This window comes from Streptomyces sp. NPDC005281 (assembly GCF_040607495.1).
Classification (GTDB): Bacteria; Actinomycetota; Actinomycetes; order Streptomycetales; family Streptomycetaceae; genus Streptomyces.
The window spans coordinates 1-57,671 of sequence record NZ_JBEXGX010000016.1 but is presented as its reverse complement, the minus strand read 5'-3'; the positions used below and the strand labels follow the sequence as shown (position 1 = coordinate 57,671).

The 57,671-nt window shown below is 71.2% G+C and carries 44 protein-coding genes and 1 riboswitch; of the genes, 20 read left to right on the top strand and 24 right to left on the bottom strand.

All coding sequences use genetic code 11. The annotated features are described in order from the left end of the window. The first annotated feature begins 163 nt into the window (after window positions 1-163). Window positions 164-1,780: a DUF5691 domain-containing protein gene (locus tag ABZV42_RS22770; RefSeq protein ID WP_356053321.1), complete on the top strand. Its 1,617-nt coding sequence runs from the start codon at window positions 164-166 to the stop codon at window positions 1,778-1,780. A 513-nt stretch (window positions 1,781-2,293) separates the two neighbouring features. Here the strand turns inward: ABZV42_RS22770 and ABZV42_RS22765 are convergent. Further along, window positions 2,294-2,710, bottom strand: a complete 417-nt coding sequence (locus tag ABZV42_RS22765) for a cobalamin B12-binding domain-containing protein (RefSeq protein ID WP_037626795.1) — start codon at window positions 2,708-2,710, stop codon at window positions 2,294-2,296. 804 nt (window positions 2,711-3,514) lie between these two features. Between ABZV42_RS22765 and ABZV42_RS22760 the strand changes: the two genes are divergently transcribed. Together ABZV42_RS22760 and ABZV42_RS22755 are read left to right on the top strand one after the other, a co-directional pair. Next, window positions 3,515-4,378, top strand: coding sequence for an alpha/beta fold hydrolase (locus ABZV42_RS22760; protein ID WP_355976063.1), 864 nt, complete (start codon window positions 3,515-3,517; stop codon window positions 4,376-4,378). 253 nt (window positions 4,379-4,631) lie between these two features. After that, window positions 4,632-6,299 (top strand): M23 family metallopeptidase, encoded by a 1,668-nt coding sequence (locus ABZV42_RS22755; protein ID WP_356053320.1) that lies wholly within the window; start codon window positions 4,632-4,634, stop codon window positions 6,297-6,299. A 115-nt stretch (window positions 6,300-6,414) separates the two neighbouring features. Here the strand turns inward: ABZV42_RS22755 and pcrA are convergent, their stop codons facing one another. Beyond that, window positions 6,415-8,901: a DNA helicase PcrA gene (gene pcrA / locus ABZV42_RS22750; RefSeq protein ID WP_356053318.1), complete on the bottom strand. Its 2,487-nt coding sequence runs from the start codon at window positions 8,899-8,901 to the stop codon at window positions 6,415-6,417. A gap of 293 nt (window positions 8,902-9,194) precedes the next feature. Then, window positions 9,195-9,364: riboswitch (cyclic di-AMP (ydaO/yuaA leader) on the top strand. A gap of 7 nt (window positions 9,365-9,371) precedes the next feature. On the opposite strand from pcrA, the gene ABZV42_RS22745 reads away from it, so the two are divergent. Together ABZV42_RS22745 and ABZV42_RS22740 are read left to right on the top strand one after the other, a co-directional pair. Continuing rightward, window positions 9,372-10,556 carry an NlpC/P60 family protein gene (locus ABZV42_RS22745; RefSeq protein WP_356053316.1) on the top strand — a complete coding sequence of 395 codons (1,185 nt, stop codon included), beginning with the start codon at window positions 9,372-9,374 and terminating at the stop codon, window positions 10,554-10,556. A gap of 266 nt (window positions 10,557-10,822) precedes the next feature. Then, entirely contained in the window at window positions 10,823-11,803 is a 981-nt protein-coding gene (locus ABZV42_RS22740) for a tellurite resistance/C4-dicarboxylate transporter family protein (protein WP_355976071.1), read from the top strand. Window positions 11,804-11,812: 9 nt separating this feature from the next. Here ABZV42_RS22740 and ABZV42_RS22735 read toward each other — a convergent pair whose 3' ends face one another. Next, window positions 11,813-12,166, bottom strand: coding sequence for a hypothetical protein (locus ABZV42_RS22735; protein ID WP_356053314.1), 354 nt, complete (start codon window positions 12,164-12,166; stop codon window positions 11,813-11,815). 525 nt (window positions 12,167-12,691) lie between these two features. Between ABZV42_RS22735 and ABZV42_RS22730 the strand changes: the two genes are divergently transcribed. Continuing rightward, window positions 12,692-13,798 (top strand): NlpC/P60 family protein, encoded by a 1,107-nt coding sequence (locus tag ABZV42_RS22730; RefSeq protein WP_356053312.1) that lies wholly within the window; start codon window positions 12,692-12,694, stop codon window positions 13,796-13,798. An 18-nt stretch (window positions 13,799-13,816) separates the two neighbouring features. Here the strand turns inward: ABZV42_RS22730 and ABZV42_RS22725 are convergent, their stop codons facing one another. Next, on the bottom strand, window positions 13,817-14,578 hold the full coding sequence (locus ABZV42_RS22725) for a response regulator transcription factor (RefSeq protein ID WP_355976077.1): 762 nt from the start codon (window positions 14,576-14,578) through the stop codon (window positions 13,817-13,819). Continuing rightward, window positions 14,575-15,864, bottom strand: a complete 1,290-nt coding sequence (locus ABZV42_RS22720; protein WP_355976079.1) for a PspC domain-containing protein — start codon at window positions 15,862-15,864, stop codon at window positions 14,575-14,577. The genes ABZV42_RS22725 and ABZV42_RS22720 overlap by 4 nt, the downstream gene beginning before the upstream one ends. A 175-nt stretch (window positions 15,865-16,039) precedes the next feature. On the opposite strand from ABZV42_RS22720, the gene ABZV42_RS22715 reads away from it, so the two are divergent. Continuing rightward, a complete protein-coding gene (locus ABZV42_RS22715) occupies window positions 16,040-17,419 on the top strand; it encodes a PspC domain-containing protein (protein WP_355976080.1) in 1,380 nt (459 codons plus the stop codon). Next, complete coding sequence (locus ABZV42_RS22710) at window positions 17,406-17,624, top strand: hypothetical protein (protein ID WP_355976082.1); 219 nt, start codon at window positions 17,406-17,408, stop codon at window positions 17,622-17,624. The genes ABZV42_RS22715 and ABZV42_RS22710 overlap by 14 nt, the downstream gene beginning before the upstream one ends. Before the next feature lie 33 nt (window positions 17,625-17,657). Here the strand turns inward: ABZV42_RS22710 and ABZV42_RS22705 are convergent, their stop codons facing one another. The 3 genes from ABZV42_RS22705 to ABZV42_RS22695 form a co-directional block, all read right to left on the bottom strand. After that, a complete protein-coding gene (locus ABZV42_RS22705) occupies window positions 17,658-18,182 on the bottom strand; it encodes a DoxX family protein (RefSeq protein WP_355976084.1) in 525 nt (174 codons plus the stop codon). Between the two features lie 519 nt (window positions 18,183-18,701). Further along, window positions 18,702-19,982, bottom strand: a complete 1,281-nt coding sequence (locus ABZV42_RS22700; RefSeq protein ID WP_355976171.1) for a hypothetical protein — start codon at window positions 19,980-19,982, stop codon at window positions 18,702-18,704. Between the two features lie 391 nt (window positions 19,983-20,373). After that, window positions 20,374-21,168 (bottom strand): class II aldolase/adducin family protein, encoded by a 795-nt coding sequence (locus ABZV42_RS22695; RefSeq protein ID WP_355976086.1) that lies wholly within the window; start codon window positions 21,166-21,168, stop codon window positions 20,374-20,376. A 156-nt stretch (window positions 21,169-21,324) separates the two neighbouring features. On the opposite strand from ABZV42_RS22695, the gene ABZV42_RS22690 reads away from it, so the two are divergent. Further along, entirely contained in the window at window positions 21,325-21,795 is a 471-nt protein-coding gene (locus ABZV42_RS22690; protein WP_355976173.1) for a pyridoxamine 5'-phosphate oxidase family protein, read from the top strand. Between the two features lie 25 nt (window positions 21,796-21,820). Here the strand turns inward: ABZV42_RS22690 and guaA are convergent, their stop codons facing one another. Beyond that, window positions 21,821-23,401 carry a glutamine-hydrolyzing GMP synthase gene (gene guaA / locus ABZV42_RS22685; RefSeq protein WP_355976088.1) on the bottom strand — a complete coding sequence of 527 codons (1,581 nt, stop codon included), beginning with the start codon at window positions 23,399-23,401 and terminating at the stop codon, window positions 21,821-21,823. A 329-nt stretch (window positions 23,402-23,730) separates the two neighbouring features. On the opposite strand from guaA, the gene ABZV42_RS22680 reads away from it, so the two are divergent. After that, on the top strand, window positions 23,731-24,015 hold the full coding sequence (locus ABZV42_RS22680) for a chorismate mutase (RefSeq protein WP_355976090.1): 285 nt from the start codon (window positions 23,731-23,733) through the stop codon (window positions 24,013-24,015). A gap of 466 nt (window positions 24,016-24,481) precedes the next feature. Here ABZV42_RS22680 and ABZV42_RS22675 read toward each other — a convergent pair whose 3' ends face one another. Next, window positions 24,482-25,675, bottom strand: a complete 1,194-nt coding sequence (locus ABZV42_RS22675; RefSeq protein ID WP_356053310.1) for a hypothetical protein — start codon at window positions 25,673-25,675, stop codon at window positions 24,482-24,484. Window positions 25,676-25,836: 161 nt separating this feature from the next. Then, the gene (locus ABZV42_RS22670) at window positions 25,837-26,154 is read right to left on the bottom strand and encodes a hypothetical protein (protein WP_356053308.1); all 318 of its coding nucleotides are present in this window, start codon (window positions 26,152-26,154) and stop codon (window positions 25,837-25,839) included. A 4-nt stretch (window positions 26,155-26,158) separates the two neighbouring features. Between ABZV42_RS22670 and ABZV42_RS22665 the strand changes: the two genes are divergently transcribed. Continuing rightward, on the top strand, window positions 26,159-26,875 hold the full coding sequence (locus ABZV42_RS22665; protein ID WP_356053306.1) for an LAETG motif-containing sortase-dependent surface protein: 717 nt from the start codon (window positions 26,159-26,161) through the stop codon (window positions 26,873-26,875). A 183-nt stretch (window positions 26,876-27,058) separates the two neighbouring features. Here ABZV42_RS22665 and ABZV42_RS22660 read toward each other — a convergent pair whose 3' ends face one another. The 4 genes from ABZV42_RS22660 to ABZV42_RS22645 all read right to left on the bottom strand — a co-directional run bounded on the left by ABZV42_RS22660 (window position 27,059) and on the right by ABZV42_RS22645 (window position 34,668). Continuing rightward, window positions 27,059-28,876 (bottom strand): GMC family oxidoreductase, encoded by a 1,818-nt coding sequence (locus ABZV42_RS22660; RefSeq protein WP_356053304.1) that lies wholly within the window; start codon window positions 28,874-28,876, stop codon window positions 27,059-27,061. Window positions 28,877-28,949: 73 nt separating this feature from the next. Further along, window positions 28,950-30,851, bottom strand: a complete 1,902-nt coding sequence (locus ABZV42_RS22655) for a succinic semialdehyde dehydrogenase (RefSeq protein ID WP_356053302.1) — start codon at window positions 30,849-30,851, stop codon at window positions 28,950-28,952. A gap of 198 nt (window positions 30,852-31,049) precedes the next feature. Next, complete coding sequence (locus ABZV42_RS22650; protein WP_356053300.1) at window positions 31,050-32,852, bottom strand: serine/threonine-protein kinase; 1,803 nt, start codon at window positions 32,850-32,852, stop codon at window positions 31,050-31,052. A 163-nt stretch (window positions 32,853-33,015) separates the two neighbouring features. Next, the gene (locus ABZV42_RS22645; protein ID WP_356053298.1) at window positions 33,016-34,668 is read right to left on the bottom strand and encodes a serine/threonine-protein kinase; all 1,653 of its coding nucleotides are present in this window, start codon (window positions 34,666-34,668) and stop codon (window positions 33,016-33,018) included. Window positions 34,669-34,937: 269 nt separating this feature from the next. Between ABZV42_RS22645 and ABZV42_RS22640 the strand changes: the two genes are divergently transcribed. After that, on the top strand, window positions 34,938-35,351 hold the full coding sequence (locus ABZV42_RS22640) for a hypothetical protein (RefSeq protein WP_355976104.1): 414 nt from the start codon (window positions 34,938-34,940) through the stop codon (window positions 35,349-35,351). Between the two features lie 87 nt (window positions 35,352-35,438). Here the strand turns inward: ABZV42_RS22640 and ABZV42_RS22635 are convergent, their stop codons facing one another. The 3 genes from ABZV42_RS22635 to ABZV42_RS22625 form a co-directional block, all read right to left on the bottom strand. Further along, window positions 35,439-37,052 carry a serine/threonine-protein kinase gene (locus ABZV42_RS22635; RefSeq protein WP_355976175.1) on the bottom strand — a complete coding sequence of 538 codons (1,614 nt, stop codon included), beginning with the start codon at window positions 37,050-37,052 and terminating at the stop codon, window positions 35,439-35,441. Between the two features lie 188 nt (window positions 37,053-37,240). Beyond that, window positions 37,241-40,273 carry a protein kinase gene (locus ABZV42_RS22630; protein ID WP_356053296.1) on the bottom strand — a complete coding sequence of 1,011 codons (3,033 nt, stop codon included), beginning with the start codon at window positions 40,271-40,273 and terminating at the stop codon, window positions 37,241-37,243. A 228-nt stretch (window positions 40,274-40,501) separates the two neighbouring features. After that, window positions 40,502-42,664, bottom strand: coding sequence for a serine/threonine-protein kinase (locus ABZV42_RS22625; RefSeq protein ID WP_355976178.1), 2,163 nt, complete (start codon window positions 42,662-42,664; stop codon window positions 40,502-40,504). A gap of 287 nt (window positions 42,665-42,951) precedes the next feature. On the opposite strand from ABZV42_RS22625, the gene ABZV42_RS22620 reads away from it, so the two are divergent. Further along, entirely contained in the window at window positions 42,952-44,028 is a 1,077-nt protein-coding gene (locus ABZV42_RS22620) for a serine hydrolase domain-containing protein (RefSeq protein ID WP_355976108.1), read from the top strand. 70 nt (window positions 44,029-44,098) lie between these two features. Here ABZV42_RS22620 and ABZV42_RS22615 read toward each other — a convergent pair whose 3' ends face one another. Then, window positions 44,099-45,805 (bottom strand): glycerol-3-phosphate dehydrogenase/oxidase, encoded by a 1,707-nt coding sequence (locus ABZV42_RS22615; protein WP_356053294.1) that lies wholly within the window; start codon window positions 45,803-45,805, stop codon window positions 44,099-44,101. A 271-nt stretch (window positions 45,806-46,076) separates the two neighbouring features. Here ABZV42_RS22615 and ABZV42_RS22610 point away from each other — a divergent pair, with 271 nt between their 5' ends. The 3 genes from ABZV42_RS22610 (at window position 46,077) to ABZV42_RS22600 (ending at window position 48,294) form a co-directional block, all read left to right on the top strand. Further along, entirely contained in the window at window positions 46,077-47,285 is a 1,209-nt protein-coding gene (locus tag ABZV42_RS22610) for a nucleotide sugar dehydrogenase (protein WP_356053292.1), read from the top strand. Window positions 47,286-47,437: 152 nt separating this feature from the next. Continuing rightward, window positions 47,438-48,028, top strand: coding sequence for a hypothetical protein (locus tag ABZV42_RS22605; protein WP_356053290.1), 591 nt, complete (start codon window positions 47,438-47,440; stop codon window positions 48,026-48,028). Window positions 48,029-48,048: 20 nt separating this feature from the next. Continuing rightward, window positions 48,049-48,294 carry a hypothetical protein gene (locus tag ABZV42_RS22600; protein WP_356053288.1) on the top strand — a complete coding sequence of 82 codons (246 nt, stop codon included), beginning with the start codon at window positions 48,049-48,051 and terminating at the stop codon, window positions 48,292-48,294. 76 nt (window positions 48,295-48,370) lie between these two features. Here ABZV42_RS22600 and ABZV42_RS22595 read toward each other — a convergent pair whose 3' ends face one another. The 4 genes from ABZV42_RS22595 to ABZV42_RS22580 all read right to left on the bottom strand — a co-directional run bounded on the left by ABZV42_RS22595 (window position 48,371) and on the right by ABZV42_RS22580 (window position 53,222). Continuing rightward, window positions 48,371-49,495, bottom strand: coding sequence for a GuaB3 family IMP dehydrogenase-related protein (locus ABZV42_RS22595; protein ID WP_355976118.1), 1,125 nt, complete (start codon window positions 49,493-49,495; stop codon window positions 48,371-48,373). Between the two features lie 137 nt (window positions 49,496-49,632). Then, complete coding sequence (guaB, locus tag ABZV42_RS22590) at window positions 49,633-51,141, bottom strand: IMP dehydrogenase (protein WP_356053286.1); 1,509 nt, start codon at window positions 51,139-51,141, stop codon at window positions 49,633-49,635. 604 nt (window positions 51,142-51,745) lie between these two features. Beyond that, the gene (locus ABZV42_RS22585; RefSeq protein ID WP_037626847.1) at window positions 51,746-52,321 is read right to left on the bottom strand and encodes a sigma-70 family RNA polymerase sigma factor; all 576 of its coding nucleotides are present in this window, start codon (window positions 52,319-52,321) and stop codon (window positions 51,746-51,748) included. A gap of 289 nt (window positions 52,322-52,610) precedes the next feature. Continuing rightward, window positions 52,611-53,222: a response regulator transcription factor gene (locus ABZV42_RS22580; protein WP_003948568.1), complete on the bottom strand. Its 612-nt coding sequence runs from the start codon at window positions 53,220-53,222 to the stop codon at window positions 52,611-52,613. Window positions 53,223-53,611: 389 nt separating this feature from the next. Here ABZV42_RS22580 and ABZV42_RS22575 point away from each other — a divergent pair, with 389 nt between their 5' ends. Beyond that, the gene (locus ABZV42_RS22575; RefSeq protein WP_355976122.1) at window positions 53,612-53,941 is read left to right on the top strand and encodes a WhiB family transcriptional regulator; all 330 of its coding nucleotides are present in this window, start codon (window positions 53,612-53,614) and stop codon (window positions 53,939-53,941) included. A 70-nt stretch (window positions 53,942-54,011) separates the two neighbouring features. Here the strand turns inward: ABZV42_RS22575 and ABZV42_RS22570 are convergent, their stop codons facing one another. Then, on the bottom strand, window positions 54,012-54,908 hold the full coding sequence (locus ABZV42_RS22570) for a LysR family transcriptional regulator (RefSeq protein WP_355976124.1): 897 nt from the start codon (window positions 54,906-54,908) through the stop codon (window positions 54,012-54,014). 79 nt (window positions 54,909-54,987) lie between these two features. Between ABZV42_RS22570 and ABZV42_RS22565 the strand changes: the two genes are divergently transcribed. From ABZV42_RS22565 to ABZV42_RS22555, 3 genes are all read left to right on the top strand, one after another. Beyond that, a complete protein-coding gene (locus ABZV42_RS22565; protein WP_355976126.1) occupies window positions 54,988-55,656 on the top strand; it encodes an MOSC domain-containing protein in 669 nt (222 codons plus the stop codon). A gap of 52 nt (window positions 55,657-55,708) precedes the next feature. Continuing rightward, window positions 55,709-56,482: an SDR family oxidoreductase gene (locus ABZV42_RS22560; RefSeq protein ID WP_355976128.1), complete on the top strand. Its 774-nt coding sequence runs from the start codon at window positions 55,709-55,711 to the stop codon at window positions 56,480-56,482. A 175-nt stretch (window positions 56,483-56,657) separates the two neighbouring features. Then, the gene (locus ABZV42_RS22555) at window positions 56,658-57,365 is read left to right on the top strand and encodes an ester cyclase (protein ID WP_355976130.1); all 708 of its coding nucleotides are present in this window, start codon (window positions 56,658-56,660) and stop codon (window positions 57,363-57,365) included. The last annotated feature ends 306 nt before the right edge of the window (window positions 57,366-57,671 follow it).

Genomic DNA, 57,671 nt, shown 5'->3' with positions numbered 1-57,671 from the left:
TCGCCACCCCCAACAGTCTCAACACGGTCGTCGCCCTCACCGCACCCCCCGCCGTCGCCACCTTCACCGCACCGCCGCCTTCGCCGCCGTCGCCACCTCGGCCGACAGCCCGGCGACCGGCAGTCCGGCGGCCACTGATGCCCTCCGTACGGAAAGGACGCTCATGAACACGACCCCGGCTCCGGCGGGCGCGCCCGTCGGCGGTTCCTGGGAGGAGCTCGTCACCGTGGCGCTGCTCGGCACCGACAGGCGAACCCTTCCCGGACAGCACTCCGGGCGGCGGGCTCCTGCGGGTTTGCTGGACGCGGCAGCCGTGGAGACCGTACGGCGGCGGGCCGGGGTACGGCCGGCCCGGGCGGCGGCCCGTCCAGAGCCCGCGGCGCCGGACCCGCGCACCGCGCTGCCGCCCGCCGCCGCCCGAAGGCTGGCGACTCTGCTGGCGGACCGCCCCGGCGCGGGCGGCGGCGGCCGCAGAGGCGCGGCTCCCGACCTCATGGAGCTGCTGCCCCAGTGGCTGGCCCTGGCGAACACGCGAGGATTCGCCGCGCCTCCGCAGACCCTTCCAGCGCTTCTCGACGCGGCCCGGGGGCGGACGGACCTGCGGCCCGCCGCACTCGCCTTCGCCGGGCCACGGGCCCTGTGGCTGGCCCGGCTGAACCCGGAGTGGCGGTTCGCTCTGCGCTCCTCGTCGGGCGGCGCCGCCGCGCTGCCGGAGGAGGCCGATGAGATACAACGGCTTTGGCAGGAGGGCCTGTTCGCGGAGCGGGTCGCGCTGCTGGCCGCCGTCCGGGCCAAAGATCCTTCCGCCGGACGCGAGTTGCTCGTCGCGACCTGGGCGACGGAGCGGGCCGAGGACCGGCTGATGTTCCTGGACTCGCTCCGGTCCGGACTGTGTGCCGAGGACGAGGCGTTCCTCGAGCGGTCCCTGGCCGACAGGAGCCGCAACGTGCGGGCCACGGCGGCGGAGCTGCTGTCCGCTCTGCCGGGTTCAGCGCTCGCCTCGAGGATGGCGGCGAGGGCTGTCACCTGCGTGGCCGTCGACCGCACGCACGGGACACCGGAGATCGCGGTCGAGGCGCCGCACGAGTGCGACGCCGCGATGGAGCGGGACGGGGTGGTGCCGAAGCCTCCGGCCGGCCGAGGTGAACGGTCCTGGTGGCTCGGCCAGTTGGTCGAGGCGGCACCGCTCGTGACCTGGCGGGAGCGGCTCGGCGGGCGTTCACCGGAAGAAGTGGTGGCCCTGCCCGTGGCGGACGGCTGGCAGGGGGAGCTGCATGCGGCGTGGTGCCGGGCGGCGGTGCGGCAGCGCGATCCCGCCTGGTCGAGGGCGCTCCTCGGGTCGCCCTCCGCTCCGGAGGCCGGCGGGCCGGGGGCAGTTTCGCTGGCCGAGCGGGCCAAGCTGCTCGCCACTCTGGGTTCCGGGGAGCGCGCCGAGTGGGTGGCGGGGTTCATCGGTACGCACGGGCTGTCCGAGGCGTTCCAGTTGCTCGGGGTGTGCGCGGTGCCCTGGGCGGGGAACCTGGGGCGGGCGGTGGTCGACGCGCTCGACATCGCGCGGGACGCGGGAAGCTATCCGTGGAGCTTCAGCGGGGTGATGGGGCTGGCCGAACGCTGCCTCGACCCCGTGGAGGCCGGGCGGCTCGAGGGTCTCACCTCGGTCCCGGACGAGTCGGAGCACACCGCACCGGGCGCCGGCGACTACTGGGCCGAGGCCTTCCAGCGGCTCGTGACGACCCTGCGGCTGAGAGCGGCCATGTCCGCCGAACTCACGACGCCATGACCCACCCCTCCACCACTCTCACCCGGGCGGCAGCTTCCCGGCTTCCCGGCCGGGTTCCGGCCCGCCCGGCTTCCCGGCCCGTGCCACACCCGGCTCGCAACTCCCCGGACACTGGAGAACCCGGAGGACCGGGGCGAGCCCGAAGAGCCGAAGCCCGGGCGAGCCCAAAAGGCCGCAGCCCCAGCGCCCCGGGAGAACCCTCGCGATCCCGGAACACTCCTGCGCCGACTCACTCCGGCCCCGGCACAATCCGGCGCCGGAGATACCCGGGGGTCGCCGATCTCCGGGAGTCGGCGAGGGGCACCCCGCACTCGCGCGAGCCGGCGAGACACCCGGCGGTCAGCCGGAACGGCGAAAGCACCCCGCCTCACCCGGCACGGCAAAGGCACCCAGCACCCACCCGGAACGGCGAAGGCACTCAGCACTCAGCCGGAACGGCGGAGTCACCCGGCAGTCAGCCGGGACGGCAATGGCACCCCGCGCTCACGCCGGACGGCGCAGGCACGCCACGGGTCACGCGCCGGCCGGCTGCCTGACGTTCGCTCGTACCCAGTCCACGATGGACACCGTCGTCGCGCCCGGGGTGAAGATCTCCGCGACGCCCTTCTCCTTGAGGGGGGCGATGTCCGCCTCGGGGATGATGCCGCCGCCGAAGACCTTGATGTCCTCGGCCTCGCGCTCCTTGAGGAGGGCGATGACGGCCGCGAAGAGCGTGTTGTGGGCACCGGACAGGATGGACAGACCGATCGCGTCGGCGTCCTCCTGGATCGCGGTGTCGACGATCTGCTCGGGGGTCTGATGAAGCCCGGTGTAGATGACCTCCATACCGGCGTCGCGCAGCGCCCGCGCGATCACCTTGGCCCCACGATCGTGGCCGTCGAGCCCCGGCTTGGCCACCACCACGCGGATCGGACCGGCTGCCACACCCATCACTGCCTCCATGAACGGACTACTTCAACCCTGCACCGACGAGGACTGCCGGCACACCCCTGCGCCGACCGCCGCGGCCGACGGGCGACAGACGACGGATGACGAACGCCGGCCGCCCGATGAATCACCGTGTGACCAGCTCCGACTACCCGTTGTCACCAACAGGCGTCCGTCGACCGTGCCGACTACTGACCATCGACACATATCGCTCAGTTTTCCGCTCGCCACACCGGATCACTCCGGATCACCGATCGCGCCAAGCGGCACAGGCGTCCCGGGCCGTTTCGGCCCGGGAAGTGAACGAACGTTATCGCCAGCATCCCGCAACCGGCAGTTTCGCGGTGGAGACCGAGGGGGAAATCACACACTGGGACAAGTTCGCCGCGCACGTTGCGTATCGCGGCACTGGCGCCGCAGGGACCTGCGGCGTACGGGCCACGGCCGGAGCGGGCGCAAGAAGAGCCGCGATCAGGTGGCCGCACCATCGCGTCGTCAGCGGGACGGCGTGGTGCTGGGGCGCATCGGCGACGGCACGACAGCGGGGAGCGAGGCCGGGCGAGAGAACCACGGGAACGCGAGGGCGACTCCACGCCACGACAGCACGCCGGTGCAGCCAGCACGGCGGAACGTCGGGGAGCCGGGGTCGGCGTCGTATTCCGCGCCTTCGGCCGCGCACTCCACAGCGTCACCGGTCTCACACGCCGCGGACGCGCCGTCGGCCGCCGTCGTCGCCGACCTCACGGCTTTCCACTAGGGCACACGGGGGACGGAGTGGTCCTCCCGCGTGCCGACAGGAGGTCGGCCATGAAGGTCAATGAGGCTGCGTCGCCCTTTCTCCCCCTGTGCCAGCGCCTGTTTCCGACGAAACTGGCCGGGCTGTCGGTGGCCCTGCTGAAGGCGACGGCCCTGGAACTCGCGATCCTCGCCGGGCACCTCCTCCTGTATCCCTCCGGCATCACCCAGGAACGCCGCACCGGACACCCGCTCCCCTCACCCGACGTGGCCACCCGGCTGCCCGCGGAGGCCAAGCCCCCGGTGGTCCTGCTGCACGGCTTCATCGACAACCGCTCCGTCTTCGTCCTGCTGCGCCGCAACCTCGCCCAGCACGGCAGGCAGCACGTCGAGTCCCTCAACTACTCGCCGCTGACGTGCGACATCCGTACGGCGGCCGAGCTGCTCGGCCGGCACATCGAGGAGATCTGCGAGCGCACGGGCCACGACCGGGTGGACATCGTCGGGCACAGCCTCGGCGGACTGATCGCGCGCTATTACGTGCAGTGCCTGGGCGGCGACACCCACGTCCGCACGCTCGTCACGCTCGGCACCCCGCACTCGGGAACCCGCGTCGCGCCCTTGATGAACGCGCACCCGATCGTCCGGCAGATGCGTCCCGGTTCCCCGGTGATCGAGGAACTGACCGGTCCCGCTCCGGGCTGCCGTACGCAGTTCGTCAGCTTCTGGAGCGATCTCGACCATCTGATGGACCCGCTGGAGTCGGCCTGCGTCGAGCATCCCGACCTGCTCGCCCAGAACGTCCGGGTGAGCGGTGTCGGCCATCTCGCGCTGCCGGTGCATCCGGCCGTCGCGACCGGAATCCGGCAGGCACTCGACATCGAGGTGTCGGGACCCCGTGCCGTGGCCCGGACCGGTGGCCTCACGGTGGCGTGAGGAGCGGCGTGCGGAGGCCCGAGGGCGACCGTTCGGACCACTGACGGTCGCCCGGAAGCCCTCCCACCGACCGAAAACTTCGAACGCTTATCGAACGCCAGGCCAAGGCCTCGCCCGCGCTCCCCCGAAACACGGCCGAATGCCCGTTTCCTGCGACGGGGAAACCTGCCGAAGATTGTCGCGCCCGCATACCGCCGGGTACAGTCGCCGCACTGCTCTGCCAGCCCCTGTTGTCGAGGCGAAAGAGAAGTTGGTGAACGACCGTCACCCGTCGGGGATCGCGACTCCCCCGGCTCCGGCTTCAGACGCCGCCTCGGCGCCCTACGCGCCCTACGGCGCGCACGAAGCCCAGTACGGCGGCTTCACCGCGTACGGCGACTACGCCGCCGCACCTTTCGAATCGGGCGCGAACACGGCCGGCGCGGGCGACTACTCCCACTCGGACTTCGCGGGCGATCCCCTCTTCGGCACCATGCCGGGCGGGGCCGGCACCGGCTCGTACGACGCCACGCAGTGGAACGCCGGAGTCCAGCAGCAGGGCTACGACCCGTACGCCGTCCAGCACACCGGCTACGACACCGGCGCCCATGACGCGACGGCCTGGGCCAACGGCTACCAGCAGCTCGCCGACATCCCCGCGCAGCATCCGGGCCCCGACGCCTCGGGCCAGTGGGACGCGAACGCCTGGATCCAGCCGGACCAGTCGTACGACGGGACCCAGCAGTGGACCGTGCCGACGCAGGAGACGGGCGCGTACGACGCCACGCAGTGGAACAGCGCCGGAGGCCAGGACGCGTACCAGGCGTACGAGCACCCGGGGGCCGAGTCGTACGAGCAGCCTCAGGCGGAGTCGTACGAACAGTCTCAGGCCGCGTCCGACTCGTACGGCCATGACCTCACACAGCTCGACATGACGTACGAGGAATCGTCCGGCCGGACGGACCAGGTCCCCTTCGACGAGCAGGCGACCGCGACCTTCGACCAGGCGCTCCACGGTCAACTCGCCTCGGAAGCGGACGAGTTCGACGCGGCCGAGGACTTCGCGGACCCGGACGGCCACGACGGCGGCCCCGACAGCGACTACGACCCGTACGACGAGGGACACGAGCGGCCGTTGCTCGAGGGCATGGAAGAGATCACCCCGGTCCGGCGTCCCGCGACCCGGTCCGCTTCCCGCTCCCGCCGCCGCAGTCCTGCGAAACGTTCCGCTCTGCTGACCGTCGCGGTGCCCTCGGTCTGCGTGATGGGGGTCGCCGGTATCGCCGCCGCCTCCGTGGGCGGTGTCGGCGGACTCGGCGGAAGCGACTCGAAGGACACGACGGTCAGCGCCTCCGACGCGACCGCGGTGAAGCCCTCCGCCGCCAACGTCAAGCTGGACAGCCAGCTCCAGAGTCTGTCCGCGGGCGCGGACGACTTCGCCGACCGGGCGAGCCGCACGCAGGAACGTATCGACCTCAAGACCCAGCAGGCGACGGAGAAGAAGAAGGCGGCGGAGGAGGCGGCCCGCAAGGAGCGGCTGCGTCCGAAGTTCGTCCTTCCCGTGACGCAGCGGGGGCTCAGCGCCTACTTCGGCCAGGCCGGCGTCAACTGGATGTCCGTGCACACCGGCATCGACTTCCCCGTCTCCTACGGAACGACCGTGATGGCGGCGACCGACGGGACCGTCCGGACGCAGTGGAACAGCGCGTACGGCAACATGCTGATCCTGACCGCGATGGACGGCACCGAGACGTGGTACTGCCACCTCTCCTCGTACAAGGTCCCCTCCGGCACCACCGTCAAGGCCGGTGACCAGATCGCCTTCTCGGGGAACTCCGGCAACTCGACCGGCCCCCACCTGCACTTCGAGGTCCGCCCGGCCGGCGGTGCGGCGATCGACCCGCTTCCGTGGCTGCGCAGCCACGGTCTGGACCCCACGTAGATCCGAGCCCGTGATCCGGACCTACGATCCGGGTCCGTGGTCCGGACCCCCGACGATCCGGGCCCCGATGATCCGGGCCCATGGTTCGGACCCGTGATCGATCCGGCGGGCTCGGCTACAGCTTCTCCACCGGCGCATACCGCAGCAGCAGCCGCTTCGGCTTGGGCTCTCCGAAGTCGACCGTCGCCTCCGCGTTCGAGCCCGTCCCCTTCACCCCGACGACGGTGCCGAGGCCGAACTGGTCGTGCGTGACCCGGTCCCCGACGGTCAGCGAGACCACCGGCTTCTCGGTCGCACCGCGCCGGGTGGCGAAGCCCGAGGCACCCGAGGCCGCGGACCGCGAACGCGAGGACGAGAGGGAGGCGGCGATACCGGAGACCGGACCGGTGGACATGGGCGCCGTCGCCCCCGTCCGCTTCCAGTCCAGATGGGTCGCCGGGATCTCCTCCAGGAAGCGGGAGGGCGGGTTGTACGAGGGCTGTCCCCACGCGCTGCGCATCGAGGAGCGGGTGAGGTAGAGCCGCTCCCGCGCGCGTGTGATGCCGACGTAGGCCAGGCGCCGCTCCTCCTCCAGTTCCTTGGCCTGTCCGAGCGCGCGCATGTGCGGGAAGACGCCGTCCTCCATGCCGGTCAGGAAGACCACGGGGAATTCGAGGCCCTTGGCGGTGTGCAGGGTCATCAGGGTGATGACGCCGTTGCCGTCCTCCTCGTCCGGGATCTGGTCGGAGTCGGCGACGAGCGCGACCCGCTCCAGGAACGCGGAGAGTCCGCCCGGGTTCTCGCCCTCGCCGGTCTCCTGCTCGAACTCCAGGGCCACGGCGGCGAGTTCCTGGAGGTTCTCGATCCGGGTCTCGTCCTGGGGGTCGGTCGAAGCCTGCAACTCGGCGAGATAGCCGGTGCGTTCGAGGACGGCCTCCAGGATGGTCGCCGGGCCCGCGCCGGACTCGACGATCGTACGGAGGTCCTCCATCAGCGTGTTGAACCGCTTGACCGCGTTCGTGGAGCGCGCGGCCATGCCGTACGCCTCGTCGACGCGGCGCAGCGCCTGCGGGAAGCTGATCTTCTCGCGCTGCGACAGGGCGTCGATCATCGCCTCGGCGCGGTCGCCGATCCCGCGCTTGGGCACGTTCAGGATGCGGCGCATCGGGACGGAGTCCTCGGGGTTGGAAAGCACCCTGAGGTACGCCAGGACGTCCCGGACCTCCTTGCGCTCGTAGAAGCGGACGCCGCCGACGACCTTGTAGGGCAGGCCGACGCGGATGAAGATCTCTTCGAAGACACGGGACTGCGCGTTCGTACGGTAGAAGACCGCGACGTCGCCGGCCCTGGCGTCGCCCGCGTCGGTGAGACGGTCTATCTCTTCGGCGATGAACTGGGCCTCGTCGTGCTCGGTGTCCGCGACGTAGCCCGTGATGTTCGAGCCGGCGCCCGCGTTGGTCCACAGGTTCTTGGGGCGACGGGACTCGTTGCGCTCGATGACCGCGTTGGCGGCGGACAGGATCGTCTGCGTGGAGCGGTAGTTCTGCTCCAGGAGGATCGTCGTCGCGTTCGGGTAGTTCTCCTCGAACTGGAGGATGTTGCGGATGGTCGCGCCACGGAAGGCGTAGATCGACTGGTCCGCGTCACCCACGACACACAGCTCGGCCGGGGGCAGGTCGAACTCGCCGGGCGGTACGTCCACGGGGTGCTCGGAGGTGCCCACGAGCTCCCGGACCAGCGAGTACTGCGCGTGGTTGGTGTCCTGGTACTCGTCGACCAGGACGTGCCGGAAGCGGCGGCGGTAGTGCTCGGCGACGTCCGGGAAGGCGCGCAGCAGGTTGACCGTGGTCATGATCAGGTCGTCGAAGTCGAGCGCGTTGGCCTCGCGCAGCCGCGACTGGTACATCGCGTACGCCTGGGCGAGGGTCTTCTCGAAGCCGTCGGTGGCCTGGGCGGCGAAGTCCTCCTCGTCGATCAGCTCGTTCTTCAGGTTCGAGATCTTGGCGCTGAACGACTTCGGCGGGAAACGCTTCGGGTCGAGGTCGAGATCACGGCAGACGAGCGCCATCAGCCGCTTGGAGTCGGCGGCGTCGTAGATCGAGAACGAGGAGGTGAAACCGAGCCTCTTGCTCTCGCGGCGCAGGATGCGGACGCAGGCGCTGTGGAAGGTCATCACCCACATCGCGTTGGCACGGGGGCCGACGAGCGCCTCGACGCGCTCCTTCATCTCGCCCGCGGCCTTGTTCGTGAAGGTGATCGCGAGGATCTGGCCGGGGTGAACGCTCCGCTCGCCGAGCAGATGCGCGATCCGGTGGGTGAGCACCCGGGTCTTGCCGGAGCCGGCGCCGGCCACGATGAGCAGCGGGGAGCCGGAGTGGACCACGGCGGCGCGCTGGTTCTCGTTCAGTCCGTCCAGCAGGGCCGCCGGGTCCACGGCGGGCCTGGGGGCGCCGTCGCGGTAGTACGCGTCCCGGTTCGGCGGCATGTCGAACTTCCCGCCGAACAGATCGTCCGGAACCTGCTCCGGTACGTGATCGTCCTCGGGCGGCGGCGGGTGTTCTTCCTCGTGGGCCGCGGAGGGCTTGAGGTTCGCCAGGAAGCTGTCGTCAAAGAGGCTGCTCATCGCTCTCCGAGTCTAGGCCGCCCCACCGACAGCCCGCCGCCACCCGGAGAACTCGACGGGCAGTCGTGACAGGACTCTCCCGGACCATGACCATGTGCGATCGATCGATCACCGAAGGTCAAGCCGAGGGCAAAGTGGTCGGATTGGCGCGATTGGCACGCGGAATGCGGCGGGTGCGGCCAAGGTCACGAAAATGTATCGGGCATATCGCACATCAACCTTCACATGGGCCACACCGGTTGGCTAGCGTGCCGGAAGGCCACTCGACCACAACCGGCGAACGTCGCCGGGCCGAGCGGCCTCCGCCGATTCCGTACGCCGCGAGGCCGCCGGAGCCGGGGACCCACCGACCTTGGGGTGAATCGGTCCAACCGCCTTGTGGGGCAAGGACCGTAGGGCAACCTTCCGGAACCACCCGCCCGAACCCGACAGCTAACTCGGCAGGCGGATGACGGAAGGAGTCGCCTCTCTTGGCGTCGCACCGCAAATCGCGTCCTTCGGGTACGCGCATCGCAGGCATACGGACCCCGGCCCTCGCCACGGCGGCCCTCACCTCCGTGGCCCTGCTCTCCCAGACCGCCAACGCGGCCCCCTCGGCCGAACCCAGGCCCCGCATCGAAGAAGTCTCCAAGAAGGTCGACGACCTCTACCACCAGGCCGAGACGGCCACGAACAAGTACAACGCGACCCGGGAGAAGACCGCCGAGCAGCGCAAGCGCGTCGACACCCTGCTGGACGACGTCGCCCAGCGCACCGAGAAGCTCAACACCGCTCGCGAGGAACTGGGTTCGTTCGCCGCGGCGCAGTACCGCACCGGGGCCGCCGCGCCCGACACCGCGACCCTCCTGCTCGCGGACAACCCGCAGGACTATTTCGACCAGACCCAGTTGATGAGCCGCCTGACGTCCCGCCAGAAGGCGTCCGTCGACGACTACATCACCGAGCAGGCCGCCACCACCAAAAAGCGGGCGGAGGCCACCCGGAGCCTGGAGTCGCTGACCGCCACGCAGAAGGAACTCAAGACCTCCAAGGCCGCGGTGCAGCGGAAGCTCACCGAGGCCCGCGACCTGCTCTCGAAGCTGAACGCCGAGGACAAGGCACGGCTGGCGGCGATCGAGAAGAAGAAGCAGGAGCAGGCCGCGGCCAAGGCGGCGGAACTGGCACGGCAGCAGGCCGCCGCCGAGAAGGCCGCCCGGAAGCAGTCTTCGGGCACCTCGACCGGTTCGGCATCCGGCTCGGCGACCGGGTCCTCCGCCGGGTCGGCGACGGGATCGGCGGACACGGACTCCTCGTACACGGCGAAGGCGGCCAAGGCGCTCGCGTTCGCCCGCGCGCAGGTCGGCAAGCCGTACGTCTGGGGCGCCACCGGCCCTGACTCCTACGACTGCTCGGGCCTGACCCAGGCCGCGTGGAAGGCCGCCGGCGTCAGCCTGCCGCGTGTCACCTACGACCAGGTGAACGCCGGCACGACGGTCCCCCTCGCCGACGCCCGTCCCGGCGACCTCGTCTTCTTCTACGACGACATCAGCCACGTCGGCCTCTACATAGGCGACGGCATGATGATCCACGCGCCGAAGCCGGGAGCGTACGTCCGCGAGGAGTCGATCTACTACGGCGGCACGTCGATCATCCACAGCGTGGTGCGCCCCGGGTAGGCCGGGACCTCTCCACGGGGCGCGCTCGCGGGAGCCGAGAGGCCCGCGCGCGTGCCCCGCGCGCTCGCCCCGCCCCGCCCCTCCGCGGCCGCTCACGCACGCTCGCCCGCGACCGGTCCGGATGCCAGGCGCCGGTCCTCCGGATGCCCCGGCGCCGGTCCTCCGGACCAGGCCAAGGACGCGGGGCTCGGCCCGCCCACCCGCGTCCGCACGGCGCCGGGGCTTCCTCCGGTCTGATCCGCAGGACAGGCCCTAGCATCGGGCGCATGCCTGAAACACCGGACATGCCGGACACGTCCTCGTTCCGCACCTGGTGGGCGGGGCGGCCGCCCGCCGCGGGGGCCGCCGTCATGGCCACCGGCATCATCTCGGTCGGGCTGCACCTGACCGGCTACGAGACCCTCTCCCGGATCGCGCTGGTCCTCGCCTCGCTGGCCTGGCTCGGGCTCGCCGCGGACTTCCTCGTCCGCCTGGCGGACGACCGGGAGCAATGGACGCGGCAGGCCGGCACACCTCCCGGCCTCACCGCCGTCGCGGCGACCACCGTACTCGGCACCCGGTTCTCCCTGCTGGGATGGCAGGTGCTCGCCGAGGCCCTGCTCGCGCTGTCGGCCGTGCTCTGGCCGATCCTGCTCGTGGCCGTCGTACGGCATTGGCGGCGCCGCATGGCGGGAGGCGTCTTCCTCGTCTGCGTGGCCACACAGGGGCTCTCGGTTCTCGCCTCGACCATCGCCACCGCCGTGGGCCCGGACTGGCTCGCGCACGCCGCGATGGTGCTGTTCTGGCTCGGGATCGTCTGCTACGGAGTGTGCTTCGCGCACTTCGACCTGTGGGAGGTGAAGAAGGGGGCCGGGGACCACTGGGTGGCGGGTGGCGCGCTCGCGATCTCGGCGCTGGCCGGGGCGAAACTCGTCGCCGCGCACCATGTGAACCCGTACCTCTGGAACAACGACGACCAGGGCGTCCTGCGCGCCACGACCGCCGCGTTGCTCGTGCTCGACCTCGCCTGTTACGGCGCGCTGGCCGTCGCGGAGGTGGTGTGGCCGCGCCCGCAGTTCGACGTACGGCGCTGGGCGACCGTCTTCCCCATGGGGATGACGGCGGCTGCGGCCCTCTCGGTCGCGACCGCCCTCGACGTCTTCGGGCTCAAGGGGCCGGGACAGGTGCTCCTGTGGATCGCGGTGGCGGTGTGGCTCGTGGTGGCCGCGGGGGCCGCTCTCGCCTTCAGGTCCGCCGTGCGGGAGTGAGTGCGCCGGTCAGGTCCACAGGACGGCGATGAAGATGTTCGTCACGGTCAGCAGCCCGACCAGGCCGAAGAGGCGCTTGTCCACCGTCTCGTCGTCCCGCTTCACATAGACGAGCCCGAGGATCACGATCAGCAGGGCCAGCTTCACGCCGATCTTGACGGTGTTGACCGTGTTGCCGTCGGCCTGGTTGAGCCCGACCAGGGCGACCCCGGTCACCAGCATGGTCAGCGCGCCGTGCAGCATCGCCGGGACGAAGCGGCCGGTGCCCTTGCCCATCGCCTTCATCTGGGTGAAGAAGCCGCCGAGGAGCGCGGCGATGCCGATGATGTGCAGGCCGACGAAGAGATGGATGAGTACGCCCATGGAGCCGGAGCCTAACCGCACCCCCTGACGCCGCTCCCGACGGGGGCATCCCTTACGGGGGGCATCCCCTCCGAGGGGGCCGGCCCCTAGAAAAAGGCGGTCCGGCGGAGCGGCTTCCCCGACCTGGCGGCTCTTCCGACCGCCGCCCCCGCCGCCACTCCCCCTCCACCGGACCATCGCGTGTCACCCATAGCACCGGCATCGCGCGGACTCTCCGGAATTCGTCGCTTCGGTCAGCACCCCGCGTCGAGTCGGCGCCATACGGCCAGGAAATTGGTCACATACAGTCGCTCAGCGATCCAATTGCGATAGTTCCGTACATAGCGTTACCAACGGCGCGCTCGCAGGTTTAGCGTCCTCCACCAGGTGACCGGCTCCCCACCACCGTCCGGGCCAGGGACGGCAGTCGGACACCACCGCCGAGAAGGTCCGGCGGCGGCCCGCTCCCCCTGTGTGCGCCGCCGCCGGACGTGTCACCGCTTGACCGCACCGCAAGGGCGGTCGCACGGAAGGATGTGGGCCCTCGTGGCAGCGCACCGCAAGGCCAAACAGCGCTCGATCGGTGGAAACACGGCCCGCACGGCAGTCACCATCGCCCTCGCGGGCGCGGCGACGGCCACCGGATTCGACGGGGTCGGACACGCCGACCCCCAGCTGTCCCCGGCACAGGTGAAGGCCCGTATCGACAAGCTGTACCAGGAGGCGGAGGCGGCCACTCAGAAGTACGACGGCGCCGAGGAGAAGGCCGGCCAGGCGGAGACGAACCTGAGGAAGCTCCGCGACGAGGCGGCCCGACGCGAGGACCGGCTCAACTCCGCCCGGGAGGCGCTGGGTTCGATGGCGGCGGCGCAGTACCGCAGCGGCGGACTCGACCCCGTGGTGCAACTCGCCCTCTCCGACCACCCCGACCAGTATCTGGAGGGGGCCGCGTTCGCCGAGCGGGTCGGCACCCGGCAGTCGGCGGAGATCGCCGGGGTACGCAAACAACTCCGCGAGCTGGAGCAGTTGCGCGGAGCGGCGCACATCGAACTGGCCGCGCTCAAGTCACGGCAGACCGAACTGAAGCAGCGGAAGAAGACGATCAACGAGAAGCTCGGCGCGGCGCGCCAGTTGCTCGACCGACTCACTCCGCAGCAGCGCACCCGGTACGCGGAGCGGGGCGGCGCGAACGACCGGCAGCACGTCTCGCGCGACGCGGCCCGTGACCCCGCGCCGGTGGCGTCGTCCGGTGCCGCCGGCACGTCGGGTGCCGGCGGAGCCGGGGCGGCCGCCGCGGCGCCCAACTCCCGGGCGGCGGCGGCCGTCGCCTACGCCTACTCCAAGCTCGGCAGCCCCTACGTCTGGGGCGCCACCGGCCCCGACGCCTTCGACTGCTCCGGGCTGGCCCAGGCCGCGTACCGTTCCGCGGGCATCTCGCTGCCCCGCACGACCTATTCCCAGATCAACGCAGGACAGCGGGTCACCCTCTCCGAACTGCGCCCCGGCGACCTGGTGTTCTTCTACTCGGGAATCACCCACGTGGGCATCTACGTCGGCAACGGCCAGATGATCCACGCCCCGAACCCGTCGGCGCCCGTGCGGCTGGCCCCGATCAACGAGATGCCCTTCGCCGGGGCCGCCCGGGTCGCGTGATCGCCGGATCCGCCCGGATCAGACCAGCCGTCGCGCCGTCGCCCAGCGGGTCAGCTCGTGGCGGTTGGAGAGCTGGAGTTTGCGCAGGACCGCCGAGACGTGCGACTCGACCGTCTTGACGGAGATGAACAGCTGCTTGGCGATCTCCTTGTACGCGTACCCCCGGGCGATGAGGCGCAGGACCTCGCGTTCGCGCTGGGTGAGACGGTCCATGTCCTCGTCGACGGGCGGGGCGTCGGTGGAGGCGAAGGCGTCGAGGACGAATCCGGCGAGGCGCGGTGAGAAGACCGCGTCGCCGTCCTGGACCCGGAAGACGGAGTCCACGAGATCCGTGCCGGTGATCGTCTTGGTGACGTACCCCCGGGCGCCGCCGCGGATCACGCCGATCACGTCCTCCGCCGCGTCCGACACGGACAGCGCGAGGAAACGGACCGGCTGCTCCGCGTCGGCCATCAACGGAGCGCAGCGGCGCAGCACTTCGACGCCGCCGCCGCCGGGAAGGTGGACGTCGAGGAGGACGACCTCGGGGCGGGTGGCCGTGATGACCGTGACCGCCTGGTCGACGTCCGCGGCCTCGCCGACGACCTCGACGCCGGTCCGCCCGGTCTCGCCGATCTCGGCCTGGACCCCCGTACGGAACATGCGGTGGTCGTCGACGAGCACCACGCGCACCCGGCGACCGCCCTCGGCGCCGGCCGCGGGGGTGCCGCCCCCGGACGCGGCACCGGGGGCCTCCGCGGCCGAACCGCCGGACTTCACAGGCTCGTTCGTGTCGCTCATGACGTTTTCTCCGCCCTCTCCATCTCCAGCTCGACCTCCGTGCCGCCGTCCGGCACCGCGCGCAGCCGCGCCGTGCCGCCGTTGCGCTCCATGCGGCCGATGATCGATTCTCTGACGCCCATGCGGTCGGCGGGTATCGCGTCGAAGTCGAAGCCGGGGCCCCGGTCACGGACGGACACGAAGACCGTCCTGCCCTCGACCTCGGCGTAGACCTGTACGGCGCCGCCCTCGCCACCGTACTTGGCCGCGTTCACCATCGCTTCCCTCGCGGCCTGCATCTGTGCGGTCAGGCGGTCGTCGAGCGGGCAGTCGCCCACGACGACGACCTCGATGGGAACCCCGTGCTTGTCCTCGACCTCGGCGGCATGGCCGCGGACGGCCTCGGCGAGGGTGTCGGGCTCCTCGTCCTCGTCCTTGCCGCTGCCGTCCGGCTTGTAGAGCCAGGCCCGCAGATCGCGCTCCTGCGCGCGGGCGAGGCGCCGTACCTCGTTCGCGTTCTCCGCGTTGCGCTGGATCAGGGTCAGCGTGTGCAGCACCGAGTCGTGGACGTGGGCGGCGACTTCGGCCCGCTCCTGCGCGCGGATGCGCATCAGGCGCTCCTCGGAGAGGTCCTGGGTCATCCGGATCAGGTAGGGGCCGGCGAGCAGCGCGATGCCGACGAGGACCGCGAGCGCCGCCTGGAGCACCGAACCGAGGTGTGCGGCGGAGCCCTGGAGGACGAAGATCCCGGAGACGCCGGCAGTGACGAGCAGCACGCCCGCCGCGGACCGCAGCAGCGTGAGCGTACGGCGACGGCGGCCGACCTCCGCCCAGCGGGCCCGCCGCGCGTTGTCCGCCTGGCGCCAGACGAGGGCGACACCCGCGCCGACGAGGACCGTCGGCCACAGATACGCCTTCGTGCCGCCGCCGAGATTCACGTTGCCGACGAAGACCAGGGCCACGACGACCATGAGGAGCAGGGCGACGATCTGGCCCTTGTCCGGCTTGCGGGCCACGAGTCTGCGCCGGCCGTCGGGCGAGGTCTCGGTGGTGAACGCGGATGTACGGGCGGAGCCGACGCCGCCGACGCCGAGCGGGACGAAGAACCAGAAGGCCGCGTACAGCAGCGCGCCGAGCCCGTCCGCCATGAACAGTCCGGCGAACACCAGCCGCACCCAGACCACGGGCAGCCCTAGATGCCCGGCGAGCCCTCGCGCCACGCCCCCGAGCCAGCGTCCGTCGCTGCTTCGGTAGAGCTTGCGCGGGGGCCGCGGGTCGTCGGCGGGCATGACTACGGCTTCCGGCATGCCATCGATGTTCACACGCCCGGTGGACCGGAGCATCAGGGTGGGCCCCGAGACTCCCCTGATCTTCAGGAATCCGTGTTCGAACAGTCCCCGCTGTCTCCCCCCGGCGGATATCAGGGTTCGGCCAGGGTCATCCCGACTGCCGCCGCGCCGTCCCGCCCGTCACCATGGACGCATGACAGATCACCAGCACGCGGCGGCGGAGCCGGACCCCGGCACCGCTCCGGGTGACGAGCCGCGTGCTCACGGGGAAGGGGCCGCGGCACGGCCGGCCGGCGCCGACGCCCCCTCGTCCGGGGTGCCGCGCAGGTTCCGGCGCGACCGTCGGCAGAAGACGCTCGGCGGGGTGTGCGCTGGGCTGGGCCGGCAGTGCGACATGGACCCGGTGATCTTCCGGATCGTGCTCGCGGTGCTCGCCGCGAGCGGCGGTGTCGGCCTCATCTTCTACGGCTTCGCCTGGCTCTTCGTCCCGTACGACGACGAGGAGGAGAACGAGGTCCGCAAGCTGCTCACCGGCCGGGTCGACGGCCCCGCCCTGACCGCCGTGCTCTTCGCGCTGGTCGGCTGCGGGGTGTTCCTGTCCATGCTCAGGAACGGCAGCGTGCTGACGTTCGCCGTAGTCCTGTCCCTGCTGCTGGCGGGCGCGGGCTACTGGTCGCAGAACCGCGACGCCGCGGACCCGGACCCCCTGGCCGCGCAGGCCGCCGCCGACGCCCCGCCGGAGGCGAAGGCCCCGCCCGTCCCCGACTCCTACCCCTCCTGGTGGCGCGACCCGATCGTCAAGGACGGTTCGCACGTAGGCGGCACCGGCTACATGTGGGGGCCCACGGAGACCCGGGACCGGGATGTCGCGGCCGCGCTCGCCATCACCCGCGGCACCTCCCGCCCCGACCCGCGCGCGGAACGGGAGCGGAGACCGCGCGGACCGCGCCCCATGGGCGGCCGGATCTTCCTGCTCGCCCTTCTCGCGGGCGGCCTGACCACAGGCCTGAACTGGCACGACCGGGAGCTCGGCACCAGCCTCCAGGCCGGGCTGGCCGCCGCGCTCATCGTGTTCGGGCTGGGCATCGCCGTGAGCTCGTTCCGCGGTCGCACGGGCGCGGGAACGGTCTTCCTCGCGCTGATCACGGCCGGTCTGCTCGCGGGCTCCGCGGCCCTGCCGAAGGACATCGACACGCACTGGGTGCGGACGAACTGGACTCCCGCGACGGCGGCCGACGTGAAGACGGGCTACGACTTGGGCACGGGGGTGGGCACCCTCGACCTCAGCGGGATCGACGTCGGCCAGGGACAGACGGTGAGGACGAAGGCCGAAGTGGGTGCGGGGCGGCTGAAGGTGATCGTCCCCAAGGACGTGACCGTACGGCTGACCGTAGAGGTGGGTGTCGGGGACATCCAGCTGCCGGGTGACGACAAGAAGGACGTGGACGTGGAACCGGGCAAACACAAGAACGTGACCCTGCCGCCGGCGGCGGGCGTCAGGAAGGGCGGCACCCTTGACCTCGGCCTCCAGGTCGGCGTCGGCCAGGCGGAGGTGGCCCGTGCCTCGTCATGAGTTCCAGCCCGGAAAGCTGGTGGCGGGCCTCTTCCTGACCGCCGGGGGCATCGCCTACGCCGGAGACGCGGCCGGCTGGTGGGAGACCGAGTGGTTCGCGATCATCCCCGTCGTTGTCGTCGGCCTGTTCCTCGCGGGCGCCGTGGCCTCGGTGAACCACGCCGTCCGCAGACGCCGTGCGGGCCGGGGGCCCCGCGTGGTGTGAACCCCTGAGGCCCGTCGCCGCACCGGACGGACGTCAGTAGGCGCTCCGTTGCCTGCGCCGTCGCCCGATCAAGGCGTCCAGTGACCAGTAGGACGCCCCGGCCAGTACGAGGGGGGTCCAGCAGAACAGGTACGGGAGGTCGTTGCCGTAGTAGTACGGGTCGGAGCCCCAGCTCACCGTCAGCCACAGGCTGAGCGAGATGAGCGCGCCGCCGAGCGCGGCGAAGCGGGCCAGCAGGCCGATCAGGGTGCCGATCCCGACGGCGAGCTCACCGAACGCGATGGCGTAGCCGAAGCCGACGGGGTTCTTCAGGGACAGGTCGACGAGGGCCGGTATCGCGGAGGAGTCACGCACCGTGCGCATCATGTCGCCGATCGAACCCGAGCCGGAGGCCTTCATGAAGGCGCTGTTCGTAAGTTTGTCGAGGCCGGCGTAGATGAATGTGACGCCGAGGAAGATCCGCAGCGGCAACAAGGAGTAACGAGTGGCAGTCTCCCGCCAACTCCGTGGCTCCTCCAGATACTGGGTGTGAGTATCCGTCCGCATACCGTGAGTCATCGCTCTCCGCCACCTCTCACCCGCGTGCCGTTGACCACTCAACAGACCATACGTACGAATCCGTTCCCCCACTCAGCCCAGGGAACCTTTTTTCGAACTACCCCTCCCGAAACACCCCGGGGGACCCCACCAAACACTCTTCGCCCCCTCCGCCCCTACCCTCCCCACCCCTGGGGCTCCGCCCCAGACCCCGCTCCTCAAACGCCGGAGGGCCTGAGTTCTCCCCGGCCGAGGCTGAAATGTGCCGGAGCGGGGCTGGGGACGACCACCACGACACACCCGCACCCGGGATCCGGCGGAAGGGGACGTGCCGGTACATCAAATGCCCGCAGGCCGGACGGATCAGAACCCACCCGCACCTCGAAACCCCGATGAGATCCGTTCGGATGCGGGCGGATGCACCGGCGCGGCCCCGACCCACAACGCACCGGCACCGCGACCGCACCGCACCGCACCGCCGGGACCGGTACCGGCACCGGCACCGGCACCGGCACCGCAAAACGCCAGAGGCGAGCGACGTCAGTCCGTCACATCGATCTCGTACCGGTTCGTCTCGACCCCCGCCGCCGTAACAACCTGCACCTCGACCCGCCCCGGCTCGACATCCACCGGCACCGGCACCGTCAGCACAGCGTCCGTGGGATTGCTGAACCCCCCGGACACCGGCACCAGCGGCACATGCACATGCACGGCCCCGATCCGCACGACCATCCGCGACAGCCGGTCCGCGCCCTGCGCCCCGGGCGGCACGAACCCGGCCCCCCGGATCTCGATGTCGTCCCCGGTGCGGATGGGCGCGTCCAGATCGCCGGCCTCACGGGACCGGACCACGGAGAGGATCACCGGCCGCCCACCCTCGGCGTACTTCCCGGCGAGATAGGTCGCGGCCGACACCAGCACCAACAGGGCCAGCCCCCACGGAAGATCGGGCAGTTGCGACGGCCGCCGCGCCAGCCGCACCGCGGCGAAGACCAGAGCGACCCCGCTGATCACGACGTACTGGATGTCGGCGAAGGCGCCCCGCCCGGAGTCGTCGGTCAGCAGGTCCGCCGCCCGGGGCCGGCCCGCGCGGACCTTCTGGAGCCGCTGCCCCAGCACCCTCAGCCCGACCACCCGCCGCACCAGCACCGCGACCCCGCAGACGACGGCGACGACGGTCACGACACCGGCGGCCCTGGCGAGTTCGAGCCCGGCGATGAGCTCGTCCCGGCGGCCGTGCTCCGAGGCCGCCGCCAGCTGTGCCACCAGCACGAGCAACGCGTACACCACGAGCAGCACCCAGCCGGCCGCGACGGCCCGGGAGGTGGAGAGCCGGTTGTCCTCGCCGATGACCGGCGCGATGGCCCCGCCCCGGGCCCGGTGCAGCCGGGCCGCCCCGGTCAGCAGTCCGGCCAGGACGACCGCGGCGAGCAGCCCCGCCGTCCGCGCCGCCGTCCAGCCGGCCCCGATCGCGGTGAGCGCCTGCACGAGCAGGAGGACCACGACGGCCGCCCAGACGGTGTAGGCGGTGTACCGCCACAGGCGGCCCAGCCAGGCCTCGCCCTCCAGGCGGCCGCGTTCGGCCACGAGGTCGGCGGACTGGGTGAGCTCGTCGGACACCCACTGCCGGGACGCGGAGGCGGAGTGCGCGACACCGGCGGGCAGTCCCTGCCCGGACGCCAGCGCGTCACGCTTGGCGAGGAACGCGGCGACGGCCCGCCGGTGCCCCGTACGCGCCCCGTGCGGACAGTCCCCGCACGTGCAGCCGCCCTCGTGGGCGCCTGATCCCCCGCCCGGTTCTCCGCCGACGTCTCCGCTCAGCCCGCCGCCAGGGCCACCGCCCGGACCACCGCGCCCGGCGCCCGATCCGGCCCCCGCCCCGGCACCGTGCCCAGCACCGTGTCTCGCCTCCTGCACCGCCACGTCCACTGCCGCCTTCCCGCGCCAGAAAAAACTCCGTAGAGCCGGAATGTCACGAAACATCCGGCTGCCGCGCCCCCACCCGGCAACTCTCATGTGACGACAGCGAATTGTGCCGTACGGAGCACCGTGCGCACGCGTCAGGTCGGTTCGGCGCGGGTGAAGCGCATGCCCCCTTGTTGACCCGGCCGGGAGAATCCGTCCATGGCCGGAATCATCCGGCACGACGGAAGCCGGGCCTTCGGCGCAGCACGGTCCGCCGGACACGATCAGCTCAGAAAACCGGTCAGGCTCAGCTCAGAAGATCCGGTTCGCCGCGGCTGATGTCCTGCCACAGGGGCTGGTAGTTGATCCACGCCACCAGATCGCCGCCGAGCTGTTCGCGGGTGGCGACCGCCTGCTTGTGGTCGATGAGGACGGGGCGGCCCGCGGCCTTCGCGGTGAGCTGGACCTGGCTGGACCGCTCCATGGACAGGAACCACCAGGCAGCGGCGTCCACCGAGTCCCCGACGGTCAGCAGTCCGTGGTTGCGCAGCACCAGCGCCTTGCGGGTGCCCAGCGCGGAAGCGATCCTGCGCCCCTCCTCGGCGTCGACGGCGACTCCGGTGTAGGCGTCGTACAGAGCGTGATCCTCGTAGAAGGCACAGCTCTCCTGAGTGATCGGGTCGAGCAGGTCACCGAGGGCGGCGAGGGCGCGGCCGTGCACGGAGTGGCAGTGGGCGACGGCGACGACGTCGGGGCGGGCCGCGTGGACCTGGGAGTGCACGGTGAACGCGGCCTGGTTGACGTGATAGCGGCCCTCGATCACCTGGCCCTCCTGGTTGGCCATGACGAGATCGCTCACGGTGACGTGCTTGAACGGCATGCCGAAGGGATTGACCCAGAAGCAGTCGCTGTACTCCGGGTCGCGTGCCGTGATGTGTCCGGAGACGCCGTCCTCGAAGCCGAGCCGGCCGAACAGCCGCAGCGCGCCGGCCAGCCGCTCCTTGCGGTGCCGTCGTTCGTCGTCCGTCGACTCGTGCATCGGCGGCATGGCGAAGCGCAACTGAGCGGTGGGACGGGGCAGCGGCGGAGTGGACCCGTGCATATGTCCTCCAGCACTGGCGTGTTCGGTACGAGCGGAAGTTACCCGGGGTCAGCGCAGGAGAACAGGGGTGTTCCAGGAGAGAAAAAATCAGGACGGGAGAAAGACACAGCCAAAACCCGTCAGGAGATGTCGGGTATGAGCGCCAGACTCGCTGCCATGAACTGGGCAGCTCTCTCCGTCTGTGAACCGGCCCTCGCCGGCACCGTCGAACAGCGCTTCGGCGCGTTCACCCACCACGTCCTGGCGACCCTCCGCAAGGACGGCTCGCCGCGCACCTCCGGCATCGAGGTGCGCTTTCTCGACGGCGAGCTGTGGCTCGGCATGATGCCGGACTCCCTCAAGGCGCTCGACCTGCGCCGCGACCCGCGCTTCGCGCTCCAGGCGAACCCGGGGGCGGGCACCGACATGGGCGGCGGCGACGTACGGATCAGCGGGCGGGCGATCGAGGTGGGCGACGGCGTCCCGGCCAAGGCGGCGTACGTGAAAGAGGTGGAACCGCCGGAGCCGTTCCACCTCTTCCGCACCGAACTGACGGAGGTCACGCGGACCTGCGTGGAGGACGACACGTATCTGGTCGTCCAGGTCTGGAAGCCCGGCGCGCCGGTGCGCACGCTCAGGCGGACCTGAGGGCGGGGTCACCCCCGCCCGTCGGTCACTCCCACTCGATGGTGCCCGGGGGCTTGCTCGTCACGTCGAGGACGACGCGGTTGACGTCCGCGACCTCGTTCGTGATGCGCGTCGAGATCTTCGCGAGGACGTCGTAGGGCAGCCGCGACCAGTCGGCCGTCATGGCGTCCTCGCTGGACACCGGACGGAGCACGATCGGGTGGCCGTACGTCCGGCCGTCGCCCTGGACGCCCACGCTGCGCACGTCCGCGAGCAAAACCACCGGGCACTGCCAGATGTCCCGGTCGAGACCGGCGGCGGTGAGTTCCTCGCGGGCGATGGCGTCGGCCTGGCGGAGCAGGTCCAGACGCTCCTTGGTGACCTCGCCGACGATGCGGATACCGAGGCCGGGGCCCGGGAACGGCTGGCGCTGGACGATCTCCTCCGGCAGGCCGAGCTCCTGGCCGACCATCCGGACCTCGTCCTTGAACAACTGGCGCAGCGGCTCGACGAGCTGGAACTCCAGGTCCTCGGGAAGGCCGCCCACGTTGTGGTGGGACTTGATGTTGGCGGTGCCGGTGCCGCCGCCGGACTCGACCACGTCCGGGTAGAGCGTGCCCTGCACCAGGAACGCGACGTCCTCGCCCTCGGCGGCCTCGGCGATGATCTCCGCCTGGGCCTGCTCGAAGACGCGGATGAACTCGCGCCCGATGATCTTCCGCTTCTCCTCGGGGTCCGAGACGCCCTTGAGCGCGGTGAGGAAGCGCTCCTCCGCGTCCACGACCTTCAGCTGCACGCCGGTCGCGGCGACGAAGTCCTTCTCGACCTGCTCGGTCTCGCCCTGGCGCATCAGACCGTGGTCCACGTACACACAGGTGAGCTGGGAGCCGATGGCCTTCTGCACGAGGGCCGCGGCGACCGCCGAGTCCACTCCGCCGGACAGACCGCAGATCGCGCGCTTGGTGCCGACCTGCTCGCGGATGAGGGCGACCTGCTCGTCGATGACGTTGCCGGTCGTCCAGGACGGGGTCAGACCCGCGCCGCGGTACAGGAAGTGCTCCAGGACCTGCTGGCCGTGCGTGGAGTGCATGACCTCGGGGTGGTACTGGACGCCGTAGAGCTTCTTCTCGTCGTTCTCGAAGGCGGCGACCGGGACGACGTCCGTGGAGGCCGTGACGGTGAAGCCCTCGGGAGCAGCGGAGCAGGCGTCGCCGTGCGACATCCACACCGGCTGCTCGTCCGGGGTGCCCTCGAACAGGGTGGAGCCGGACTTCGAGACGTGCAGCGGCGTGCGGCCGTACTCGCGGGCACCGGTGTTGTCGACCGTGCCGCCGAGGGTGGTCGCCATCAGCTGGAAGCCGTAGCACATGCCGAAGACGGGGACGCCCGCCTCGAAGAGCGCGCGGTCCAGGCGCGGGGCGCCCTCCGCGTACACCGACGAGGGACCGCCGGAGAGGATGATCGCGGCCGGGTTCTTGGCGAGCATCTCCTGGACCGGCATGGTGCTCGGCACGATCTCGCTGTAGACCCGGGCCTCACGGACGCGACGGGCGATGAGCTGGGCGTACTGCGCACCGAAGTCGACGACCAGGACGGTGTCGGGGGCGGCGGGGGACGCTTCTGGCACGGTCTGCCTTCCGGCGGTGAGCAAAAGGGTGTGTACGGCCGATTCTACCGGGGGCCGCGACGGGCCCGGCGCCCACGGTGTTCCGGCGCCCGGGTCTCACCATCCGAACCTCCTTGGCCGGCGCCCCCGCGGGCGTGCATACTGCCGTCATGCTCACGCACACGATCTTCTTGTTTACCTATGGCAACCGGCCCACCGGCTGCCATGGTCGTGCCGCTTGAGCAACTGACAAGCGACTTCCCAGGCGCCCCGGGCCGACAAGGCCCGGGGCGTCTGCCGTTTCCGGGCCGTGCCGCTCCGGGGCACCTCTTCCACCGAGGAGCCCCACCATGGCCGACGTACTCGACAAGACCGGCGCCCGCACCGACGAGGCCGCCGATGTGATCACCGGTGCCCGTGAGCGCATCGACGCCCTCGACGACCGGATCATCGGTCTCGTGCAGGAACGGATGGCCGTCTCGGCCGTGATCCAGGAGGCCCGGATCACGTCCGGCGGCCGCAGGGTGAACCTCTCGCGCGAGATGGAGGTCCTCGGCCACTACCGGGACGCGCTCGGCAAGCCGGGCACCTCGCTGGCCATGACCCTGCTCGAGCTGTGCCGCGGCCGGATCTGACGACGGCACCCGGCGTACGCACGTACGCATTCGCTCTCACCCGTACGGCGCGTGACCGGGGTGCCGCGGACTTCGTTTCTTCTGGTGTCCGTGTCAGCCAGGGGCGGGCCCGAAAGAACCACGCGTGGCTTCACTGGAGCGATGAGACGTACGGATCGTGCCGTACGTCGTGGGACCTCGCTCCAGGTCTTGCGACCGGACGGCAGGGGACAGCAGCCCGGTCGCTCAAGGAAACGGTCGGCCCCGGGGACGCCCGGGGCCGACCGACGGAACCTGTCCAGGCCGTCCTCGGGTGCGCGCCCTCATGGGCCGCCGCGCGCGACCCGGCCACCCCCGTGACCAGCGGCGCACCCCCCGACGCCGCTTCGAGGCACCGGCCCGCCCTGACGCCGGTGCTGTCGGAAGAAGGGCCCTGCGGGACACGCGTCCCGCGGGGCCCTTCACCGTGCCCGGGGCACGGACTCCGTCAGGTGCGGGACACCGTGCCGCAGCCCTTCGTGGGCGACTCCAGAAGGTCACGGCTGCGGTCGTACGGGTCGACGGCCGGGCCCGTCGGCGACGCGCCGGCGGGTGCGGTCGAGTCGAACCGCGGGTGCAGGAAACCGTCGTGGACGTCGCAGGCGGAGTTGCCGATCTCCTGGGTGTAATGACCGATCGTCACTCTGCCCGGCGTGACCCGGTACTTCCCCGGGTCGAGGAACGCGACGTCGAGGACGCGGCGCACGATGGTGCGCGTCACCTCGTGCGTGTCCCCGCCGGCGGGGGACACCGGGTAGACGAAGGTGTAGTCGGCGTGGATGGCGACGGACCCGTCCTTGCCCGCCTTGAAGGTGATCCGGCCCCGCGTCTTGACCACGTGCCCGACCAGGCTCACCTCACGCGGGTCGAAGCGGCTGAAAAGGCTCAGCGGATCGTGCTTCTTGTCCGGCGCGCGCAGCATGCGGTCGACGTCGTCGATCATCCGGGGCTGCTTGGGGTCGAGGACGGCGATGGCCGCCGCGGGCCGCTCGCCGCGCAGGGTCGCCGGGTCGAGATCGGCGCCGACGAGCAGGCTCTTGGTCCCCCGCAGCGCGGTGGCCACCTGCTCCTTCGTGAGGGAGCCGACCGGGGTGGCCTTCGGGACGACGATCGCGTTCGCGCCGTCGGCCCAGCGTTCGGCGGGCGATCCGGCGAAGGGCCTTTCCCTGGTGGGCGTCCGGGAGGCCGCGGCGGAGGGCGGCGTGGTCGGTGCGGCGGTCTCGGCGGGCAGCCTGGGCCCGGCCGGGACGGCCTTGTCCGCGGAGTCGAAGAGGCCGCCGGGCAACAGGGACGGTTTCATCGCGACGACGGCCACGGCGACGGCGAGCGGGACTCCGAGCACCGCCCACACCTTGCGGCGCCGGGCGGCGCGCCCGTCCATCTCGCGCCAGGCGGGGCCCGTCTGCCGGCCCTCGGGCTGCGCGGCCTGCCGCGGCTCCTTCTTCCGGGCGGTCCGGCGGGCGGCCCGCTCCGCCTCCCGCTCGTCCTCGAGGCGCAGCCGTTCCGTCACCATGCGCGCCCGGGCGGACGGCTCCTTGGGGGCGGAACCGCGGATGTCGCGTTCACTGTCGCGCGCGAAGCGGTCCCACACATCGTCAGGAACCGTCGGCTCACCGGCTTCTCCGGGCTGCTTTTCAGACACGAGGCATATTTGTAAGCGTCTCGAACGGATGTGTGCAAGCAATACAGATGTGTGACTCAGACCACATAAGAATTACGTGAGACGCAGGACAACCATTCCCCGCATTCGCCGGTCACACCTGCTGAACCAACGGCCACACCCGCGCCCCACACGCGGAGGCCTCACCCATAAACGCCACATACGCGCCATGAGTTCGCGGCGCGCAGGACATCCGAGGTCTTCATGAAGCTTCGCCGTGCCATGGCCACTGCGGCCGCGACGGCTGTCATAGCACCGCTCGCGTTGCTGTCGGTCGCGCCGGCCGCGTTCGCGGAAGAAAGCCCGTCCCAGTCCCCGTCCCCGAGCGCGAGCGTGTCCGAGTCCGCGTCGCCGAGCCCGTCCGTGTCGGCCCCCGAGCCGGGCAACTCGGCTTCGGCCTCCGCGTCGGCCTCCGCCTCCACGTCGGCGTCCGCGCCCGCCCCGAGCGGCTCCGCGTCCACGTCCGTGTCCCCGAGCGCCTCCGCGTCGGCGTCGGAGTCCCCCGAGCCCGAGCCCTCCGAGTGCTCGGACTCCAAGGTCGACGTCTCCATCACGGGCCTGCCCGGCAAGATCGCTGCGGGCAGCGGCTGGCACAAGTTCTCCCTGAACGTCCTGAACAACTCCGACTCCGCCCTGAGCGACCTCGGCTTCTTCGCCGGCGCGTCCTCCGACAAGGGCGGCGAGGATCTCTTCCAGAGCAAGAAGGTCCAGCTCCAGGCGTACAACCCGGACGACAAGGTCTGGGAGGACGTCGACTCCGAGGGCTACGCGGTGGGTTACGTCGGCTACACCGACGAGCTGAAGCCCGACTACGAGGTCGACATCCCGCTCCGTATCAACGTGCATTCCAGCGCCCCGGTCGGCGCCGGCTTCTCCCTCGGCGCCAGCATCTACGGCGACGCCGACGCGCAGTGCACCGGCTTCGGCGAGGTCGCGTACAAGTTCCAGATCGTCTCGTCCGGCACGGACACCGACGGCACCAAGCCGCAGGGAGGCGGCAAGGTCCCGGTCTCGGACAAGCCGGCCGACAGGGGCAACACGCCGCAGGTCGACGGCAGCCTCGCCGAGACGGGTTCCAGCTCCGCCCTGCCGATGATCGGTCTCGCCGGCGGTATCGCCGTCGTCGCCGGTGCCGGCGCGCTGGTCGTCGTCCGCCGCCGCAAGTCCGGCGCGAGCGCGTAACACCACGGCACGGCCCGACTGACGCCACGTCGGTCCCGTACGAAGAGAAGGACCTGCGCTCGGAGGGGGGCGCAGGTCCTTCCTCTCGTCGTACGGGCCTTCGCCGCACCGGGGGCCGGAGTCCGGCTTCGGCCCGACGCGGCCTCGGCTACGGGGCCCCGGCCGTGACTGCCGGGATCCGCGCTACGGCTTCGGCGGCATCGCCGGCATGCCCAGGAACGGCAGCCGCAGTGCGCCGAAGGCGTCCGCGGGGACGACGGGGCGGTGCGGCTCCACCGCCTTGAGCCGCTCGTACGCCGCTCCCGGCGCCGGACGCGGATCGGCCTCGCCCTTGTTGGGCCAGAACGACATGGCCCGCTCGGCCTGCGCGGTGATGGTGAGCGACGGGTTGACGCCGAGGTTCGCGGAGACGGCGGCGCCGTCCACGACGGAGATGCCCGGGTGGCCGTGGAGCCGGTGGTAGGGGTCGATGACACCGTCCTCCGCGCCGGCGCCGATCGGGCAGCCGCCGAGGAAGTGCGCGGTGAGCGGGGTGCCCATCAGCTCACCGACGTTGCTGCCGGGGAACCCGTTGATCTCCTCGGCGAGGGCGGAGGCGGCCCGCGAAGCGGCCTTGATCTGCGCGGGGTTGGGGGCGCCGTGTCCCTGACGTGCCGTCAACAGCCCCTTGCCCGCGCCCTTCGGCTTGAGATAGGTCGTCAGGGAGTTGTCGAGCGACTGCATCACCAGCCCGATGATGGTGCGTTCGGACCAGCGGCGGTTGGAGAGCGACCGGAGCACCAGCAGCGGATGCCGGGCCGCGTTCACGAACCAGCCCGCCACCCTCGACGAGCCCTCCGCGTAGGGGACTTGGAGGATGGACATGCCGCCCATCGCGTTGGAGCCCTTGCCGTAGCGGACGGGTTCGATGTGGGTGTCCTCGTCCGGGTGGACCGAGGACGTGATGGCCACGCCCCGGGTGAAGTCCGCCTTCGTCCCGTGCGCCTTGCGGTAGCGGCGGTCGTCGGTCTGCGCGCCCACCAGCGCCTCGGAGTTGGTGCGGGTCAGCTCGCCCAGTTTCGCCGACAGATACGGCAGTTGGCCGCCCGCCTTCATCCGGTGCAGCAGTGTCTGGGTGCCGTAGGTGCCGGCCGCGAGAACGACCCGATGCGCGGTGAGCGTCCGGCCCTCCCCCTTGCGCCGGTCGTCCGTCGGGAGGGTCTGGACGGCGTAGCCGCCCCGGGAGTCGTCGGTGACGGACACGACGGTCGTCATGGGATGGACGACCGCGCCGGCCTTCTCGGCGAGGTGGAGATAGTTCTCGTTGAGGGTGTTCTTGGCGCCGTGGCGGCAGCCGGTCATGCACTCACCGCACTCGGTGCAGGCCTTGCGCGAGGGCCCGGCGCCCCCGAAGTACGGGTCGTCGACCTCCTCGCCGGGCTTCGCCCGGGCCGAGCCGTCCGCGTCCTGCCCGTCGCCGAAGAACACGCCGACCGGCGCCATGTGGAAGGTGTCGCCGACCCCCATCCGCTCCGCGGCGGCCTTGAGGTGCACGTCCGACGGGGTCATGGTCGGGTTGAGCCGCACGCCCAGCATGCGCCGGGCCTGGTCGTAGTACGGCTTCAGCTCCTCCTCCCAGTCGGTGATGTCCTTCCACTGCGGGTCCTCGAAGAACGGCTTCGGGGGTACGTAGAGGGTGTTGGCGTAGTTGAGCGAGCCGCCGCCCACGCCCGCCCCCGCGAGCACCATCACGTTGCCCAGCAGATGGATGCGCTGGATGCCGTACATGCCGAGCCGCGGGGCCCAGAGGTAGTTCTTGATGTCCCAGGAGTTCTTCGGGAGCGTCTCGCGGGTGAAGCGCCGGCCGGCTTCGAGGACACCTACGCGGTACCCCTTCTCCGTCAGCCGCAGAGCGGTGACGGAGCCGCCGAAGCCGGAGCCGACGACGATCACGTCGTAGTCGTATGCGTGGCCGGGCGTTCCCTCGTCCGGCTGTTCCTGGACAGAGCTCTCCTGTGACACGTGCCGCTCTCCTCGTCGAGAACCGGTTGGGATGCGTGGATCGTTGGCCAGGGGCCGCGAAGGGCGACAGCCCCTACCGCAGCCGGAACGCCTTCATCAGCTTCAGGCTCCGGCTCATGAACGCCGCGTACTTCTCGTCGTCCATGCCCAGGGACGGCGCCATCGGCAGCAGCCTCTGGTGGGCGACGGTCTGCGCCTCGGTGTACTTGAGGATGCCCTCGGAGCCGTGCCGCCGGCCGAGGCCGGAGTCCTTCATGCCGCCCATCGGCGACTGGACGCTGCCGTACGCGGGCGCGTACCCCTCGTTGACGTTCACGGTGCCGGTCCGCAGCCGGGCCGCGACCGCACGGCCGCGCCGCCCGTCCTTCGTCCAGACGGAGGAATTGAGGCCGTACGAGGTGGAGTTGGCGAGCTCGACGACCTCGTCCTCGGTCGTGAACCGGTAGAGCGAGACGACCGGGCCGAAGGTCTCCTCGGCGCAGACGGCCATCGGGGCCTCCACTCCGTCGAGGACGGTGGGCTCGTAGAAGTACGGGCCGATGTCGGGCCGGGCGACCCCGCCGGCGAGGACCCTGGCCCCCTTGGCGACGGCTTCGTCGACGTGCCGCGTCACGGTCTCCAGCTGCCGCTCGCCGACCAGCGAGCCCATGTCGGCCCCGTACGCGAGGGAGGTGCCGAGCCGCATGGCCCGGGTCCTGGCGGCGAACCGCTCGGCGAAGGCGTCCGCGATCGACTCGTGGACGTACAGCCGCTCGATGGAGATGCAGAGCTGGCCGGCCGAGGAGAAACAGGCGCGGACGGCACCGGCGGCGGCCTTGTCGAGATCGGCGTCCTCCAGCACCACCATGGCGTTCTTGCCGCCGAGTTCGAGGGAGACACCGACGAGACGGGCGGCGGCGCCCTGGGCGACCTCGCGGCCGGTCCGGGTCGACCCGGTGAAGGAGACATAGTCGGCGTGCCGGACGACCTCGGGTCCGACGACCGGCCCTTCCCCGATGACGACCTGGAAGACCTCGGCGGGCAGTCCGGCCTCGATCAGCAGGTCACGCGCCCACAGGGCGGTGAGGCAGGTCTCGGTGTCGGGCTTCATGACGACCGCGTTGCCCGCGACGAAGGCGGGCAGCGCGTCGCCGACCGACAGTTCGAGCGGGTAGTTCCAGGGCGCGATCTGCCCGACGACACCGCGCGGGTGGCGTAGTTCGGTGACCTTGGTGAGGGTCGGGACCGCGCCGGCGTGCCGCTTGGGACGCAGGTACGAGGGCGCCTTGCGTCCGTAGTGCCGGGCCGCGACCACGACGGCCTGGACCTCTTCATGGGCGTGCAGCCGGGCCTTGCCGGTCTCCAGCTGGATGAGGTCGAGCACCTCGGCCTGGCGGGCGAGGACGAGGTCGTGGAAGCGGAGCAGGACGGCGGCGCGCTGCCGTACCGGAGTGGCCGCCCAGGCGGTCTGGGCGGCACGGGCCCGCTCGAACGCCTTCTCGACGTCCTCCGGGGTCGACTCGGGCACGTCGGCGAGCTTCTCGCCGGTGAACGGCGTGTGGTTGGCGGTCCGCCCGGACCCGGCCACGCCCTTGGTGAGCTGCGCGACGAGCTCGGGGGTGACCACATCGGCGGCGGTACGGGCGCCTGCCGGGGCGGGAGCGAGGGGGTTGGTGCCGAGGACGGAGGCCGCGGTCTCGTCGGCGGCAGCAGCCTCGGCGGCTTCCGCGATCTCCTCGTCGGCGGCCTCATCGGCTCCCGCGGCGTCGGCGGCAGCGGCGGTCTCCGCGGTGAGGGGCGCCTCGTCGGCGTCGGACGCGGCAGGCACGGCGGGTGCATCAGCTGCGTCGGACGCGTCGGTCGCGATGTCCGTGCCGGCGGCGGACGTCAGGTCCGCGTCGGTCGCGGCGGCCACGCCTGCCGCGGTGTCGGTACCGGCCGTCTCATCGGCGCCGGTGCTTTCCGTGGCCTGCTCCGCGGCCTGCGAGTCCGTCATGAGCCGCAGAGTATGCCTCCTCGCTCCCTTTGGGTACCCGTCGGTAACGGCCTTTCACGGAGTGCTCACACACTGCCAGTGATCACTGGCAGCGAATGCGCTGATCAGGGCGTTGTCGGCCCGACGATCACCAGGGGATCGTTTCTCCGGTATCGGTCCGGTCACCCGGGACGAGAAGGCGCCGCGCGTCCCGGCCGGTCACGGTGTGCCGATGTCCAGGTTCGCGATCGCCGCGTCGGCGACCTCCCGGCCCCGCGCGGTGAAGTCGCCCTTGCCCGGATAGCCGATCGTGAGCTTGTACATGTCGCCGGACTTCGACTTGTAGTAGAAGAGCCGCACCTCGCGAGGGCGGGGATTCTGGCTGTCGTCGGTCTTGTAGACCACCGTGTTCTCGGCGGCCTCCCTGCCCCGGTACGTCGTCCTGGCGTCCGGGGCCGTCCGCGGACCCGCGGGCATGTTCAGGCCGTAGGCGCCGCTCGCCTTGAACTCGCCGTCGTCCGCGTACATCTCGGCCCGCGCCGAGCCCTTGATCAGCTTGCCTGAATCCTCGGACTTCCTGGCGAGGGCCAGCTGGATCCAGATGCTCCCGCTCGGGTCGGTGAACGTGACCCAGTGCGCCTTGTCCGAGGCCCGGTCCGGCGTTCCCTCCTCGTAGCCCGCGGGCACCGCCAGCGTCGCGGCGACGTCCGCCACATGCCGCTTGTCCCAGCCGTCCGGCAGCGGACCGCCGAACGGGTCCGCGATCACCAGATACGCCGCCACCGAGGCCGCGACGACCAGCGCGGCGACCGTCGCCGCGAGGCCGATCAGAGTCCGCCGGCCGATCCGGATTCCCCCGCCGCCGGATGCCTGCGTCGCTTCCGGGCCCCCGACGCCCTCGATCGTCGCGACCCGCGTCGGCGCCGGGGCGGGCGGCCGTGCGGCCTCCTCCAGGAGACGCCGGACCTCGGCCGCCGCCGGACGGTGGGACGGCTCCTTGGCGAGCAGGCCGTTGATCGCCTCCGTGAGCGGGGGACCCGCCGAGGCGGGCGCGGCCGGCGTCGAGTTGAGGACCGACTGGAGCGTGGCGGGCGTGTTGCTGCGCCGGAACGGCGAGACGCCTTCGGTCGCCGCGTAGAGCAGCACGCCGAGCGACCAGAGGTCGGAGGCGGGACCCGGGCGAACGCCGAGCACCCGCTCCGGGGCGATGTACTCGGGTGAGCCGACGAAGCCGCCGGTGTCCGTCAGGCTCGTCTCGCCCTCGATCCGGGCGATGCCGAAGTCGGTGAGCACGACGCGGCCGTGCGGGCCGAGGAGCACGTTGTCGGGCTTGACGTCACGGTGCAGGACGCCCGCCGCGTGCGCCGCCTCCAGCGCGCCGAGGACCTCCAGGCCGATGCGCGCGGCCTCGCGGCTGCCGAGCGTGCCCTCCCTGAGGGCGTCGCCCAGCGAGCGGCCCCGTACCAGCTCCATGACGATCCAGGGCTGTCCGTCCACGACCGCGACATCGTGGACGTTCACCACGGCGGGATGGTCGAGCCGTGCCGCCGCGCGCGCCTCGCGGCGCATCCGCTCGTACACGTTGGCCCGTTCACGCTCGGGAAGATGGTCCGGCACACGCGGTTCCTTGACGGCCACCTCACGGTCCACGGTCTCGTCCCTGGCCCGCCACACCGTGCCCATGCCACCGTGTCCCAGCCTGCCGAGCAGTCGGTAGCGCCCGGTGATGAGCCGGCCCGCCCCCGGTTCCCCCGAGGGTCCCGGGGCGGGAACCTCCGACCGTTCCGGGACGGCGCCGTCGGGCGTGGCATACGGATTGCCCGGGTACGGGACGGCGACCGGGGCCTCGGTCCGGGGGCCGTACACCGCGGCCTCCGTCGGCCGGCCCTGCCCTCCCCCCTCCGGCAGCCGCCCCGGAACCATGGCCTCCGGCTGCCGTTCCCGCGTCACGGGTCTCGGCGGTTGCAGACTGAAACTTGTCGGCTCGTCTCCCCCGTGAGGGACTCCCCCGTCGTCGCTCATGCGTCCATCTGTATCGCGGCGGCGGCGCCGTCATCCAGCATCCGGGCCCACCGGTCACAGACCCGTGACGCGGGCATCCCATATCTCCCGTTTACGGAGCCTCACCGTCACGACTTGCCGGTCACGGCTTCTCCGACACGACGTCTCGCGACTTCTCCGTCACTCACGAGGCGGCGAACGTGTCCACCGCCACGTCGAAGTACTCCTTCGCCTCCGTCACCCGGCCCACCGGCGCGGAGACCCAGACGTCGTACATCCGGCCGCCCTCCTCCCAGCACAGGTCATAGGTGTGCCGGGGGCCCTCCGCCGCGGTGAAGCCGTTCCAGGTGAACTCCCAGAGGGCGGCGGTGTGTCCGTCGTGGACCGTCCGGGAGACCGTGCCGTCGCGATAGCCGGGGTTGTTGGCCGGCCCGGAGGCGTCCGCACGCCGCATCACGCCCAGCGGACCGCCCGTCGCGGGATCGGCCACCTTGATGCCGATGCGGAAGGTGTCCCCCGACGACATGTAGAAGATCCGCTCCCCCTGCGGGTCGCGCGTGAAGCCGTCGGGTACGGCGAGCGAGAAGCCGTCGGGGTCCGAGGCGGTGTGGTAGCCGGAGGGCGCGGTGCGGGCGGGGGCGGACGGTGTACGGCGGGTGGTCACCGTGACGGTGGGACCGGCCTTCGCGGGCGGGGCCGACGGCGTGCCGGACGCCCGGGACGCGGTCGAGGACGTACTCGGCGTACGGGGCGTGCCCGGCGCACTCGACGAGGCGGGCTTGCCGTCCCCGCCGCCGCCCATCAGCAGCGCGGCGGCGGACACCCCCGCTCCGGCCATGGCGGCGACCAGGGCGGCGGCGACGAGGAGACTGCGGGTGGACTGCCGGGGCGGCGGGGCGGCCACGGCCCCGGAGGCGGGCGACGGCTCGGGCGCGGGTCTGCGCAGGGAGACATGGGGTACGTCCCGCCGCGTCGGCGTGTACGGGACCAGCAGCCGTGGCGTACGGCCGGTGTCCCGGAAGGCGCGCAGCATCCGCTCCGCCTCGGCCGCGTCGAGCCGGCGTTCCGGATCGCGCTCCAGCAGCCCGCGTACGACGGGCAGAAGCGGTGCGGCCTGGGCCGGCGGACGGATCTCGTCGACGACGACCGCGTGCAGGATGCCGCCGAGCGAGTCCCGCCGGAAGGGGGACGCCCCGCTCAGGACCGTGCACAGCAGCGCGCCGAGCGACCACAGGTCGGACTCGGGACCGGTCCTCGCCCCGGCCATCCGTTCGGGCGCGGTGTACTCGGGCGAGCCGACGAACGCGCCGGTCTCGGTGAGTGTCGTCGCGCCCGCGACCTGGGCGATCCCGAAGTCGGTGAGCACGATGCGGTCGGTGCCCGCCTCGACGAGGACGTTGGCGGGTTTGAGGTCGCGGTGCAGGACGCCGGCCTCGTGAGCCCGGCGCAGCGCCCCGAGCAGGTCGATGCCGATGCGGGCGGCCTCGCGCGCGTCGACCGGCCCGTTCGCGGAGATCCGTTCGGCGAGCGAGCCGCCGTCGATCAACTCCATGACGATGTACGGGCGTTCGTCGTCCTCGACGACGTCGTGCACGACGATGATGTGCGGGTGGTGCAGTTGCGCGACGGCCCGCGCCTCACGCAGGGTGCGGTCGCGCTGGAGCCGGGCCTCCTCCGCCGAGAGCGAGTCGTCGAGAGCCAGCTCCTTCACCGCGACCCGGCGGCCGAGCAGTTGGTCGGTGGCACGCCAGACGACGCCCATGCCGCCCCGGCCGATTCTGGCCTCCAGCCGGTAACGCCCCGCGATCAAACGGACGTTCTCCCCCTCGGTCCCCATACGCCCCATCATGCCGCACCGGACGAACGCCTTCCGTGGCGGCGACCGGCCAAGTGTGCCGCCACACCAGCGCTGCCAGGGTCTGAATTCGGCCGGCCCGCCGCCACATGCGACCGCGCAGGCGGCCAAGGGGGATCGTTTTCGGCCACGGCCTATTCTGAAAACTATACAAGGCGTGGAAAATTGCCAGGAGATAAAAGCTATGCAGGGCAAAAAGGGCGGCCAGAATCATACTGTCATGTGAATCATGAAAGGCTTACGTTTTCCTTATGGGAAACATATTGAAGCGCCTTTCCGTCACGGGCGTCGCGGCGGTCGCAATATTCGCTACGACCACGGTGACCAATGCCAGCGCAGCGAGTGGCGTAGCCGCGTGTTCGGTGACCGGCGCCTCGGGGAGTTTCACGTTCACCAACTGGACAGCCCACCATGTGGACATCAGCGGCTGGGTCAAGGACAACGCTGCCGATGGTCACCATGTGGCCATTCGGCTCGTCTCCATAGACTCAGGCACCGGATGGGTAACTGAGTGGCAGTGGCACTCTGAATACGACGGAAATGGATCGACCAGCTCTTTCACCACTTTCGCGTCGCCTCCCGGCGATGCTCTCGACTCCGTCGGCGTGCAGGTGGCGGTCATCGAAGGGAGTACGATAGTCCGTTCTTGCTTTGACTATGCCTGAGCCTCCGGCCGAAAAAGCCCGTTGATGTCGGCCCGGCGCCCCTCGACCGAAGTCCGTTCCGCGGACTTCGGGTTGAGGACGCTCGGGTCAACTCTCCTTGAAGCTCCGCAGGATCCGGTCGAACTGCTTCTGGGTGGTGGCCCAGTCATCGGCCGGCGAGGCTTCGTAGATGGCGTACTCGGTGCCGTCATTGTTCATGTACCCGACATCGATCGCATGGTAGGGCCCCGGGAAGTAGTGCGGGGCGTCCTTGGCCAGCGCGTTCCACGTGTACTCCCAGCGGACATCCGGCAGGTCGCGGAAAAGCTCCTTCTTGAAGGTCAGCTTCCTGTAGTCCAGCAGCCGTCGTGAGACCGCCTGCTCCAGGGCGCTCATGTGCTCGTACGAGGTACTGAAGTCCGGCGCGGTGTCGACGGCGACCCGCACGAGGTGCTTGCCCTTGTCGGGCGAGTAGTCGACCTGCCGGAGGCCGTCCTGGTCGATGGAGACGGACCTCGTCCACCCCTTGGGCAGGGTGACGCTGAAGCCCACCGGGTCCTCACGTCGCTCCCAGCCGGCGGGAACCGCTCCCTGATCGCCCTTGTCGCTCGGCTTGGTACTGGCACTCGGAGTCGACGACCCGGAGGCGCCCGAGCCGCCGGGGCCGCCTGTGCCGAAGTGCTGCAGCCCAACCGCGACACCCCCGCCGACGATCGTCGCGAGGGCGACGACCAGGGCGAACGTACGCAGGCGGTGCCGCTTCGGCAGCGCGGGCACGGACCCCATCGTCACCGGCGGATACGGCGTGGCGGCGGCCGTCTGCACGCGGGTACCGGTGCCGGTTCCCGTCTCCGTGGTGCCGTACCCCGCCGGCCACGACATCGCATACGTCTGCGTCGCACTCGACAGTCGTCCCGCCGCCGCCTCGGCAAGCATCTGCTCGGCCTGCTCCGCGTTGGGCCGCTCGGCCGGATCCTTGCGCAGCAGCGCGGCGAGGACGGGGCCCAGCGCACCCGCGTTGACCGGTTCGGCGGGTTCCTCCTCCACGACGGCCTGCATGGTGCCGATCGGGGACGTGCGGCGGAACGGGGATCTGCCCTCCACCGCCGTGTACAGCGTGGCCCCTAGGGCCCAGAGGTCGGAGGACGGGCCGGGGTCGTGGCCGCGCACGCGCTCGGGCGCGAGGTAGTCGACGGAACCGACTATCTCGCCGGTGCGCGTGATCGTCGTGTCGCCCTCGACCTGCGCGATCCCGAAGTCGGTGAGCAGGACGCGCCGGTCGGACGACAGCAGGACGTTGCCCGGCTTCACATCCCGGTGCAGCACACCGGCGGCGTGCGCGGCGCGCAGCGCGCGCAGCACCCACAGCCCGATCCGCGCCGCCTCGGCCGGTTCGAGGCGCCCCTGCTCCTTGACCTCGTCGGCCAGCGAGTTGCCCTCGACCAGCTCCATGACGATCCACGGCCGGTTGTCGTGGTCCAGCACGTCATGGACGGTGACGACGGCCGAGTGGTTGATCCGGGCGGCGGCCCGCGCCTCGGCGTGGGTCCGGGCGAGCAGCCGGGCCAGGTCGCTCTCGGCGACGTACAGCGCGGCGGTCAGCTCCTTGACCGCGACGGCGCGGTGCAGCACCTCGTCGTGGGCGCGCCAAACCCGGCCCATGCCACCGCTGCCGATGGAGTCGACAAGCCGGTAGCGGCCCGCGAGGAGCAGGCCCTGCATCTGATTCACGTTTCCCCGCAATGGTCTTGACAGGGTCAGACTAAGGAGCGGTACCCACCCAGGGAACAAGCGGGGTCGTACGGAGACCGCACTGTGACGGTTGTCCCTTCCCTGTACGGGAGGGAACCGTCTGGTGTTCAGACGCCCCAAGCTGCTGAAACGTTGCGCCCGAAGCGCGGAAGAGTTGCTCAGCCGGTGACTTGGTAGGTCGACGAGGCCTGCTCGTAGAGCCGGGTGACCTCGTCGCGCTCGGCGTCCGGCCCTCGTACCTGCACCACGTGGTAGTGCCCGGCGACGAGGATCGCGAGGTTGCGCACATAGAGCGAATGCCCCGCGGTGTCCTGCCAGGTGAACTGTCCCTCGGCCATCGCCCTGCCGCCCACGTCGATCCGCCGCATCCCGCTGGAGGTGGCCCAGGTCGAGTCCCTGAAGGGCTGCAACTCCCTCTCGCTCTCGCGCTGGTAGGTCATCGGGTCGCTGCCGTACGTGGCCGTGCCGTCGCGTCCGGGCACGACGATGAGCTCGAAGTCCCCCTGGGAGTAGACGACCTGGCCGCTGCCGTTCTTCGGTGAACGGGTCCAGCCGCTCGCCACGGCGACCTGGAACCCCTCGGGGTCCTTGCGGAGGGTGAACCCCCGGGCGACGCCGGGATCGGGGCTGGTGTGCGATGAGGTCGAACTCGACTTCCCCGAGGGGCTCTTGCCGGGGTCGGGCGAGGTCCGGTCGGAGCCGGGCGCGCCGCTCGCCGCCGGGTCGCTTCCGGACGGTGTGGCGGGACCGGCCTGTCCGGCGGCACCGGTCCGCTCCCCGTCGGTGCCGCTCCGGTCCGCCTTGGGCATGAAGGCGACCGCGTACGCGACCGCCGCGGCCAGCAGGAGCAGGACCAGCAGGAGCAGGTTCCGGCCCAGCCTGCGGGGCGCCGCGCTCTCCCGCCTGGCCCGCTTGTGTCGGGCGTGCGGGCTGGTCGCGGGCAGCCCGGCCCGCCGCCTGCGGACGAGCTCGCCCCGGCGCCGTACGATCGGCAGCCGGCTCGGGTTCACGGGCGGTACGGGCACGACATGCGTCCCGGCCTCGGGCTCCGGCGCGGACCGCACCAACGACCGCAGCCAGCCGCGCAGTTCCTCGAAGTCGAGCCGTTCGGTGGGGTCCTGGCGCAGCAGCGACTCGACGACGGGCCGTAGCGGCCCGCACTCCTCGGCGAAGGCGGGCGGCTCCGCGCACACCAGCTGGACCAGCTCGGCGGTGTTCTCCTCCGGGTACGGGGCGTGTCCCTGGACGGCGCGGAAGAGCAGCGCGCCGAGCGCCCACAGGTCCGTCGCCGGTCCGATCGGGGCCGCCAACTGCCAGTTCTCGTGCACCGGTCCGGCCTGCTCGGGCGCCCAGCGCTCGGTGACCGGTCCGACCACGGCCATCCGCGCCTGCCGGGCCCGCTCGGCCGCCAGCGCGGTGGCCGGCCCCCGGCGCGGCGGCGTCCCGGCGACCGGGTCACCCCAACCGCCACCGGTGCGACCGGAGTTGTGCGCGACATGGGCGGGGCCCTGCGGGGTGCCGGACACCCGGGTGTGGCCGGGGTCCGTGAAGCCGCCGGGTGACACGGGGACTTGGGCGCCTCCGGGTGCCTGGAATCCGCCCGGAGGCACGGGCACGTGCGCACCGCCCGGTGCCTGGAATCCGCCGGTGAGCCGGTCGTCGTCAGTGGTCCGGTCGCCGCCGACGGGCCGTGACGGGGCCGGAATGCCCGGACGGCTGCCGTGCCCGGTGCCGTAGGGGTCCCGTCCCGGCGCGAGCGCGGAACGGCCGTACGCCGTGTCACCCGGCGCCGGCCTGCCACCCGGTCCCGAGCCCAGTCCCGACCCCGGGGGGAGTGTGGGGCGCGCTTGGCCGTTGTCCGCACCGAGGGCTCCGGCGGGCCGCGACTGAACTCCGTACCTGCCGGTGCCGCCGACTCCGTACGGGTCGGCTATCTGGCCCGGGGGCGTGCCGTGGGGGTGCTGCCGGCCGTCCTGGCCGGGCAGCTGCGGCGGGTTGACCTGGGCCTCCGAGGAGTGCGGGGAGGTGCCGTACCGGCCGTCCTGGGCGGTCTGCTCGCCGGGGGCCGACGACCGCGGGGCGGGAAGGGCGAGCGGGTCGCCTCGGCGGTCTCCCTGGACGCGGGCGGCGGCACGCGCTCCGGCGCGGTAGGCGGCGATGGCTCCGGCGCGCGCGGCACGGATGTCGTCCCCGGCGTCCTCCGTTCCCCCGCCCGTCTCCGGTCCGCCGTCCGGCCCGGGCCCTCCCGTCGGACGGCCCGGACCCGCCGGACCTCCCGGACCGCCGGCTTCGAGCGCACGTGGTCCCCGGCCCGCCACGGGCGCGCCGGGGACCGGTTTCCCGGGAACCGGCGTTCCCTGCCCGGCGCGGGCCTCGATCGCCGCCCGCCTGGCCGCTTCCGCGTCGGCGCCGCTGGTGGCCGCCACGGCGACCCCGCGCGGCGCTCCGCCGAATCCGGTCCCGCCGACGGGTCCGCGCCCGCCTCGGGCGACACCCGGAGGAGCGCCTGCCCGGGCCGGGCCTCCGTCACCCGGCTGCCCGGGGCCGGTCCCTCCGCCGGTCGTGACGTCGTCCTCCGGCGCCGGCACCGGGTCGTATCCGCACAGCGCCTCTTCGGCGGCCCCGGCCGCCAGCCCGGTGAGCAGGACGCGGCCGTCGTCGCAGACAAGCACCGTGCGCGCGGTGATGTTCCGGTGCACCCAGCCGTGGGCGTGCAGGACCCGCAGCGCGGTCAGGACGTCGGCGGCGACCTCGGCGGCGCGGTAGGGGCTGAGCGGCTTCTCGGCGAGCAGCGCGGCCAGTGGCCTGGCGGGCACCAACTCGCTGACGATCCAGAGCGACCCGCCTTCGGCGAACACGTCGAAGACCTGGTCGAGCCGGGGATGGTCGGGGATCCGCGCGGCCGCCTGCGCCGCGTCGATCGCACGCAGGACCGCCGGTTCGGTGGGCCGCCGGGTGGTACGGGCCGACGCCCGCCGAACGCCGCCGTCCCTGGCCACGAACCCGTCGGGCAGCCCGTCCGCGTCGAGCACCTCGGCCTCGACGACCTCGGGCAACGGCACCTGCCGGACCAGGACTTCCTGCCCGCTGTAGGTGTCGAAGGCCCGGCTCTCGGCGAGTTCGTACTCGTCGGAGGACGGCAGGGGCAGGCGGTAGCGGTCGGCGAGTACCCGTCCCGCATAGTCGTCCACGATGCTCCCCCAGCCGACCGGTTGGTCAATTCCGTTCGCCGTGCGTTCCGTTGTGGCTTCGTTCGGTCCGCAACCACTCACGATACGTGCCCGAGGCAACCCGCAGAGCGGTGATGCGAGATCTCGGGCTCCGTTCGTCGCGGAACGTCACCTACGGGGTGCCGTGCGGATCGGTCCCGGCCCATGGCCGCGAACCGATCCGGACGACACCCGTGAGGGAGGAACGCGTCACGACTTCGGCTGGAACGTTCCGGTCAGCGTCGCCCAGGTGCTCTTGCGCAGCGCGCTGCCCCAGGCGGAATCCTTCGCCGTGTACATCAGGCCGTATCCCTGATGCGAGTTCACCACGAAGCCGCGGTCGATCGTGTGGAACTTGGTGCCGCCGTCCACGGAGGTGAACTCCCAGTCGGCCGTGTTCCAGCCCCGGTAGTCCACCTTCTCTATGCTGATCCTCGAGTACTGGGAGCGCGTCATGTAGCGCTCCTGGTTCTTCCAGTCCGCGACCGGGTCGTTCTTGGGCGTCGACGTCCAGCCGACGAGGAGCTTCTGCCCGTCGGGACCGGTGAACCGGACGCCCGCCTCGTCCTGCGACTTGTACTTCCACCCCTTCGGCAGCCCGATCGAGAAGCCCTGGCCGCTCCGGTACGTCGTCACGGCGGTGGAACCCGAGCCCGAGCCCTCCTTGCCGTCACCGCCCGAACCGCTGGACGCGCTCGCGTCCGGCGAGCTGTTCGCGGCGTCGTCCGAGCCGGAGCCGGACGTGGAGCCCGGCTTGTCGCCACTGTCGGTGTGGGAGCCGTCGCTCTTGCCCTTGTCGCCGCTCTTGCTGTCGTCGCCGCTCTTCCCGCTGCCGGAGCCCGCCGTGCTGGAGGCGGTCGCCTTGGCGCCACCGCCCGTGCCGCCCTTGGCGCCGTTGTCGTCCCCGCCGCCGAGCGTCAGGGCCAGCACGGTACCGACCACGACCAGCGCCACGACGACCGCGAGGATCACCAGGGTCCGCACCGGCACGACATCCGTCAGCGAGGCCTTCGGCGCCGGGCGGGCGGGCCGCTCGGGAGCCACCGGCCACCCGGACCCCGAGCCGGGGCGCTTGCCGCCCGCGCCCGAGGCGTCGGCGGCTCCGGCCGAACCGGAGTTCGCCGCCTTGCCGTCAGAACCGCTCGTCCGCCCCGGCACCGACGGATTCGCCGTGGCGCTCGAGACGGAGGTGCCACCCGCCGTACCGGCCGTCGCGCCGGACTCCGCACCCGTGCTCGGAGAGGCCGTCCCGGCCCCCTCCGCCCCGGAGGTTCCCGCGCCGCCGGCCGTCTTGGCACGGGCCGTCGCCGCGGAGGTCGCAGCCGCCGTGGCGGCCCCGGCCGCGGTCGCGGCCTTGCGCACCGAACGCAGGGCCCCGCGCAGCCGCTCCGCGGGCTCCTCGCCCTTCCTGCCGCCCGGGGCCGAACCGCCGGCACCCCGCCGCGCCGGTTCCTCCGGCAGCGGCGGCATGGCCACGACCTTCGTCGCGTCCGGCGGCTCCGGCAGGCTCTTCTCGGGCTCGGGCTTGCGCAGCACCTCGTTGAGCATGGCCCGGGCGCCCGCGTCGTCGAGCCGCTGCTCGGGATCCTTGGCGAGCAGGCCGTAGATCACGTTCTCCAGCGGGCCCGCGTTCTTGGGCTGTTCGACCGGCTCGGTCATCACCGCGGTGAGCGTCGCGATCGCGGAGCCCCTGTCGTACGGCGGCACGCCTTCGACCGACGCGTACAGCAGACCGCCCAGCGACCACAGGTCGGCCGCGGGGCCGGGCTTGTGGCCGCGCGCCCGCTCCGGCGAGATGTAGGAGGGCGCGCCGACGAGCATGCCGGTCGAGGTGATGGACGGGTCGCCCTCCACCTGGGCGATGCCGAAGTCGGTGAGCACGACCCGGCCGTCGTCGGAGATCAGCACGTTCGACGGCTTCACGTCCCGGTGCAGGATGCCCTGACGGTGCGCCGACCGCAGCACGTCGAGGATGGCCAGGCCCACCTCCGCGGCACGCCTCGGCGTGAGCAGTCCGTCCTCGCGGATGGCCTCGGCGAGGGACTTGCCCTCGATGAGCTCCATGACGATCCACGGCCGGTTGTCCTCGTCGACCACGTCGAAGACCGTCACCGCGCCGTTGTTGCGGATCCGCGCGATGGCCTTGGCCTCCCGCAGCGTGCGCGTGATCAGCCGGCGCTTCTCGTCCTCGTCGATGGCCGAGGGGAACCGCAGCTCCTTCACGGCGACCGTGCGGCCCAGGGTCTCGTCCTCGGCGCGCCACACCGTGCCCATGCCACCGCGGCCGAGAACATCCCCCAGCCGGTACCGCCCGGCGAGGAGACGTTCGCTCTTGTCCTGACGGGATGCTCCCGCCCGCTCCGCCTCCGACATGCGTCCCCTCATGCAACCCGCCCTGACAGAGCCTTCATTGTCCCTCACCCGACAAGTGCCCGGCGCCCAGGGGGCCCCTGGAACCGCAACAGCTCAGCCAGTGAGACGTCCGGCCCCCGTCCGCGGCCCGCCCGCGACCCCACCGCGCGCCCGCCGGGCCTGCCCGTCGGCCCGCCCGCGACCACGGTGCCGCGGGTCCGCCCCGCCCGGTTCGGGACCCTGCCCGGCCACGGTGCCGGACACAGGAACGTGCCTCATGATGGGCCGCGACAAGGAAGGACCCCGCGATGCCACGGCTCAGGACACACCGGGCACTTCTGGCCGTACCCGTGTCACTGACGCTGCTCGCCGTGGTCCAGAGCGGCCCCCCGGGGCGGGCCCCGGTGGCCGCGCGAACTCCTGTCGCCCGGGCGTCGGGGGCCGCGCTCGCCCGCCTGGTGACCCGTGGCGGTGCTCCCGCCGCCGCCCTGCTCGCCGACGACGGGTCCGGTCCGCGTTTCACCAGCACCGGAAACGGACTTACTCGTTCCGATCATTTCCGTGCCGGGAGCGTCACCAAGTCGTTCATCGCGACGGTCGTCCTCCAACTCGCCGCCGAACACCGACTGTCCCTGTCCGACTCCGTCGACGAGCATCTGCCCGGCCTGGTGCGTGGCGCGGGCAACGACGGCCGCGGCATCACGCTGCGCGCCCTGCTCCAGCACACCAGCGGCCTCTACGACTTCACCTCGACGACCCGGGGCACCGTCCCCGTGACCCCTCTTCAGGCTCTGCGCATCGCACTCACCCGCCCCCCGGCCGCCCGTGGCCGCTTCGCCTACTCGAACACCGACTACGTGCTGCTCGGCATGATCGTCGAGCAGGTCACCGGACACTCGTACGCCACCGAGGCCGAGCGGCGCATCATCATCCCCCTTCGTCTGACCGGTACTTCGTTCCCGGGTGACCGGTCGTCGCTTCCCTCGCCGCACGGCCGCGCGTACGCCGCCGACGGCTCCGACGTCACCGAGCTCGACCCGCGCGTGGCCGGCGCGGCGGGTGAGCTGGTGAGCACGCTGACCGATCTGAACCGCTTCTACGCGGCCCTGCTCGGCGGCGGACTGCTGCCCTCGCACTGGCTGCGCGAGATGCTCGACACCCGCGCCGCACATGGCTCGTACGGCATGGGGCTGTTCCCGGTGAAGCTGCCGTGCGGGACCACGGTGTGGGGACACAACGGCCGTATCCCCGGCAGCTACGTGCGCACCGCGGCCACCGTCGACGGTCGTCATGTCCTCACCTTCCGGGTGAACACGGACGGGGTCACGGACCCGACGCTCGAACCGGCCCTGCTCGCCGCCGAGTTCTGTCCCCGCACCCCGTAGAACGGCCGGGCCGCGAGCGAAGATCCCAGCTCACGACACTCGTTCGAGTGAGATGGGCGGGAGGCGGCGATCAGAACTGCACGATGTCCGGCGCACCGAGCCGGGCCGCGTCCGCCGTCAGGTCGTCCGGCTGGCGCTGGGACTCCCGCTCGGCCTCGACCCGCTTCTCGTAGTGCTCCACCTCGCGCTCGATCTGGTCCTTGCCCCAGCCGAGGACCGGCGCCATCAGCTCGGCGGCCTCACGGGCGCTGCGGGTGCCCCGGTCAAAGGTCTCGATGGAGATACGGGTGCGCCGGGTCAGGACGTCGTCCAGGTGGCGGGCGCCCTCGTGCGAGGCGGCGTAGACGATCTCGGCCCGGAGGTAGTCCTCGGCGGCGGGCAGGGGACTGCCGAGGGAGGGGTCCCCCGCGATGAGGTCGAGAAGCTCCTCGGCCATCGCTCCGTACCGGTTCAACAGGTGCTCCACACGCACCACATGGATGCCGGTACGCGCCGCGATCCGCGCTCGCGCGTTCCACAGCGCGCGGTACCCCTCGGCGCCGAGCAGCGGGACATCCTCGGTGACGCATTCGGCGACGCGCTGGTCGAGTCCGTGCACCGCCTCGTCCACCGCGTCCTTGGCCATCACCCGGTAGGTCGTGTACTTGCCGCCCGCCACGACCACGAGTCCCGGCACGGGGTGCGCCACGGTGTGCTCGCGCGACAGCTTGCTGGTGGCGTCCGACTCCCCGGCCAGCAGCGGCCGCAGCCCCGCGTACACCCCCTCCACGTCGTCGCGGGAGAGCGGGACGGAGAGCACCGAGTTCACATGCTCCAGCAGATAGTCGATGTCCGCGCTGGAGGCCGCCGGGTGGGCCTTGTCGAGGTCCCAGTCGGTGTCGGTGGTGCCGATGATCCAGTGACGGCCCCACGGGATGACGAACAGCACGGACTTCTCGGTGCGCAGGATCAGCCCCGTCGAGGAGTTGATCCGGTCCTTCGGCACGACCAGATGGATGCCCTTGGACGCGCGGACGTGGAACTGGCCGCGCTCCCCGACCATGGCCTGGGTGTCGTCGGTCCACACACCCGTGGCGTTGACGATCTGCCGGGCGCGGACCTCGTACTCGTCGCCGCCCTCGACGTCGCGCACCCTGGCCCCGACCACCCGCTCGCCCTCGCGCAGGAAGCCGGTGACCCGCGCGCGGTTGGCGACCTTCGCTCCGTACGAGGCCGCCGTGCGCACCAGGGTCGCCACATAGCGGGCGTCGTCCATCTGCGCGTCGTAGTACTGAAGGGCGCCGATCAGTGCGTCCTTCTTCAGGGCAGGTGCCACCCGCAGGGCATTGCGACGGCTCAGATGGCGGTGACCTGGCAGTCCGCGGCCGTGTCCGCGTGCCATCGACATGGCGTCGTACAACGCGACGCCGGAGCCCGCGTACAGCCGCTCCCAGCCCTTGTGCTGGAGGGGGTAGAGGAACGGGACGGGTTTGACCAGGTGCGGGGCGAGCCGTTCGAGCAGCAGGCCGCGCTCCTTCAGCGCCTCGCGGACGAGTGCGAAGTCGAGCATCTCCAGATACCGCAGACCACCGTGGATCAGCTTGCTGGATCTGCTCGACGTGCCCGAGGCCCAGTCACGCGCCTCGACCAGACCGGTCGACAGACCGCGCGTCACGGCGTCCAGCGCGGTGCCCGCGCCGACCACTCCCGCTCCGACGACCAGCACGTCCAGCTCACGCTCGGCCATTCCCGCCAGTGACTCGGCACGCTCCGCCGGCCCCAGTGTCGCTGTCCTCACCGCTGCCTCCCGCTGTAGGTCGCGCTGGCCGCTCCTGTCCGGCGGCGCCCGGCTCACATCCCCCCTGCCCAAAGTCTGACCGTCGATCCCCTCATCGGCCACCGTCGGTCCGCAGCCTGTGGACAACTCTCGGCGACGCGCAGGGAATCTTGATCGATCAATCCCGCAAATCGGTCATATTTACTCCTAGTCTGACATTGCTCTCGCCCATCCTGTCCACAGGGCTTGCGCACCTGTCCCGTTTCGGTTATTGGGAAGGACGGCCCACTCCATGCCCGCAGACCTCGCCGTCATCGGACTCGGTCACCTCGGCCTGCCCCTGGCCCAGGCCGCCGTCGCCGCCGGCATCACCACCCTCGGCTACAGAACAGGGCCCGAGGAAGGCTCCCTCACCCCCGCGGAGCTGCGCCGGATGCTCTCGGGGGGCTTCCGGACCGCCACGAACCCGGCCGAGCTCGGCCGCGTACGCACCGCCGTCATCTGCGCACCGACCCCGCGGGGCGCCGACGGCACCCTGGACCTCGGCCAGGTGGAGTCGGCGGCACGCACCCTGGCCGCACGGCTGCGCCCGCACACCACGGTGATCCTGGAATCACCCGTGCACCCCGGCACCACCGAGGGTTTCCTGCGCCCGCTCCTCGAAACCGGCTCCGGACTGCGCGCTGGGCGCGATTTCCACCTCGCCTACTCGCCCAGCCGGGTCGACCCCGGAAACCGCGACTTCACCCCCGCCGGGACACCGAAGGTCATCGGCGGCCTCACCCCCGCCTGCACCGAGTCGGCCGCCGCCTTCTACGGACGGCTCACCGACAAGGTCGTCCGCGCGCGCGGACCCCGCGAGGCGGAGACCGTGCAGGTCCTGGAGACCAATTTCCGGCACGTCAACATCGCGCTCGTCAACGAGATGGCCGTGCTCTGCCACGACCTGGGCGTCGACCTGTGGGACGTCATCCGCTGCGCGGAGACCAAGCCGTTCGGGTTCCAGGCGTTCCGGCCCGGCCCGGGAGTCGGCGGCCACGGGCTCGCCCAGGACCTCGGCAGCCCCTCCGGGCGTCCCCTGCGGATGGTCGAACTGGCCCGGCAGGTCAACGACCACATGCCCCAGTACGTCATCCAGCGCGCCGCCGCCCTGCTCAACGAGCACGGGAAGTCCGCCCGTGCCGCGCGGGTGCTCCTCCTCGGCGTCACCTACAAGGCTGACATCGCCGACCAACAGGGCGCCCCCGCCCACGAGATCGCCGTACGGCTGATGGAACTCGGGGCCTCCGTCAGCTATCACGACCCGCACGTGCCGGCCTGGAGCGTCCTCGGGCGGCCCGTACCGCGCGCGGACTCCCTCTACGAGGCCGCGGCGGACGCCGACCTGACGATCCTGCTCCAGCAACACCGCACGTACGACCTGCAAGGCCTCTCCGTGAAGGCCCAACTCCTCCTGGACACACGGGGGGCGACCCCGACGGGGGCGGCACACCGGCTCTGAGCCGGGGAAAATCACCTGACCGATTGTCATTCCCTCCTGCTAACCTGCGGCAGCTCTCGCACACGCGTACGCCCATGCCCCGGGCGCCCACAGGTGTGCGGCGACGTTCCACGCGCACACCGCAGTGCGCCCGCATCCCTGGGGGGAACCACATGAGTCAGCCCACGCCGCAGTCCGGTCCACCGGTCGACGCCAACCCGTACGCGGACGCGCCCGCCGCACCCGCCGACCAGCCGCCCGTCCCGGGGCAGGCGATCCCGCCGCAGGGCGCGCCGCAGCCCGGCTTCCCGGCCGCACCCGGTTACCCGGTCGCGCCCGCCGTCCCGGCAGCGGCGCGCAACAACTTCCCACTCGGCCTCGTCGCCTCCATCGGCGCCGGCGTGGTGTCCGCGATCCTGTACGGCCTGGTCATCGGCCTCACCAAGCACGAGATCGGCTACGCCGCCGTCGGCGTCGGCTTCCTCGTCGGCATCGCCGCGGGCCGCGTCGGCGGCCGCAGCCAGACGCTCCCGGTCGTCAGCGTGATCGTGTCCGTCGCCGCTATCTACCTCGGCCAGCTCATCGGCGAGGCCATGATCGGCGCCAAGCAGGTCGACCTCAGCTTCAGCACGGTCTTCTTCGACCACTTCAGCGTGGTCCAGCAGGCCTGGAAGGACCAAGCCGACCCGCTGACCTTCGTCTTCTTCGCGGTCGCGGCCTACGTGGCGTTCCAGAGCGCCCGCAAGGCCGGGCACGGTCACTGATGCCTGTCTGGCTGCTTCTGATGCTGCTCGGTCTGCCGGCCACGGTGGCCGGTAGCTGGGTCGCTTTCAACATCCGGGGCGCCGCAGACGCGATGGAGACCCTCAGGCAGCGGAACCTGGACCTCAATGCCTTGGGTGCCGGCAGCTTCGCTCCGCCGGCCGGCTCTGCCTTCGCCGTCCGTTTCCGGTTGTACGGCACGGTCCTCGGCATCGCGGGCATCGTTCTCGTCCTCGCGAGCATCGCCGAGTTTCTGACCGGCGGCTGACAGGCAGGTCTCACGGCGATGGGCCCCCACCGACTCGGTGGGGGCCCATCGCACGTACCGGCTTCGTACCCGCGGTCTACCGCTTGTGCTGGGAGTCCGCGACCGTCACCTCGACGCGCTGGAACTCCTTGAGCTCGCTGTAGCCGGTGGTGGCCATGGCGCGGCGGAGGGCGCCGAAGATGTTCATCGAGCCGTCCGGGATGTGCGACGGGCCGGTGAGGATCTCCTCGATGGTGCCGACGGTGCCGAGGTCGACCTTCTTGCCGCGCGGCAGCTCGTCGTTCACCGCCTCCATGCCCCAGTGGTGTCCACGGCCGGGCGCGTCGGTGGCGCGCGCGAGCGGGGAGCCCATCATCACGGAGTCGGCACCGCACGCGATGGCCTTGGGGAGGTCGCCGGACCAGCCCACGCCGCCGTCGGCGATGACGTGCACGTACCGGCCGCCGGACTCGTCCATGTAGTCGCGGCGGGCCGCGGCGACGTCCGCGACGGCGGTGGCCATCGGGACCTGGATGCCCAGCACGTTGCGCGTGGTGTGCGCGGCGCCGCCGCCGAAACCGACCAGGACGCCGGCCGCGCCGGTGCGCATCAGGTGCAGCGCCGCGGTGTACGTGGCGCAGCCGCCGACGATCACCGGGACGTCGAGCTCGTAGATGAACTGCTTCAGGTTCAGCGGTTCGGCGGCACCGGAGACATGCTCGGCGGAGACCGTCGTACCGCGGATGACGAAGATGTCCACGCCCGCGTCGACGACGGCCTTGGAGAACTGCGCCGTGCGCTGCGGGGACAGGGCGGCGGCGGTGACGACTCCGGAGTCGCGCACCTCCTTGATGCGCTGCCCGATCAGCTCCTCCTTGATGGGAGCCGCGTAGATCTCCTGGAGACGGCGGGTCGCGCGCTCCGCGTCCAGCCCGGCGATCTCGTCGAGCAGCGGCTGCGGGTCGTCGTACCGCGTCCAGAGGCCTTCCAGGTTCAGGACGCCCAGGCCGCCCAGCTCACCGATGCGGATCGCGGTGGCCGGGGAGACGACCGAGTCCATGGGGGCGGCCAGGAAGGGCAGCTCGAAGCGGTACGCGTCGATCTGCCAGGCGATCGAGACCTCCTTCGGGTCCCGCGTCCGGCGGCTCGGGACGACGGCGATGTCGTCGAAGGCGTACGCCCGGCGGCCGCGCTTGCCGCGCCCGATCTCGATCTCAGTCACGTTGTGGCCTTTCCGTCTTCGCTTCTGCGTCTCCCAGTATCGCCGACGCCCACGACGAGGGCGGCCCCGGAACCTCCGGGACCGCCCTCATGGCGGTCTCCACGCGCGCGCGGAAGACCGTTCAGCTGTACGGGTGACTACTTGAGGCGGCTGTAGTTCGGCGCCTCGACCGTCATCTGGATGTCGTGCGGGTGGCTCTCCTTGAGGCCCGCCGAGGTGATGCGGACGAACCGGCCGTTCTCCTGGAGCTCGGGCACGGTGCGGCCACCGACGTAGAACATCGACTGGCGCAGACCGCCGACCAGCTGGTGGACGACCGCGGAGAGCGGGCCGCGGTAGGGAACCTGGCCCTCGATGCCCTCGGGGACGAGCTTCTCGTCGGAGGCGACGCCCTCCTGGAAGTAGCGGTCCTTGGAGAAGGAGCGCTGCTCGCCACGGGACTGCATGGCGCCCAGGGAGCCCATGCCGCGGTACGACTTGAACTGCTTGCCGTTGATGAAGAGCAGCTCGCCCGGGGACTCCTCGCAGCCCGCGAGCAGCGAGCCGAGCATCACCGTGTCGGCGCCCGCGACCAAGGCCTTGGCGATGTCACCCGAGTACTGGAGGCCACCGTCGCCGATGACCGGGACCCCGGCCGCCTTGGCGGCGAGCGACGCCTCGTAGATGGCCGTGACCTGGGGGACGCCGATGCCGGCGACGACACGGGTGGTGCAGATGGAACCGGGGCCGACCCCGACCTTGATGCCGTCGACGCCGGCGTCGATGAGCGCCTGAGCGCCGTCACGGGTCGCGATGTTGCCGCCGATGACGTCCACGCCCGAGGAGTTCGACTTGATCTTGGCGACCATGTCGCCGACGAGGCGGGAGTGGCCGTGCGCGGTGTCGACGACGATGAAGTCGACACCGGCCTCGATCAGGGCCTGGGCACGCTCGAAGGCGTCGCCCGCGACACCGACGGCCGCGCCGACCAGCAGACGCCCCTCGGAGTCCTTGGCTGCGTTCGGGTACTTCTCGGCCTTGACGAAGTCCTTGACCGTGATGAGGCCCTTGAGGACGCCTGCGTCGTCGACCAGCGGAAGCTTCTCGATCTTGTGGCGGCGCAGCAGCTGCATCGCGTCGCCGCCCGAGATGCCGACCTTGCCCGTGACCAGCGGCATCGGCGTCATGACCTCGCGCACCTGGCGCGAGCGGTCGGTCTCGAAGGCCATGTCGCGGTTGGTGACGATGCCGAGGAGCTTGCCGCCGCCGTCGGTGACCGGCACACCGGAGATGCGGAACTTGGCGCAGATCGCGTCGGCCTCGCCGAGCGTGGCGTCCGGGTGGACGGTGATCGGGTCGGTCACCATGCCGGACTCGGAGCGCTTCACCAGGTCGACCTGGTTGGCCTGGTCCTCGATGGACAGGTTGCGGTGCAGAACGCCGACGCCACCCTGGCGGGCCATCGCGATCGCCATGCGCGATTCGGTGACCTTGTCCATGGCGGCGGAGAGCAGCGGGATGTTGACCCGGACGTGCTTCGAGATGTGCGAGGCGGTGTCGATCTGGTCGGGCGCCATGTCCGACGAGCCCGGCAGCAGCAGCACGTCGTCGTAGGTCAGCCCGAGTGTCGCGAATTTGGCGGGCACTCCGTCGACGTTGGCAGTCATGACACCTTCCCCAAATGGCCTTGATCGGTGCGGATGTCCATGCTAACGGGAAGCATGGCTCTCTCATTCCACGGTTGAGGGTGGGCTTCGGCCTCGTATGTTCGTACGGGATGACGGTCGCTCCCGTTCAGACCGGTGCCGGGAGAAGCGCCAGGAGCCCGTTCATGGCGCCCGGCACGGGTGGGCGGACGTCGGCCGATGCCCCGTCCCCACGAACGAACGGCGCCGCAGCCCCGCCCCGAACGGCCGGTCCGAGGCCGTCGGACGGACCGGTCCGAGGCCGCCGGAAGGGGCCGTCCGACGCCGTCTGGGTACGCCACCTTTTGCCTGCAATTTGCGGAGGGGAAGGGTTCCGGCGCTCCGGCGCACGACGGAATCCACTGAATCGGGTGACCGGCGTCACCGCCATCACCCCCGATACCGGCGTCACCGCCGTCACCTCATTACCGGCGTCACCGCCGTCACCCTCATTACCGGCGTCACCGGCGTCACCGGAAAATGTGGCGCCGAAAGCACCGTGAGCGGCTCGGCCGCCTTCGACCTCGACCTCGACAGGGACCCTGCGGCCCCGGTCGCGTCGCCACGACCGGACCCGGATCTCCTTCTACTGCTCCGCCAGTGCCCGCAGCCGGCTCAGCGCCCGGTGCTGGGCCACCCGGACGGCACCCGGCGACATTCCCAGCATCTGGCCCGTCTCCTCGGCCGTGAGGCCCACCGCGATCCGCAGAAGGAGCAGCTCGCGCTGGTTCTCGGGGAGGTTGGCCATGAGCTTCTTGGCCCATTCGGCGTCGCTGCTGAGCAGCGCGCGCTCCTCGGGGCCGAGGGAGTCGTCGGGCCGCTCCGGCATCTCGTCGGACGGGACGGCCGTGGACCCCGGATGCCGCATCGCGGCACGCTGGAGGTCGGCGACCTTGTGGGCGGCGATCGCGAAGACAAACGCCTCGAAGGGACGCCCGGTGTCCTTGTAGCGCGGCAGCGCGAGGAGCACCGCGACACAGACCTCCTGCGCCAGATCCTCCACGAAGTGCCGCGCGTCCCCCGGTAGCCGGGACAGACGGGCGCGGCAGTAACGCAGCGCGAGCGGGTGTACGTGGGCGAGCAGGTCGTGCGTGGCCTGTTCGTCACCGTCGACCGCGCGAAGGACGAGCGCACCGATCCCCGTCGTCTCGTCTTCACGCATCGGTCCATGGTGCCTTGACGTCGTCCTGTCCATGGCACCGCGTCCATAGTTGTGCACCGAAGCGTTATGAGCAGGTGCGCCGGAACTCATCTCCTGCGCCCTCCCCTTCCGCTCGACCGACTTGTCCCCAAGGAACTCCACACCTCAAGGATGCGGCATCCGCCGGGAAACGGGGATCGGACACCGAACAGGCTCGCCCCGAGTGGCCGCCCCCACCCGCCGTCCGGCGGGCAGGGACTACTCCCACGGCCACTCTCGCTACTCCGGTCGTACCCGCGAGGCGGCTCACCTAGCGGACCAGGCCCCACCGGAATCCGAGCGCCACCGCGTGCGCCCGGTCCGAGGCACCGAGCTTCTTGAAGAGCCGTCGGGCGTGGGTCTTGACCGTGTCCTCGGAGAGGAACAGCTCACGGCCGATCTCCGCGTTCGAGCGCCCGTGGCTCATTCCTTCGAGCACCTGGATCTCACGCGCGGTGAGCGTGGGCGCGGCACCCATCTCCGCCGAACGCAGTCTGCGCGGCGCGAGCCGCCAGGTCGGGTCGGCGAGCGCCTGGGTCACGGTGGCGCGCAGCTCCGCCCGCGAGGCGTCCTTGTGCAGATAGCCGCGGGCGCCGGCGGCGACGGCCAGCGCCACGCCGTCCAGGTCCTCGGCGACGGTGAGCATGATGATGCGCGCACCTGGGTCGGCGGACAGCAGCCGCCTGACCGTCTCCACGCCGCCCAGTCCGGGCATACGTACGTCCATCAGAATCAAATCCGAACGGTCGGCTCCCCAGCGGCGGAGGACTTCCTCGCCGTTGGCCGCCGTCGTCACACGCTCGACACCGGGCACGGTCGCGACCGCGCGGCGGAGCGCCTCTCGGGCAAGCGGGGAGTCGTCGCAGACGAGGACGGATGTCATGACCGTCCTCCGCAGCTGATGCGCGTCACCTTGAGCCTCCAGGCTGTTACGAATCGTCACCTGTGCGGTCGACACTCGCAGGCGGATATGACCGCCTACCCGAGCGCTTGTTCCTTCAACCGCCTCAGCCATCTCAACGATGGTCACTCGAAAGAGTTACGGGGCAGTCAGCCGTCATCGGCACTGTACGTGAGGGCGCGGACACGGTGCAGACATGCGCGCCGACCCTCAACGTTTCATCACAACCCATGCCCCATTTAGCCTGTTTTCTTCCCATTTGCTGGTGTCTGAGGCTAGATTCGCAATGAGTCATATTTTCATCTCCTTAGATCGTAGATGTACGGTCGGTGGGCACAGAGCAGCCCAGAACGGCAACAAGGGGACACGCAATGGCAGATTTCTCCCGCCTTCCCGGTCCGAACGCGGACCTCTGGGACTGGCAGCTCCTCGCGGCCTGCCGAGGGGTCGACAGCTCGCTCTTCTTCCACCCGGAGGGCGAGCGTGGTGCTGCACGGAGCGCTCGCGAGAACTCGGCCAAAGAGGTCTGCATGAGATGCCCGGTACGCGCGGAGTGCGCGGCACACGCGCTCGCGGTGCGCGAACCGTACGGCGTGTGGGGCGGACTGACCGAGGACGAGCGCGAAGAACTCATGGGACGGGCACGCAACCGACTGGTCTCGGCGGCGGCCCCTGGAAACACTTCCGCCTCGAACAACTGAAGGAACGTTTCTGCCAAGCGGGTGAGCGCAGGCCCGTCCGCGAGGGTCCGCTCTGCCCGCGGGCGGAGCGCTAGCGGGCCGCCGCCTGTGCCAGCCGGTCGAGCGTCGCGGCCACGGCCGGCACCTCGGCGAGGTCCGGGAGGGTGAGCGCGACGATCTCGCGGCGCACCGCGGGCTCCACCGTGACCGTCCGCGCCCCCTTCGGGCGTACGGACTCGATCGCGAGCTCCGGCAGGACTGCGACGCCGAGTCCCGCGCCCACGAGCCCGACCACCGCCGGATAGTCGTCGGTGGCGAAGTCGATGCGGGGCTCGAACCCGGCACCGCGGCAGACCTCGACGAGCTGTCCGCGGCAGCGCGGGCAGCCCGCGATCCACGGCTCGCCGGCGAACTCGCCGATCGCGACGGACTCCGAGCGCGCGAGCCGGTGCCCCTCGGGCACCAGGCCGACCAGACGGTCCATCAGCAGGGGCCGCACGACGAGGTCGTCCCACTCCTCGACGCCCGGAGCGCCTTCGTACCGGAACGCGAGGGCGATGTCGCAGTCGCCGGCCCGGAGCTTCTCGACGGACTCGGGCGGTTCGGCCTCCTCCAGGGAGACACGCGTGCCCGGGTGGGCGGCTCGCAGTGCGGCGAGGGCGGTGGGGACGAGGGTGGAACTGCCGCTGGGGAAGGAGACCAGGCGGACTCGGCCCGCGCGCAGTCCGGCGATCGCCGCGACCTCCTCCTCCGCCGCGGTGAGACCGGCGAGGATGCTCGCCGCGTGCTTGACCAGGGCTTCACCCGCCTGGGTGAGACGCATCTCGCGCCCCGTCCTCACCAGCAGGGGGGTGCCCACGGACGACTCCAGGGCCTTCATCTGCTGGCTGACGGCGGGCTGGGTGCAGCCCAGTTCGCGCCCCGCCGCCGAGAAGGATCCGGTGGTGGCGACGGCGCGCAGGACACGGAGATGACGAGCCTCGATCACCCTTCGAGCATAAGCGTGTCTTGGGTCAGGCGCCGAATATCACGTCGACGCTTTGGCCTGTATCGCCTAGCTTGGTGCCATGAGGCTTCTGTCACTGAACCTGGGCCGGGCACGGGCCGTCGCGTACACGGAGCAGCCGGAGGGCCTGACCGGCATCGACAAACAGCCGGTCGACGGGCCGGTGCGGGTGACGGCGCCGGGGCCCAAGGGGACCGCCGGGAGCGGGCTCGCCGGAGACGCGGTGTGCCACACGCGGCATCACGGCGGTGACGACCAGGCGGTGTACGCGGTGGCGCGCGAGGACCTCGACGCATGGGAGCGCGAGCTCGGCCGGACGCTGGCGAACGGCGTGTTCGGCGAGAACCTCACGACGCTGGGGCTCGATGTGTCCGGCGCGCTGATCGGTGAACGCTGGCGGATAGGTTCCGGCGTGGTCCTCGAGGTCACCTGCGGGCGCATCCCGTGCCGCACCTTCCAGGAGCACCTCGGCGAGAAGAGCTGGGTGAAACGGTTCACGCACCGGGGTGCGCCGGGCGCGTATCTGCGGGTGATCGAGCCCGGCGAGATCCGCTCCGGGGACCCGGTCGAGATCGTGCACCGGCCGGACCACGACGTCACCGTCGCCCTCCAGTTCCGCGCCGCGACGACCGAACGAAACCTGCTGCCGCGACTGTTGGCGGCGGGCGAGGCACTGCATCCGGAGTCGCGGGCCGCGGCGCGGGAGTACGTGGCGAAGTACGGCGGGTAACGGTGTCCGGCACCGGAGGGCGGGGGCCCCGGCCGGTCACTAATCTTGCGCCATGACAACGGCTCTGATTACGGGATCGACCGCGGGGATCGGTGCCGCCTTCGCGCGGCGGCTGGCGGCGGACGGGCACGACCTCGTGCTGGTGGCGCGGGACACGAAGCGGCTGCGGGAGCAGGCGACCGAGCTGCACGACCTGCACGGCATCGAGGCGGAGGTGCTCACGGCGGACCTGGCGACGGACGAGGGCATCGAAACGGTCGCCGCCCGTCTCTCCGACCGGAAGAACCCGGTCGATCTGCTGGTCAACAACGCCGGCTTCGGCAACAAGGGCCGCTATCTGGACGTCTCGATGGCGGACGAGCTGAAGATGCTCAAGGTGCACTGCGAGGCGGTGCTCCGGCTGACGTCGGCCGCGGCCGAGGCGATGCGGGAGCGCGGCCGGGGCGGTGTCGTCAACGTCGCGTCGGTGGCCGCGTTCGTGCCGCGGGGTACGTACGGGGCGTCGAAGGCGTGGGTCGTGCAGTTCACGCAGGGCGCCGCGAAGGATCTCGCGGGCAGCGGGGTGCGGCTGATGGCGCTGGCTCCCGGTTTCGTGCGCACCGAGTTCCACGAGCGGGCCGGCATGGGCACGGACAACATCCCGAACTGGATGTGGCTCGACGCGGACAAGCTGGTGGCGGCGGCGCTCGCCGATCTGGCACGCGGAAGGACCCTGTCCGTCCCGGATCCGCGCTACAAGGTGCTGATGGGCGTGGTGAAGGTGACCCCGCGCGCGCTGCTGGGCGGGATCTCGTCGAAGACCGGGCGCAAGTACGGGCCTCAGTGACGCGGCGGTCCCGCTGACGCGGGACCCGGTGAAACAGGCGCCGGCAGGGCGGATCGCACGGAACTCGGGGACGCCGAGCCGGTGCCGGCGATGATCGTGCGGTGGGTGGTGTCGCCCCTCCGGTGGGAGGATTGAAGGGGATTCCGACCGGACCAGGGGGGCCGGAGGTGACGCCATGACATTCGTGCAGCTGATCGACTGCAAGACCGCTCGGTTCGACGAGATGAACGAGCTGATGGACACCTGGGTCGAGAAGACCAAAGGGAGACGGACCGCGACGCACAGCGTCATCGGCAAGGACCGCTCCGACGCCAACCACTTCGTGGAGATCGTGGAGTTCCCGTCGTACGAGGAGGCGATGAAGAACTCGAAGATGCCGGAGACCGAGCGGATCTTCCAGGAGATGGTGGCGCTCTGCGACGAGATGCCGACCTTCACCGACCTGGACGTGGTGCGCGACGACCAGCTCCACGCGGCGAACGTCCGCAGGTTCTTCGAGACGGCGGCGGCCCCGGGCGAGTTGCAGCCGCTCGACGGGCTGATGACGGAGAGCTATCACGACCACGATCCCGCCCGTGAGCAGGACGCCATCGGTCTCGACGCGTTGCGGCGCGTGGTCGAGATGTGGCGGAGCGGCTTCGACATGGCGTTCACGATCGAGGACCAGATCACGGAAGGCGACCGTGTCTGCACCCGGTGGACCTGGAACGGCACGCACAAGGGCGACTTCATGGGGATCCCGGCGTCCGGGAAGAAGGTCTCCATGACCGGGACGACGGTCTTCCGGTGTGCGGAGGACGGAAAGATGGCCGAGGGCTGGTGGCAGTACGACCGGCTGGGCCTGATGGCCGGGATCGGGGCTCTGGACGGGCTGGGAATCTGAGCCACCGGCTCCTGCGGACCCGCGAGGGGCGAAGCCTCCGATCCCGGACACCGGGACCGGAGGCTTTTCCAGGTGTCCGATCGCATCCGTAGCCATGGCGACTACCGCAAGCCCGCGCACCGCGGCGGATCGATTGTCGTAGGGGACGACCAGGATTTCGGGCCTGCCGTCAGGGATGCCTTGCATGCTTCACACGGGTGCCCCTCCCCCTCTAGTGCTGGATTCCTCAAACTCGGTACACATATCGGCGTCGCAGTCGTCGGGTTGGGGGTGCCGGTCTGCCCCAGATCCATGGCTTCGCGTGGG

Excerpts from the sequence above, each read along its gene's own strand:
- ABZV42_RS22770 (WP_356053321.1), top strand. The coding sequence starts at position 164 with ATGAACACGACCCCGGCTCCGGCGGGCGCGCCCGTCGGCGGTTCCTGG.
- ABZV42_RS22765 (WP_037626795.1), bottom strand. The coding sequence starts at position 2,710 with ATGGGTGTGGCAGCCGGTCCGATCCGCGTGGTGGTGGCCAAGCCGGGG.
- ABZV42_RS22760 (WP_355976063.1), top strand. The coding sequence starts at position 3,515 with ATGAAGGTCAATGAGGCTGCGTCGCCCTTTCTCCCCCTGTGCCAGCGC.
- pcrA (WP_356053318.1), bottom strand. The coding sequence starts at position 8,901 with ATGAGCAGCCTCTTTGACGACAGCTTCCTGGCGAACCTCAAGCCCTCC.
- ABZV42_RS22740 (WP_355976071.1), top strand. The coding sequence starts at position 10,823 with ATGCCTGAAACACCGGACATGCCGGACACGTCCTCGTTCCGCACCTGG.
- ABZV42_RS22735 (WP_356053314.1), bottom strand. The coding sequence starts at position 12,166 with ATGGGCGTACTCATCCATCTCTTCGTCGGCCTGCACATCATCGGCATC.
- ABZV42_RS22725 (WP_355976077.1), bottom strand. The coding sequence starts at position 14,578 with ATGAGCGACACGAACGAGCCTGTGAAGTCCGGCGGTTCGGCCGCGGAG.
- ABZV42_RS22720 (WP_355976079.1), bottom strand. The coding sequence starts at position 15,864 with ATGCCGGAAGCCGTAGTCATGCCCGCCGACGACCCGCGGCCCCCGCGC.
- ABZV42_RS22715 (WP_355976080.1), top strand. The coding sequence starts at position 16,040 with ATGACAGATCACCAGCACGCGGCGGCGGAGCCGGACCCCGGCACCGCT.
- ABZV42_RS22705 (WP_355976084.1), bottom strand. The coding sequence starts at position 18,182 with ATGACTCACGGTATGCGGACGGATACTCACACCCAGTATCTGGAGGAG.
- ABZV42_RS22695 (WP_355976086.1), bottom strand. The coding sequence starts at position 21,168 with ATGCACGGGTCCACTCCGCCGCTGCCCCGTCCCACCGCTCAGTTGCGC.
- ABZV42_RS22690 (WP_355976173.1), top strand. The coding sequence starts at position 21,325 with ATGAACTGGGCAGCTCTCTCCGTCTGTGAACCGGCCCTCGCCGGCACC.
- ABZV42_RS22680 (WP_355976090.1), top strand. The coding sequence starts at position 23,731 with ATGGCCGACGTACTCGACAAGACCGGCGCCCGCACCGACGAGGCCGCC.
- ABZV42_RS22655 (WP_356053302.1), bottom strand. The coding sequence starts at position 30,851 with ATGACGGACTCGCAGGCCGCGGAGCAGGCCACGGAAAGCACCGGCGCC.
- ABZV42_RS22650 (WP_356053300.1), bottom strand. The coding sequence starts at position 32,852 with ATGAGCGACGACGGGGGAGTCCCTCACGGGGGAGACGAGCCGACAAGT.
- ABZV42_RS22645 (WP_356053298.1), bottom strand. The coding sequence starts at position 34,668 with ATGGGGACCGAGGGGGAGAACGTCCGTTTGATCGCGGGGCGTTACCGG.
- ABZV42_RS22640 (WP_355976104.1), top strand. The coding sequence starts at position 34,938 with ATGGGAAACATATTGAAGCGCCTTTCCGTCACGGGCGTCGCGGCGGTC.
- ABZV42_RS22635 (WP_355976175.1), bottom strand. The coding sequence starts at position 37,052 with ATGCAGGGCCTGCTCCTCGCGGGCCGCTACCGGCTTGTCGACTCCATC.
- ABZV42_RS22625 (WP_355976178.1), bottom strand. The coding sequence starts at position 42,664 with ATGTCGGAGGCGGAGCGGGCGGGAGCATCCCGTCAGGACAAGAGCGAA.
- ABZV42_RS22620 (WP_355976108.1), top strand. The coding sequence starts at position 42,952 with ATGCCACGGCTCAGGACACACCGGGCACTTCTGGCCGTACCCGTGTCA.
- ABZV42_RS22610 (WP_356053292.1), top strand. The coding sequence starts at position 46,077 with ATGCCCGCAGACCTCGCCGTCATCGGACTCGGTCACCTCGGCCTGCCC.
- ABZV42_RS22605 (WP_356053290.1), top strand. The coding sequence starts at position 47,438 with ATGAGTCAGCCCACGCCGCAGTCCGGTCCACCGGTCGACGCCAACCCG.
- ABZV42_RS22600 (WP_356053288.1), top strand. The coding sequence starts at position 48,049 with ATGCTGCTCGGTCTGCCGGCCACGGTGGCCGGTAGCTGGGTCGCTTTC.
- guaB (WP_356053286.1), bottom strand. The coding sequence starts at position 51,141 with ATGACTGCCAACGTCGACGGAGTGCCCGCCAAATTCGCGACACTCGGG.
- ABZV42_RS22585 (WP_037626847.1), bottom strand. The coding sequence starts at position 52,321 with ATGCGTGAAGACGAGACGACGGGGATCGGTGCGCTCGTCCTTCGCGCG.
- ABZV42_RS22580 (WP_003948568.1), bottom strand. The coding sequence starts at position 53,222 with ATGACATCCGTCCTCGTCTGCGACGACTCCCCGCTTGCCCGAGAGGCG.
- ABZV42_RS22575 (WP_355976122.1), top strand. The coding sequence starts at position 53,612 with ATGGCAGATTTCTCCCGCCTTCCCGGTCCGAACGCGGACCTCTGGGAC.
- ABZV42_RS22565 (WP_355976126.1), top strand. The coding sequence starts at position 54,988 with ATGAGGCTTCTGTCACTGAACCTGGGCCGGGCACGGGCCGTCGCGTAC.
- ABZV42_RS22560 (WP_355976128.1), top strand. The coding sequence starts at position 55,709 with ATGACAACGGCTCTGATTACGGGATCGACCGCGGGGATCGGTGCCGCC.
- ABZV42_RS22555 (WP_355976130.1), top strand. The coding sequence starts at position 56,658 with ATGACATTCGTGCAGCTGATCGACTGCAAGACCGCTCGGTTCGACGAG.